51 protein-coding genes and 2 tRNA genes (2 of these 53 running past the window's edge) are annotated in these 57671 nt (G+C 67.5%); 23 read left to right on the forward strand and 30 right to left on the reverse strand.

Features of this window, described 5'->3' with window-relative positions:
• Window positions 1–140, forward strand: the 3' portion of a protein-coding gene (locus AB0I35_RS01065; protein ID WP_166655808.1) for a hypothetical protein. Its footprint begins 37 nt before the window's first position; only the last 140 of its 177 coding nucleotides appear in the window; its start codon lies beyond the left edge, outside the window; its stop codon occupies window positions 138–140.
• Window positions 141–145: 5 nt separating this feature from the next.
• Here AB0I35_RS01065 and AB0I35_RS01070 read toward each other — a convergent pair whose 3' ends face one another.
• The 13 genes from AB0I35_RS01070 to dnaA all read right to left on the reverse strand — a co-directional run bounded on the left by AB0I35_RS01070 (window position 146) and on the right by dnaA (window position 16019).
• Window positions 146–940, reverse strand: a complete 795-nt coding sequence (locus AB0I35_RS01070; RefSeq protein ID WP_067495430.1) for an ABC transporter permease — start codon at window positions 938–940, stop codon at window positions 146–148.
• 56 nt (window positions 941–996) lie between these two features.
• On the reverse strand, window positions 997–1992 hold the full coding sequence (locus tag AB0I35_RS01075) for an ATP-binding cassette domain-containing protein (RefSeq protein WP_357393239.1): 996 nt from the start codon (window positions 1990–1992) through the stop codon (window positions 997–999).
• A 570-nt stretch (window positions 1993–2562) separates the two neighbouring features.
• On the reverse strand, window positions 2563–3501 hold the full coding sequence (locus tag AB0I35_RS01080) for an acyl-CoA dehydrogenase family protein (protein ID WP_357393241.1): 939 nt from the start codon (window positions 3499–3501) through the stop codon (window positions 2563–2565).
• A gap of 5 nt (window positions 3502–3506) precedes the next feature.
• A tRNA-Ala gene (locus AB0I35_RS01085) sits at window positions 3507–3579 on the reverse strand.
• Between the two features lie 31 nt (window positions 3580–3610).
• Window positions 3611–3718, reverse strand: coding sequence for a DLW-39 family protein (locus AB0I35_RS01090; RefSeq protein WP_210740150.1), 108 nt, complete (start codon window positions 3716–3718; stop codon window positions 3611–3613).
• A 29-nt stretch (window positions 3719–3747) separates the two neighbouring features.
• Window positions 3748–3821 (reverse strand) — tRNA-Ile (locus AB0I35_RS01095).
• 137 nt (window positions 3822–3958) lie between these two features.
• A complete protein-coding gene (locus AB0I35_RS01100; protein ID WP_067495142.1) occupies window positions 3959–4981 on the reverse strand; it encodes a DUF3566 domain-containing protein in 1023 nt (340 codons plus the stop codon).
• Window positions 4982–5020: 39 nt separating this feature from the next.
• Complete coding sequence (gyrA, locus tag AB0I35_RS01105) at window positions 5021–7531, reverse strand: DNA gyrase subunit A (RefSeq protein ID WP_357393243.1); 2511 nt, start codon at window positions 7529–7531, stop codon at window positions 5021–5023.
• A gap of 55 nt (window positions 7532–7586) precedes the next feature.
• Window positions 7587–9620 carry a DNA topoisomerase (ATP-hydrolyzing) subunit B gene (gene gyrB, locus AB0I35_RS01110; RefSeq protein ID WP_357393245.1) on the reverse strand — a complete coding sequence of 678 codons (2034 nt, stop codon included), beginning with the start codon at window positions 9618–9620 and terminating at the stop codon, window positions 7587–7589.
• 398 nt (window positions 9621–10018) lie between these two features.
• A complete protein-coding gene (locus AB0I35_RS01115) occupies window positions 10019–10585 on the reverse strand; it encodes a DUF721 family protein (protein WP_067495133.1) in 567 nt (188 codons plus the stop codon).
• 102 nt (window positions 10586–10687) lie between these two features.
• Window positions 10688–11872 carry a DNA replication/repair protein RecF gene (recF, locus tag AB0I35_RS01120; RefSeq protein WP_357393247.1) on the reverse strand — a complete coding sequence of 395 codons (1185 nt, stop codon included), beginning with the start codon at window positions 11870–11872 and terminating at the stop codon, window positions 10688–10690.
• A 17-nt stretch (window positions 11873–11889) separates the two neighbouring features.
• The gene (gene dnaN, locus AB0I35_RS01125) at window positions 11890–13065 is read right to left on the reverse strand and encodes a DNA polymerase III subunit beta (RefSeq protein ID WP_067495127.1); all 1176 of its coding nucleotides are present in this window, start codon (window positions 13063–13065) and stop codon (window positions 11890–11892) included.
• 773 nt (window positions 13066–13838) lie between these two features.
• Window positions 13839–16019 (reverse strand): chromosomal replication initiator protein DnaA, encoded by a 2181-nt coding sequence (gene dnaA, locus AB0I35_RS01130; RefSeq protein WP_357393249.1) that lies wholly within the window; start codon window positions 16017–16019, stop codon window positions 13839–13841.
• 685 nt (window positions 16020–16704) lie between these two features.
• On the opposite strand from dnaA, the gene rpmH reads away from it, so the two are divergent.
• From rpmH to AB0I35_RS01175, 9 genes are all read left to right on the forward strand, one after another.
• Window positions 16705–16848 (forward strand): 50S ribosomal protein L34, encoded by a 144-nt coding sequence (gene rpmH / locus AB0I35_RS01135; protein ID WP_071932098.1) that lies wholly within the window; start codon window positions 16705–16707, stop codon window positions 16846–16848.
• A 22-nt stretch (window positions 16849–16870) separates the two neighbouring features.
• Window positions 16871–17287, forward strand: a complete 417-nt coding sequence (gene rnpA / locus AB0I35_RS01140) for a ribonuclease P protein component (protein WP_357393251.1) — start codon at window positions 16871–16873, stop codon at window positions 17285–17287.
• The gene (gene yidD / locus AB0I35_RS01145) at window positions 17287–17586 is read left to right on the forward strand and encodes a membrane protein insertion efficiency factor YidD (protein WP_067495118.1); all 300 of its coding nucleotides are present in this window, start codon (window positions 17287–17289) and stop codon (window positions 17584–17586) included. The genes rnpA and yidD overlap by 1 nt, the downstream gene beginning before the upstream one ends.
• 4 nt (window positions 17587–17590) lie before the next feature.
• On the forward strand, window positions 17591–18679 hold the full coding sequence (yidC, locus tag AB0I35_RS01150; protein ID WP_357393253.1) for a membrane protein insertase YidC: 1089 nt from the start codon (window positions 17591–17593) through the stop codon (window positions 18677–18679).
• Window positions 18680–18705: 26 nt separating this feature from the next.
• Window positions 18706–19239 (forward strand): protein jag, encoded by a 534-nt coding sequence (locus tag AB0I35_RS01155; RefSeq protein ID WP_067978066.1) that lies wholly within the window; start codon window positions 18706–18708, stop codon window positions 19237–19239.
• Between the two features lie 93 nt (window positions 19240–19332).
• Complete coding sequence (gene rsmG, locus AB0I35_RS01160; RefSeq protein WP_357393256.1) at window positions 19333–20079, forward strand: 16S rRNA (guanine(527)-N(7))-methyltransferase RsmG; 747 nt, start codon at window positions 19333–19335, stop codon at window positions 20077–20079.
• A gap of 463 nt (window positions 20080–20542) precedes the next feature.
• On the forward strand, window positions 20543–21538 hold the full coding sequence (locus AB0I35_RS01165) for a ParA family protein (protein WP_067644030.1): 996 nt from the start codon (window positions 20543–20545) through the stop codon (window positions 21536–21538).
• 37 nt (window positions 21539–21575) lie between these two features.
• Window positions 21576–22604 carry a ParB/RepB/Spo0J family partition protein gene (locus AB0I35_RS01170; RefSeq protein ID WP_067644027.1) on the forward strand — a complete coding sequence of 343 codons (1029 nt, stop codon included), beginning with the start codon at window positions 21576–21578 and terminating at the stop codon, window positions 22602–22604.
• A 106-nt stretch (window positions 22605–22710) separates the two neighbouring features.
• Entirely contained in the window at window positions 22711–23436 is a 726-nt protein-coding gene (locus AB0I35_RS01175) for a GNAT family N-acetyltransferase (protein ID WP_357393258.1), read from the forward strand.
• Window positions 23437–23493: 57 nt separating this feature from the next.
• Here the strand turns inward: AB0I35_RS01175 and AB0I35_RS01180 are convergent, their stop codons facing one another.
• The 8 genes from AB0I35_RS01180 to AB0I35_RS01215 form a co-directional block, all read right to left on the reverse strand.
• Window positions 23494–24681, reverse strand: coding sequence for an N-acetylmuramoyl-L-alanine amidase (locus AB0I35_RS01180; RefSeq protein ID WP_357393260.1), 1188 nt, complete (start codon window positions 24679–24681; stop codon window positions 23494–23496).
• Window positions 24682–24815: 134 nt separating this feature from the next.
• The gene (gene trxA / locus AB0I35_RS01185) at window positions 24816–25148 is read right to left on the reverse strand and encodes a thioredoxin (RefSeq protein ID WP_225281643.1); all 333 of its coding nucleotides are present in this window, start codon (window positions 25146–25148) and stop codon (window positions 24816–24818) included.
• Between the two features lie 31 nt (window positions 25149–25179).
• Entirely contained in the window at window positions 25180–26166 is a 987-nt protein-coding gene (trxB, locus tag AB0I35_RS01190) for a thioredoxin-disulfide reductase (protein ID WP_357151901.1), read from the reverse strand.
• Between the two features lie 98 nt (window positions 26167–26264).
• The gene (locus AB0I35_RS01195; protein ID WP_357393262.1) at window positions 26265–27011 is read right to left on the reverse strand and encodes a hypothetical protein; all 747 of its coding nucleotides are present in this window, start codon (window positions 27009–27011) and stop codon (window positions 26265–26267) included.
• Window positions 27012–27107: 96 nt separating this feature from the next.
• A complete protein-coding gene (gene sigM / locus AB0I35_RS01200; RefSeq protein ID WP_067495428.1) occupies window positions 27108–27665 on the reverse strand; it encodes an RNA polymerase sigma factor SigM in 558 nt (185 codons plus the stop codon).
• A 329-nt stretch (window positions 27666–27994) separates the two neighbouring features.
• Entirely contained in the window at window positions 27995–31759 is a 3765-nt protein-coding gene (locus AB0I35_RS01205) for a murein biosynthesis integral membrane protein MurJ (protein WP_357393264.1), read from the reverse strand.
• A gap of 1640 nt (window positions 31760–33399) precedes the next feature.
• Window positions 33400–35847, reverse strand: a complete 2448-nt coding sequence (locus AB0I35_RS01210; RefSeq protein ID WP_357393266.1) for a DUF6049 family protein — start codon at window positions 35845–35847, stop codon at window positions 33400–33402.
• Window positions 35844–36299, reverse strand: coding sequence for an NUDIX hydrolase (locus AB0I35_RS01215; RefSeq protein WP_067495077.1), 456 nt, complete (start codon window positions 36297–36299; stop codon window positions 35844–35846). The genes AB0I35_RS01210 and AB0I35_RS01215 overlap by 4 nt, the downstream gene beginning before the upstream one ends.
• A gap of 257 nt (window positions 36300–36556) precedes the next feature.
• Here AB0I35_RS01215 and AB0I35_RS01220 point away from each other — a divergent pair, with 257 nt between their 5' ends.
• On the forward strand, window positions 36557–37972 hold the full coding sequence (locus tag AB0I35_RS01220) for a CCA tRNA nucleotidyltransferase (protein WP_357394123.1): 1416 nt from the start codon (window positions 36557–36559) through the stop codon (window positions 37970–37972).
• Here the strand turns inward: AB0I35_RS01220 and AB0I35_RS01225 are convergent.
• Window positions 37969–38784, reverse strand: a complete 816-nt coding sequence (locus tag AB0I35_RS01225) for a hypothetical protein (protein ID WP_357393268.1) — start codon at window positions 38782–38784, stop codon at window positions 37969–37971. The two genes, AB0I35_RS01220 and AB0I35_RS01225, sit on opposite strands and share 4 nt — an antisense overlap.
• 219 nt (window positions 38785–39003) lie before the next feature.
• On the opposite strand from AB0I35_RS01225, the gene AB0I35_RS01230 reads away from it, so the two are divergent.
• The 7 genes from AB0I35_RS01230 (at window position 39004) to AB0I35_RS01260 (ending at window position 44560) form a co-directional block, all read left to right on the forward strand.
• Window positions 39004–39402, forward strand: coding sequence for a TOBE domain-containing protein (locus tag AB0I35_RS01230; RefSeq protein ID WP_357393270.1), 399 nt, complete (start codon window positions 39004–39006; stop codon window positions 39400–39402).
• Window positions 39399–40139 (forward strand): molybdate ABC transporter substrate-binding protein, encoded by a 741-nt coding sequence (modA, locus tag AB0I35_RS01235; protein WP_357393272.1) that lies wholly within the window; start codon window positions 39399–39401, stop codon window positions 40137–40139. Before AB0I35_RS01230 ends, modA begins: the two co-directional genes overlap by 4 nt.
• A complete protein-coding gene (locus AB0I35_RS01240; protein ID WP_357393274.1) occupies window positions 40136–40966 on the forward strand; it encodes an ABC transporter permease in 831 nt (276 codons plus the stop codon). Before modA ends, AB0I35_RS01240 begins: the two co-directional genes overlap by 4 nt.
• A complete protein-coding gene (locus AB0I35_RS01245) occupies window positions 40963–42132 on the forward strand; it encodes an ATP-binding cassette domain-containing protein (RefSeq protein ID WP_357393276.1) in 1170 nt (389 codons plus the stop codon). The genes AB0I35_RS01240 and AB0I35_RS01245 overlap by 4 nt, the downstream gene beginning before the upstream one ends.
• A gap of 63 nt (window positions 42133–42195) precedes the next feature.
• Entirely contained in the window at window positions 42196–42951 is a 756-nt protein-coding gene (locus AB0I35_RS01250) for a 5-oxoprolinase subunit PxpA (protein ID WP_357393278.1), read from the forward strand.
• A gap of 14 nt (window positions 42952–42965) precedes the next feature.
• Window positions 42966–43649, forward strand: coding sequence for an allophanate hydrolase subunit 1 (locus tag AB0I35_RS01255; protein ID WP_357393280.1), 684 nt, complete (start codon window positions 42966–42968; stop codon window positions 43647–43649).
• 53 nt (window positions 43650–43702) lie between these two features.
• Window positions 43703–44560, forward strand: a complete 858-nt coding sequence (locus tag AB0I35_RS01260; protein ID WP_357393281.1) for a biotin-dependent carboxyltransferase family protein — start codon at window positions 43703–43705, stop codon at window positions 44558–44560.
• Between the two features lie 177 nt (window positions 44561–44737).
• Here AB0I35_RS01260 and AB0I35_RS01265 read toward each other — a convergent pair whose 3' ends face one another.
• Entirely contained in the window at window positions 44738–45994 is a 1257-nt protein-coding gene (locus tag AB0I35_RS01265) for an MFS transporter (RefSeq protein WP_357394125.1), read from the reverse strand.
• A 167-nt stretch (window positions 45995–46161) separates the two neighbouring features.
• Between AB0I35_RS01265 and AB0I35_RS01270 the strand changes: the two genes are divergently transcribed.
• Window positions 46162–46935 carry a pirin family protein gene (locus AB0I35_RS01270; protein ID WP_357393283.1) on the forward strand — a complete coding sequence of 258 codons (774 nt, stop codon included), beginning with the start codon at window positions 46162–46164 and terminating at the stop codon, window positions 46933–46935.
• Here the strand turns inward: AB0I35_RS01270 and AB0I35_RS01275 are convergent.
• On the reverse strand, window positions 46932–47456 hold the full coding sequence (locus tag AB0I35_RS01275) for a hypothetical protein (RefSeq protein WP_220139377.1): 525 nt from the start codon (window positions 47454–47456) through the stop codon (window positions 46932–46934). The two genes, AB0I35_RS01270 and AB0I35_RS01275, sit on opposite strands and share 4 nt — an antisense overlap.
• A gap of 134 nt (window positions 47457–47590) precedes the next feature.
• Here AB0I35_RS01275 and AB0I35_RS01280 point away from each other — a divergent pair, with 134 nt between their 5' ends.
• Together AB0I35_RS01280 and AB0I35_RS01285 are read left to right on the forward strand one after the other, a co-directional pair.
• Complete coding sequence (locus tag AB0I35_RS01280; RefSeq protein ID WP_357151865.1) at window positions 47591–48442, forward strand: helix-turn-helix transcriptional regulator; 852 nt, start codon at window positions 47591–47593, stop codon at window positions 48440–48442.
• A gap of 10 nt (window positions 48443–48452) precedes the next feature.
• Window positions 48453–48818, forward strand: a complete 366-nt coding sequence (locus tag AB0I35_RS01285) for a DUF397 domain-containing protein (RefSeq protein ID WP_357393285.1) — start codon at window positions 48453–48455, stop codon at window positions 48816–48818.
• Between the two features lie 108 nt (window positions 48819–48926).
• Here the strand turns inward: AB0I35_RS01285 and AB0I35_RS01290 are convergent, their stop codons facing one another.
• Entirely contained in the window at window positions 48927–49511 is a 585-nt protein-coding gene (locus AB0I35_RS01290; RefSeq protein WP_357393287.1) for a dihydrofolate reductase family protein, read from the reverse strand.
• Between the two features lie 150 nt (window positions 49512–49661).
• Between AB0I35_RS01290 and AB0I35_RS01295 the strand changes: the two genes are divergently transcribed.
• Complete coding sequence (locus tag AB0I35_RS01295; protein WP_357393289.1) at window positions 49662–51677, forward strand: M13-type metalloendopeptidase; 2016 nt, start codon at window positions 49662–49664, stop codon at window positions 51675–51677.
• A 61-nt stretch (window positions 51678–51738) separates the two neighbouring features.
• Window positions 51739–52485, forward strand: a complete 747-nt coding sequence (locus AB0I35_RS01300) for an MBL fold metallo-hydrolase (RefSeq protein ID WP_357393291.1) — start codon at window positions 51739–51741, stop codon at window positions 52483–52485.
• Between the two features lie 205 nt (window positions 52486–52690).
• Here the strand turns inward: AB0I35_RS01300 and ugpC are convergent, their stop codons facing one another.
• From ugpC to AB0I35_RS01325, 5 genes are all read right to left on the reverse strand, one after another.
• The gene (gene ugpC / locus AB0I35_RS01305; protein WP_357393293.1) at window positions 52691–53767 is read right to left on the reverse strand and encodes a sn-glycerol-3-phosphate ABC transporter ATP-binding protein UgpC; all 1077 of its coding nucleotides are present in this window, start codon (window positions 53765–53767) and stop codon (window positions 52691–52693) included.
• Between the two features lie 51 nt (window positions 53768–53818).
• Window positions 53819–55147 carry an ABC transporter substrate-binding protein gene (locus tag AB0I35_RS01310; protein WP_357393295.1) on the reverse strand — a complete coding sequence of 443 codons (1329 nt, stop codon included), beginning with the start codon at window positions 55145–55147 and terminating at the stop codon, window positions 53819–53821.
• 20 nt (window positions 55148–55167) lie between these two features.
• Window positions 55168–56034 carry a carbohydrate ABC transporter permease gene (locus tag AB0I35_RS01315; RefSeq protein ID WP_357393297.1) on the reverse strand — a complete coding sequence of 289 codons (867 nt, stop codon included), beginning with the start codon at window positions 56032–56034 and terminating at the stop codon, window positions 55168–55170.
• A complete protein-coding gene (locus AB0I35_RS01320; protein ID WP_357394127.1) occupies window positions 56031–56930 on the reverse strand; it encodes a sugar ABC transporter permease in 900 nt (299 codons plus the stop codon). The genes AB0I35_RS01315 and AB0I35_RS01320 overlap by 4 nt, the downstream gene beginning before the upstream one ends.
• Before the next feature lie 284 nt (window positions 56931–57214).
• Window positions 57215–57671: the 3' portion of a L,D-transpeptidase gene (locus AB0I35_RS01325; protein ID WP_357393299.1), read on the reverse strand. The gene runs 413 nt beyond the window's last position; 457 of the gene's 870 nt are visible here — the last part of the coding sequence; the start codon falls outside the window, past its right edge — the gene reads right to left on this strand; the stop codon is at window positions 57215–57217.

Below are 57671 nucleotides of genomic sequence, written 5' to 3' on the forward strand. Positions count from 1 at the left end.
TCGCCGGTGCGGGCGCGCTGGCCTGGATCGCCCGCAGCAAGCGCCCCCAGCTGCCCGAACCCGCCGCCGAACCGCCGCGTCTCGGCTACTCCCGCAACGGCTCCGCGCCGGCCCCCGTCGCGGAGACCGGCGCGAGCTGAACCGCTCAGCGGCTCACGGACTTCTTGTACTGCACCTGAGCCAGCGGCACGAAGATCAGCAGGATCAGCACGATCCAGATCAGCGACGTGGCCACCGGGTGCTGCATCGACCACGCCTCCGAGGTGGGGGCCAACGGGCTGGTGTTGCCGAACAGCTGACGCACCGACTCGGTGACCGCCGACATCGGATTCCACTCGGCGAACACGCGCAGCGGGCCGGGTAGGTCGTTGATCGGCACGAAGGCGTTGGACAGGAACGTCAGCGGGAAGATCACCATGAAGCTGGCGTTGTTGAACACCTCAGGCGCCCGCACGAGCAACCCGACAACGGCCATCATCCACGACAGCGCGTAGGCGAAGAGCAGCATCAGCAGGTACGCGAGCACCGCGTCGAGAATCGACCCACGGATACGCCAGCCGACGATCAACCCGGTCAGCGACATCACGACGAGGCTGACCAGGTTGATCACCACATCGCTGATCGTGCGCCCGAACAGCACCGCCGAGGGCGCCATCGGCAGCGACCGGAACCGATCGATGATGCCCTTCTGCATGTCCTCGGCCAGGCCGGCGCCGGTGAACGAGGCACCGAACACCACGGTCTGGACGAAGATGCCCGCGATCAGGAATTCGCGGTAGCCGCCTTCGAGACCCGGCACCTTGATGGCCGAGCCGAACACGTAGGCGAACATCAGCACGAACATGATCGGTGACATGGTGGTGAAGATCAGCACGTCGGGCACGCGCTTGATCTTGATGACATTGCGCTTGGCGATCGTGAGGCTGTCACTGACCACCATCGACAACCGCTGCACCAGATCGGGCTCGGTCACCGGCGTCTTGTCCATCGTGACGCTCATCGGCTCTGTCCTTCCTTGACGCCTGCCTTCTCGGCATCCCCGGCGACGAGTTCTTCGGCCTCGTGCCCGGTGAGGGTGAGGAATACGTCATCCAGCGAGGGCCTGCGCAGGGCGACGTCGTTGATCTTCACCTTGTGCTCGGTGAGCCTGCCGATGGCGGTGACCAGGTCCTGCGAGCCGTCGGCCACGGGCACGGTGATCTTGCGCAGACCCGGTTCGATGTGGATTTCGCCGTCGGCCAGGCCGCTGAGCACCTGTTTGGCGTCGGTGAGCTGGTCGGCGGTGGCGACGGTGAGTTCGATGCGGTCGCCGCCGACGAGCGCCTTGAGTTCGTCGGCGGTGCCGCGGGCGATCACGGTGCCACGGTCGATCACCGCGATGGAGTCGGCAAGGCGGTCGGCCTCCTCCATGTACTGGGTGGTGAGCAGCAGGGTGGTGCCGCCGGAGACGAGTTCCTCGATCACGTCCCACAGATCCAGGCGCGCGCGTGGGTCGAGGCCGGTGGTCGGCTCGTCGAGGAACAGCACCGGCGGGTTGGCGACCAGCGCGCCCGCGAGGTCCAGGCGCCTGCGCATGCCGCCGGAGTAGCCCTTCACCGGGCGGTCGGCGGCGTCGGTGAGCCGGAAGCGTTCGAGCAGCTCGCGGGCCCGTTCCTTACTGCGCTGCGTGCCGAGGTGATAGAGCCTGCCGACCATTTCGAGGTTCTCGAAGCCGGTCAGATACTCGTCGACGGCGGCGTACTGGCCCGACGCGCCGATGCGCGAGCGCAGGGCCTGCGGATTGTTGATGACATCGACCCCGGCGACGGTGGCGCGGCCTTCGTCGGGAACGAGCAGAGTGGTGAGTACACGGACAGTCGTGGTCTTTCCCGCGCCGTTCGGGCCGAGAAGTGCGGTGACGGTGCCTTCGGGGACGGACAGATCCAGCCCGTCCAGTGCGGTGAGCTGTCCGTACCGTTTGACCAGACCCTCGGCGACGATTGCGTCGGGCATGATTCTCCTGATGTCGTAGTTCGCGAACCCTTGGTGGCCTCAGTATTGCCCCACCCACCGACAAGTCGCATCCTCATTTCGGGTGGTTCACGATGTCAGATGTACAAATCTGTTCGACATGCCGATTGCATGCGACACGCGGCGAATCGGACTGATTTTTCGGCGATGCGGCTGCGGTCCGGCCCGGATTCCGGGTGGCCGCGCATCGACACCGGCGAGAACATGTTCAGCTCACACGAGCCGTAAAACCTTGCGTACCAGCGACTTCGGGTGTTCGTAAGAGGTTTGTGATGTCTCACAACACGGTGGCGGCCGCGCCGCGCCTGCGGCCGACGGCCCCATGACGGGCCGCGACACGAAAAATTCTCGGAAACTGATCCGTTGCGCGTACACGATTTCCGCGCGGATCGCGTAGGATCGTTCACGTCGGCCCCTCCCCCCCGGGCCGACCCTACGCGGGCCTCGGCTAACTCCCCCCCTTCGCCGAGGCCCGCTCCCCATTTTCCGGCAAGGTGCAGTTCCATCGCCCGACGGCCGGGTTCAGGCCAGGCGACGCGGCCACGAGAACAGCTAGTGATTCTCGTGGCCCGCAGGCGCTCCAGCCCCCTGTTCGGCCACTGTGCGCCAGGCGGTAGCCAGCCGGGCCGCACGAACCTTCCCGGCGACCCCGAGTAGCGGTGCGTCCCGCTTCCAGCGCTGCCTGATCTCCTGATCCACCCGGTCCCAGTGCGGTTCGAGTTCGGTGAGCAGCGCGGTACAGCGATCGAAGACGCCGGCGAGCGCGATATGCACGCCCGCCGAGGCGGCGGGTTCGGTGCTGAGGCCACGCACGGCCGCAAACAGCGCCAGCAGGGCCGTGAGCGCGTCGGCGGGCCATTGTGCTTGTCGGCCTACCCGCACGAGCTGACCGAGCACAGCGGCGAGCACGTGCAGGTCTTCGACGGTGCGAAACGGCTTCAGGTAATCGGCGTAGCCGTCGCCGGGCAGCGTTTCTCCCGGCGCGTCCGCGAAAGTGACGGTGGCGTGCGGAATCTCCGGTGCGAACGGCAACGGCGGCAGCGGGGCCACCGTCGCCTGCGGTCCGGCCGCGACGAGCACGGCACGCAGCCGCGGCTTGCCGTCGGAATGTGTGCCCGCACGGGCGATCACGAGAAACCGGCTGGCGAAGGTGCCGAGGGTGGCGAACGATTTGGTGCCGGTCACCATCCCGTCGCCGGCGACGGTCGTCGTCATGGCCGAGGGTCGTGCTCCGGTGGCCTCGGTCGCGCACATCGAACTCAGCTCGTCGGGGGCGAGGACGGGAACCAGCGCGTGCAGCGCTTCCTGGTATCCACCGAGGAACGCGGAACCCAATGCGACACCGTCGAATCCGGCGACAGCGGCGCGGTCGACAGAATTGGTGAGATCCGCGCAGCGAGCGCGGTGACGTGCCCAGTCCGCCGCGAAATCCGCCGAATCGGCGGCACCGGGGGCAGCGGTGAGCAGGAAATCGAAAACCGAGGAATTCACAGAAGTGGAGCCTAGGGGAATCGAACCCCTAACCCCTGCCTTGCAAAGGCAGTGCTCTGCCAATTGAGCTAAGGCCCCTTACCGGTGGTGTACCGGCTGGCAACCCGAATCAGCGGGTGGTGACCTCACGCCAGAGATCGGCTTCGTCGCGCTTGCGGAATTTGGTGATACCGATGAGAACCGCGATCACAACACCGACCGTGAGGACAATCTTCATGATTCCCACCCTACTGTGATGTTCGGGAGTGGGCCTAGGAGGACTTGAACCTCCGACCTCTTCGTTATCAGCGAAGCGCTCTAACCGCCTGAGCTATAGGCCCGAACTCGATTCCGATCCCCTGCCGGAGCAGTGAACCGCAACGAGACACGAGGTTACCTTACCCTCCCGCCGATAACCAAAACGGCCGGTCAGAGCCAGTTTCCTGGTCCGACCGGCCGTGCCGGAAAACGCGTTCCCCTAGTCCGGATCGGCCAGGGTCACCTGGATGCCACCGACCAGATCGCAGCACTGGTTGTAGATGAACACACCGACCGTCGCCAGCGCGGTGAACAGCACCACGTTGATGAGCCCGATGACGCCCGCGTACCCGAAGATCGTGCCCGCGTCGATCAGGCCGCCCGAGCTGCCCTCCTGGTTGAACATCTCGCCCAGCGAGTTGTCCAGGTTGTCCCACACACCCATACCGGCGAGCACGATGTAGAGCAGGCCGACGGCGACCATCCACACGAAGAACAGCGCGACGCTGATGACCAGCGTGATCTTCAGCGTCGACCACGGATCGATGCGGCGGATCTGCACCGTCGCGCGCAGCGGTTCACCCGACGCGGCGGCCGCGATGGCCACCGGAACGGCGGGCGACACCGGGCCCGAGGCGGCCGCGGCCCGCGCCGACGGTCCGCTCTGCGGCTGCTGAGGAGCCATCGGCAGCCCGGTGTTGGCCATCGGCAGGTCCGACCCCGGATGACGCACATCCGATAGATCGGGCATGTCCTTGACCAGCTCGGGGCGCGCGATGCTTCGGGTCGGCCCGTCGATACCGACGGACTTCACCATCGCGGCTTCCTTGCGCGCCGCCTTGGCCGCCAGGTCGGCGGTGGTGCGCGCGTTGGACGGACCGCTGCCCTTGAGGCCACCGCCACCCTGACCACCCGAGGACGGGCGGCCCTGGCTCGGCGCCTCACCCGGGCGGTACAGGTTGGACTGCGGTTCCCGCTGCGGCAACTGCGCCCAGCCGTCCTGGTAGGGCGATTTACCCTTGCCGTTGCCCGAGCCGTTGGCAGGCCCGTTCGGCTCGGTACCCATCCGCACGGTGGCCTGGTCGAACGATTCGTCCCCGGCGCCACCGGATTCCGGTGCCTTGGCGCCTTCGGCCGCACCCTGACGTGGGATCGGCCGCGGCTGGATCGGAGACGAGGCGACCCGCTCGGTGACGCCGTTGGTCTGGTTCCGATCGTCGTTCGACTGATTCGGTGTGGTCAATGGAATCCTCAGATCCGTTCGTTGCCGCCGCTGGTTGGGTTATTGCTCCGAGGCCGCGTCGCCGATGAGCTGATCGGGATCGGGCTCGTCGGCGTTGCGCGCGATCGCTAGCAAGGTATCGCCATCCGCGAGGTTCATCAATCGCACGCCCTTGGTCTGGCGTCCGGCTTTGCGGACCTGCTTGGCCGCGGTGCGGATGACGCCACCACTGGAAGTGATCGCGTACAACTCGTCCTCGTCGTCGACGATGAGCGCACCCACCAGGCTGCCACGCTTCGGATCGTATTGGATTGTCAATACGCCTTTTCCGCCGCGACCCTGCGCGGTGTACTCCTCGATCGCCGTACGCTTGGCATACCCACCGGCGGTCGCGACCAACAAATAGGTGTCCGGGCGGACCACATTGAGCGAGAGCAATTCGTCGTCGGTGTTGAACCGCATGCCCTGCACACCGGAGGTGGCGCGACCCATCGGACGCAGCGCCTCGTCGGTCGCCGCGAAGCGGATCGACTGGCCGTGCGCCGAGACGAGCAGCAGGTCGTCGTCGGCCGAGCACAGCACCGCACCGACCAGTTCGTCGTCGTCGCGCAGGTTCACCGCGACGATGCCACCGGACCGGTTGGAGTCGAAATCGGTGAGCTTGGACTTCTTCACCAGGCCCGCGCGGGTCGCCAGCACCAGGTACGGGGCGTCCTCGTAGGTCTTGAGCTGGATGATCTGGGCGATCTTCTCGTCCGGCTGGAACGCCAGCAGGTTGGCCACGTGCTGGCCACGCGCGGTGCGGTTGGCCTCGGGCAGCTCGTAGGCCTTGGCCCGGTACACCCGGCCCTTGTTCGTGAAGAACAGCAGCCAGTCGTGGGTGGAGGAGATGAAGAAGTGCTTGACGATGTCGTCCTGCTTGAGGCCGGCACCCATCACGCCCTTGCCGCCGCGCTTCTGCGAGCGGTACAGGTCGGTCTTGGTCCGCTTGGCGTAGCCGGTCTCGGTGATCGTGACGACCACGTCCTCGCGGGCGATCAGGTCCTCGTCGGCCACGTCACCGTCGGCGGCGATGATCCTGGTGCGGCGGTCGTCGCCGTACTTCTCGACGATCTCGGCCAGCTCGTCACGCACGATCGCGCGCTGGCGTTCCGGCTTCTCGAGAATGTCCTTGTAGTCGGCGATCTCGAGCTCGATCTTGGCCAGATCGTCGATGATCTTCTGCCGCTCCAGCGCCGAGAGGCGACGCAGCTGCATGTCCAGGATCGCGGTCGACTGGATCTCGTCGATGTCGAGCAGCTGCATCAGGCCGGTGCGCGCGGTGTCGGTGTTGGCCGACCCACGGATCAGCGCGATGACCTCGTCGAGCAGGTCGAGCGCCTTGACCAGGCCGCGCAGGATGTGGGCCCGCTCCTCGGCCTTACGCAGCAGGTAGCGGGTGCGCCGGACGATGACCTCGAGCTGGTGGTTCACGTAGTGCCGGATCATCTGATCCAGGCGCAGCGTGCGCGGCACACCGTCGACGATCGAGAGCATGTTCGCGCCGAAGCTGGTCTGCAGCTGGGTGTGCTTGTAGAGGTTGTTCAGCACGACCTTGGCCACGGCGTCGCGCTTGACCGTCACCACGATGCGCATGCCGACCCGATCGGAGGACTCGTCGTGGATATCGGAGATACCCGCGATCTTGCCGTCCTTGACCTGCTCGGCGATCGAGTTGACGAAGTTGTCGGTGTTCACCTGGTACGGCAGCTCGGTGATGACGATCGTGGTGCGGCCACGCGCGTCTTCCTCGATCTCGACGACACCGCGCATGCGGATGGAACCGCGACCGGTGGTGTAGGCGTCGTGGATGCCCTGGCTGCCGACGATCAGACCGTGCGTCGGGAAGTCGGGTCCCTTGACGCGCTCCATGCACGCGGCGAGGGTGGATTCCTCGTCGGCGTCGTAGTTCTCCAGCGACCAGTAGATGGCCTCGGCCAGCTCGTTCAGGTTGTGCGGCGGGATGTTGGTCGCCATGCCGACGGCGATACCGTTGCTGCCGTTCATCAGCAGTGCGGGCACGCGCGCGGGCAGCACGGTCGGCTCCTGCGAGCGGCCGTCGTAGTTGGGCACGAAATCGACGGTCTCGCTGTCGATATCGCGCAGCATCTCCATCGCCAGCGGCGTGAGACGGCACTCGGTGTAACGCATGGCGGCCGCGCCGTCGTTGCCGCGGGAACCGAAGTTGCCCTGGCCGTCGACGAGCGGGTACCGCAGCGACCACGGCTGGGCCATGCGCACGAGGGTGTCGTAGATCGACGAGTCGCCGTGCGGATGGTAGTTACCCATGGTCTCGGCGACCGGACGCGCCGACTTCACGTAACCGCGATCGGGGCGGTAGCCGTTGTCGTACATGGCGTAGAGCACGCGCCGGTGCACCGGCTTGAGGCCGTCGCGCACATCGGGCAGCGCGCGGCCCACGATCACGCTCATCGCGTAATCGATGTAGCTGCTCTGCATTTCGTTCTGGATGTCGACCGGTTCGATCCGGTCGCCCGCACCGCCGGACGGTGGCAGCGTGGTCTCAGTCATCGAATCTCCTTAGAGGGCTGATGTGTTCGCGGGCGCGCCGAGGCGCAGCACCGACCTACACATCGAGGAAGCGAACGTCCTTGGCGTTACGGGTGATGAAGCTGCGACGTGCCTCCACGTCCTCGCCCATCAGCACGGAGAACAGCTCGTCGGCCGCGGCGGCATCGTCGAGCGTCACCTGACGAAGCACCCGCACCGACGGATCCATGGTGGTTTCCCACAGCTCCTTGGCGTTCATCTCACCCAGACCCTTGTAGCGCTGGATGCCGTCGTCCTTGTTGATCTTCTTGCCCGCGGCCAGACCGGCCTCGACCAGCGCGTCGCGCTCGCGGTCGGAGTAGGCGAACTCCGGCTCCGAACGCATCCACTTGAGCTTGTACAGCGGCGGCTGGGCCAGGAACACGTGACCCTGCTCCACCAGCGGACGCATGAAGCGGAACAGCAGCGTGAGCAGCAGCGTGGCGATGTGCTGGCCGTCGACGTCGGCGTCGGCCATCAGGATGATCTTGTTGTAGCGCAGCTTGGCGATATCGAACTCGTCGTGGATACCGGTGCCGAACGCGGTGATGATCGACTGGACCTCGTTGTTCTTGAGGACGCGGTCGATGCGGGCCTTCTCGACATTGATGATCTTGCCGCGCAGCGGAAGAATCGCCTGGTACATCGAGTCGCGGCCGGACTTGGCCGAGCCACCGGCGGAGTCACCCTCGACGATGTAGATCTCGCACTTGCCCGGATCCTTGGAGCGGCAGTCGGCCAGCTTGCCGGGCAACCCGCCCAGATCGGTCGCCGACTTGCGACGCACCAGCTCACGGGCCTTACGAGCGGCCATCCGGGCCTGCGCCGACGACACGGCCTTCTGCACGATGGTCTTCGCGTCGGCCGGGTTGGCCTCGAACCAGTGCGTGAGGTGCTCGTTGCAGGCGCGCTGCACGAACGACTTCACCTCGGTGTTGCCGAGCTTGGTCTTGGTCTGGCCCTCGAACTGCGGCTCGCCGACCTTCACGCTCACGATGGCGGCCAGGCCCTCGCGGATGTCGTCGCCGGTGAGGTTGCCGTCCTTCTCCTTGAGGAGCTTCTTCTCCTTGGCGTACTTGTTGACCACCGTGGTGAGCGCCGCGCGGAAACCCTCTTCGTGGGTACCACCCTCATGGGTGTTGATCGTGTTGGCGAAGGTGTGCACGGACTCGGAGTAGCCCGAGTTCCACTGCATCGCGACCTCGAGCTCGTGCCCGGTGCCCTTGCCGGTGAAGCCGACGACCGAGTTGTGGATGGCCGACTTGGTGCGGTTGATGTGGCGGACGAAATCCACCAGACCGCCCGGGTAGTGGTAGGTGCGGGTCTTCACCTTGTGCTCGACCGCCTGAGCGGCGACCTCGTCGGCGTGCTTGGGCGCCTCGGCCGTCTCACTGACCACCTCGTCGGTGACCTCGGAATCGCTCACCCGCTCGTCGGTGAGGGTGATGGTCAGGCCCTTGTTGAGGAACGCCATCTCCTGCAGACGGCGCGCGACCGTCTCGAAGTTGTAGGTGGTGGTCTCGAAGATCTCCGGATCGGCCCAGAACCGGATCGTCGTACCGGTGCGCGTGGTCGGCTCGCCCTGGACCAGCTTGCCGGGCTTGGAATCCTTGTAGACCTGGGTCCAGTGGTAGCCGTCGTTGTCGATCTCGGCTTCCAGCTTGCTCGACAGGGCGTTCACCACCGAGATACCGACACCGTGCAGACCACCGGACACCGCGTAGGCGTCGGAGTCGAACTTGCCGCCGGCGTGCAGCTGGGTCATGACGACCTCGACGGTCGGAATGCCCTGCGCGTGCATGGCGGTGGGGATACCTCGGCCGTCGTCGACGACCTCGACACCACCGTCGGCCAGCAGCGTCACGTCGACCCTGGTCGCGTGGCCCGCCATCGCCTCGTCGACCGAGTTGTCCACAACCTCCCAGATCAGGTGGTGCAGACCGCGTTCACCGGTGGAACCGATGTACATGCCAGGGCGCTTGCGCACCGCCTCGAGGCCTTCGAGGACCGTGATGGACGAGGCACCGTAGCCCGAATTGTTGCCCGATGCGTTGGAGTCGTTGGCAGCCACTTGTCGGTAGCTCTCCTTACTTGCTGATCCCTGGCGCGGACAGCTCGCAAGCGGCTGCACAACACGCGCGTCGAGGGTTCGCCGCTGGTTACGTCACCATCCTACTGGTAAGGCCAACTTACAGTGCACCTACGACACCCCTGGCGTCGCCGTGAATGCAAGAACTCGGGCTGGCCCGCCTCCCCGCGTATCTTGGCCAGATTCGGAAGCGTGGAGACGCGATAACGCGGCAAGCTTCGGGAAGTGGGCAAGTTGGCCCGTGCCCGGTGAGTTACCCATGTTCTCGCGAGTGCGGTCATCGCCTTTTCGAAAGTTATCCACAGGCTTTGTCCACAGGTCGCGAATCTGGGGATCGAAGCGGCGGTGCCGCAACGGAACTCGCACCGGTGACCGCCCGGCTACCCGTAGGTGTCGCGCGGGCCCCGGCCCTTGATGTGGCGTTCGCCCTTGCGCCAGCTCGGCGCCGCCGGACCGGTGATCCGCAGGGAGGTGACCACGCCCTGCCCGACCGCCGCGTTGATCTTGGCGAGGATCTGGCTCTGCAACATCCGCAGCTGGGTGGCCCAGGCCGTGGACTCGGCGGCGATCTTGAGCACGCCGTTCTCGAGGGTCACGGGGGTGGCGTGTGCGGCGATGTCCTCACCGACCACGCTCGGCCAGCGGCCGAAGACCATTCCCTCGGCAACCTTGCCTGACCAGCCACGATTCTTCGCGATCGAGCCCGCGAGCGCGGACAACAGCTGGGGATCGCGGGCGTCGGGGCCCGCACCGGACCAGCCGCTGCGGCGGCGTCCACCCGCGCGCAGCTTGCGCACCGGCGACGCCCGGCCCTGGCCCACCGACTTACCGCTGGCCTTGGCCGCCGCCCGTGCTTCCTCGAGGGCGCGGCGGGCCAGATCGATCCCGCGCAGTTCCGCTTCCGGCTCGTCCTGCACGCGGTCCCACCTTCCGGTCTCGAGGCTCATCGGTCGGTTCGGGAGTCTACGCCGGGTGCCCGACAGAGCAGTCGCGCACCGATGCGGCATATGTCCAGCATGTCCACGGTTTTCCACAGGGCCTGTTGATAACTATGGCCGGCTGTGCATATCTTCGGCCACGATCCGTGAGGTGCGCCGGTCCGCGTCGCCCTCGGTCTGCACCCGCAGCGGCGCGGCGGCCAGTTCGGCGGGTACGTCCTCGGCGACCGCGGCGGTGATGAGGACCTGTTCGGCACCGGCCGCCACTTCCGCGAGGGCGGTCCGGCGGCGCCGGTCCAGTTCGGCGAACACGTCGTCGAGCAGCAGCACCGGTTCGGCGCCGGTGTTGCGCAACAACTCGAACGAGGCCAGCCGCAGCGCCAGCGCGAACGACCACGACTCGCCGTGACTGGCGAACCCCTTCGCCGGCGCGCTGCCGAGCAGCAGGTCCAGATCGTCACGATGTGGGCCGACCAGGCACACACCGCGGTCGAGTTCGCGGCCGCGCGCGGCGGCCAGTTCGCGCAGCACGATCTCGCGCACCTGGTCCACGTCGTCGGGTTCGGGTGCCCGCGCGGGATCGAGCAGGTCCGGCGGAAGATACCCGGAACGGTAAGCGATTGCGGCCGGGCGTGATTCGGGTGCGATAGACCGATACGCCTGTGCGAGATAGGGATACAGATCGTGCACCAGGCGCAGCCGCTGGGTGAGCAACACCGAGGCGTGCTCGGCCAGATGACCGTCCCACACGTCGAGGGTGCTCAGGTCCGAACGCGAACGTACCTGGCGCCCAGCGGTTTTCAGCAGCGCCGACCGCTGGCGCAACACCTTGTCGTAGTCGGCGCGCACACCCGCCAGCCTGGGCAGGCGGGCTGTGCACAACTCGTCGAGGAACCGGCGCCGCTCCCCCGGGTCGCCACGGACCAGCGCCAGATCCTCCGGCGCGAACAACACGGTCTGCAGGATGCCGAGGATCTCGCGCGACCGGCGCACCGGCGAACGGTTGATCTGTGCGCGGTTGGCGGCACCCTGCTTGAGCTCCACATCCACGCGCAGCTCGCGGCCGGCGTTCACCACGGTCGCCCCGATCGCGGCCTGGGTGGCGCCCATCCGGATCAGCGGCGCGTCGGCGGAGACCCGGTGCGAGCCGAGCGTCGCCAGATAGCCGACCGCCTCGAGCAGATTGGTCTTCCCGTTGCCGTTAGCCCCCAGCAGGACGGTGCGCCCTGGGGACAACTCCAGTTCGGCGTGTTCCCACGAGCGGAAATCACGAACCGACAGCGCACGGATGAACATGTGCGGTGCGGCCCCGCTCAGCCGGGCAGCCGGACCGGCATCAACAGGTAGATGTACTGGCTCTCCAGCGCCGCGAACGCACCGGACTCGAGCACCTTGGGCTCCTCGTCGGAGGCGGGCAGCAGCACGGCGGGGCGGCTCGGCGTGGTGAAGCCGAAGGTGACCCGATCGGCGTGCAGCGCCGACAGACCCTCGGTGAGGTATCCGGGGTTGAACGCGATGGTCAGCGGCTCACCACGGAAATCGGCCTCGAGCCATTCCTCGGCGCGGCCCGCGTCGTCCCCACCGGCCGATAGCAACACACCGTCTGTGGAGAACTCGAGGCGCACCTGGGCGCCGCGCTCGGCCACCAGCGCCACACGCTTGATCGCCTCCGACAGCGCCGACACCGGCAGCGTGGCGATGGAGGTGTGCTCCTTGGGGAGCAACTGGCGGAACTTGGGGAATTCCGCGTCGAGCAGGCGGGTGGTGGTCCGCCTGCCCGCGTTGACGATGCCGAGCAGGCCGTCGGCGCCGTTGCCGTTGCCGAGCGAGAGCTGCACGGGCGCCGAGGCGGTACCGAGCGTCTTGGCGGCCTCGGACAGCGTGCGCGCGGGGATGAGCACCGCGGTCTCGATGTCGGGGCGCGTTGGCTGCCACTGCAGGTGGCGCACGGCGAGGCGGAAGCGGTCGGTGGCGGCGAGCACCACGTCGTTGCCCTCGATCTCCACCCGGATACCGGTGAGCATGGGCAGCGTGTCGTCACGGCCCGCGGCGACGGCGACCTGACCGACGGCCTCGGCGAACACGTCGACGGTGAGTTCACCGGTCTGCTGGGGCACCTCGGGCAGCTGGGGATAATCCTCGACCGGCATGGTCGGCAGGGAGAACTTGGCGCTGCCACAGGCGATGAGGACACGGGTGCCGTCGACCGACACGTCGACCGGCTTGTTCGACAGTGCCTTCGTGATGTCGGCCAGCAGACGACCCGAGACCAGGACCTGCCCCGGACCGGCGACCTCGGCCGCCACACGCATCTGCGCGGAGACCTCGTAGTCGAATCCGGAGACAGTCAGGCCGTTCTCGTCGGCCACCAGCAGGACGCCACCGAGAACCGGCACAGGAGGCCGGGACGGGAGGCTACGGGCCACCCAGGCCACCGACTCGGCGAAATCCTCTCGGGCGACCCGAAACTTCATGCTCGCAAGCTCCATCGCCCGATTTGTCCTCTCCGAGTTTCGAATCCGTATGCGGGTGTGTTCAGCGGAGTTGAGGTGCTGCGTCGGCCGCGCACTGAGTCTCGCACAACCTGCCGACAACCAAACGGTACCCGGACAACGCGCGATCTCCGCATCGACCCTCTAGGAGTTCCGCGCTTCCTGAACCCGCCCCTGCTGTCCTTGCCTGCCTGTGAGTGAACCACCGACCGAGCCGAGCCTCCCCGACCGAGTTTCCACACACCCTGTTTTAAAGAGATCTCTCTATGAATGAGAACTGAAGTAGTAGTAGGCACTGTGGAATCTGTGGACTTCCCCCGTTTCCGCAGCTCAGAGGGCTTGGTGGCATGGGGATGGCCGTGGAGTGACTCGAGGATGAATCGGCGGTGTCTGTGGACACCCGAAGTTGTCCCAGATCCATCCTCGAGTAGTCCTCGAGTTGTTCCACCGATTTCACCCACTTGTTCACACCCTGACCAAGGGTGGTGACGAACCGGTGGATTCCTCGAGGAGTCCACAAGAAGTCCTCGAGGAATCCACAGGCCGGACTCGGCGCCGCCGCAGGTCAGTGGCACTCACAGGCTGTTGGCGGAGGAACCTGTGGACGATGTGCACAACTGCCTGTGGGTAGATGCTCCCCAGATCCCTCCCCAGGCCTGTGTGTGAACCGGTGCACAACCGGTGGATTCCTCGAGGACTCCACAGGGATTCCACAGGGCAAAAAAGAACACCGCCCCAGCTCAGGGCGGTGTTCGGGGTTGGGGATGAAATCAGCGGGAGCGCTGTTTGATTCGGGCTGTGAGTTCTTGGACCTGGTCGTACACGCGACGCCGTTCGGTCATCTCCTTGCGCACCTTCTTCTCCGCGTACATGACCGTCGTGTGGTCGCGGCCGAACGCCTGCCCGATCTTGGGCAGCGACAGATCGGTCAGCTCACGGCACAGGTACATGGCGATCTGCCGCGCCTGCGCCAGCGGACGTGCCTTACCCGGCCCGGTGAGCTCCTCCAACGTCGTGTTGAAGTACTCGGCGGTGACCGCCATGATCGTGGCCGCGTTGATCTCGAGCGCGGCGGTGTCGGGCATCAGGTCCCGCAGCACCACCTCGGCCAGCGACAGGTCCAGCGGCTGCCCGTTGAGCGAGGCGAAGGCCGTCACCCGGATCAGCGCGCCCTCGAGCTCGCGGATATTGCGTTCCACCCGGCTCGCGATGAGTTCGAGCACGTCGTGGGGCACGTCGAGCCGATCCATCCTGGCCTTCTTGCGCAGGATCGCGATGCGGGTCTCGAGCTCCGGCGGCTGCACATCGGTGATCAGGCCCCACTCGAACCTGGTCCGCAGCCGCTCCTCGAGGGTGGCCAGCTGCTTGGGCGGACGATCCGAGGACACCACGATCTGCTTGTTCGCGTTGTGCAGAGTGTTGAAGGTGTGGAAGAACTCCTCCTGGATACCTTCCTTACCCTCGATGAACTGGATGTCGTCGACCAGCAGGATGTCGGTCTCGCGGTAGCGGCGCTTGAAGGCCACCTTGCGGTCGTCGCGGAGGCTGTTGATGAAGTCGTTGGTGAATTCCTCGGTCGACACGTACTTCACCCGCATGCCGGGGAACAGTCGCTGCGCGTAGTGACCGGCCGCGTGCAACAGGTGCGTCTTGCCCAAACCCGAAGCGCCCCAGACGAACAGCGGGTTGTAGGCCCGGGCAGGCGCCTCCGCGATGGCCACCGCGGCGGCATGGGCGAACCGGTTCGACGCGCCGATCACGAACGTCTCGAAGGTGTACTTGGCGTTCAGGCTGGCCGAGGACGACGACTGCGGCGGCGCCTCGGGCGACTTGCTGAAATACGTCGGCCAGTTGTTGCGCGCGTCGACCACCGGCTCGTCGTCGACGGGCTGGGCACCCGGCGTTCCCGGGCGCGGCGGCTCGGGCGCGGTATCGGCCGGTGTCTCCTCGACGCGCGCGGCGGCCGGCTCCTCCTGCGGTTGCGGCCGTCGCGGCGCACGGGCGGGCGGATCGGTGCCGAACAGGGTTTCCTGCCCGGAATGATCGCGCCGCGACGAACCCTGCTCGCGCCTGCCATGGGTCGGTTCGGGGGCGCGCTGTTCGGGGCGGGCACCACGGAAGTCCGGGCGGCCGGCGAACTCGCCGGTGAAATCGGAAACGGGGTAGACAGCCGTCGGCTCGAAATCGGCGCCGGGAAATTCCTCACCGGTGTACTCGGCGGCCTTGTACTCCTGGGGCTTGGCGTACTCGGGAGCCTGCTGGTACTCCGATTGCTGCTGGTAGTCGACCTGCGGCTGGTACTCCGGCTCGGCCGGGTACTCACGCGGCCCGGAGTATTCGGCGCGCTCGCCGTACTCACCGGCCTGCGCCGGGAACTCGCGGCCGCCGAAGCTGCTGCCGTACTCGCCGTCGCGCTGGTAATCGGGGGCCTGCTGATATTCGGCAGCCTGCTGGTAGTCGTTGCCGTACTCGCCGGAGTTGCCGTTGTAGTCCTCGGCGCCGTAGCGCGGCCTGCCGTAGTCACCGCGCTGGGGATAATCCGGCACGCTGAAATCGGGACCAGGGTAGCCGGCGGGCGGGCGAACCTGCTCACGCGGACGCTCCGGACGGCTCGTCATCCTGGCGTGCCGGGGCGAACTGCCCGTGCGCTCCCCCGCAGCCGGGCTCGGCGCGGCGATGCGCACACCGAGTCCTTCCACCTGCGGCCCGAGTCTGCGGCCGAGCGAACGCAGGATCGGCTCGCGCAGATCACGCTCGATCGCCTCCTGTGCCAGCGACGACGGAACGGACAGCAACGCGAAGCCCTGGGCGACGGTGAGCGGTTTCACCAGCTTCAACCACGCCTGCTGGGCTCGGCTCACCGCGGGAATGGCGCCGTCGGCCGAGCCGGTGGTGAGTTCGGCGACCACCTCCGGCCACACTGTGGCCAGCACGTTCTGCTCGTCGTCCATGCAGCGTCCTCCCCGGACCGGTTTGTTGGGCCAACGGCCGCCGAGCACGCCAACGCAGCACCTGTGACCAGGTGCGATCGGCGTGATCGAAGCGAACAACCGAAGCCGGTTCGAACGCCGTGCGGTCCCGGGATCGGACTTGGCGAGGGCACCGTCGGCCCTACGAATATGCCACTCCGGCCGTCTTTCCATACAATTATCCACAGATGTGGACAAACCTGGGGATAGAGGAATTCTGCCAGCGTGTGGCAGTGAAAGGTGCTGGACCTGCGGTTCTTCAGCAATCCCCCGGCTACAGAGGCTAGCCGCAAGGCGCCCGCGGCGCCAGAGGTGTGGAGGAACTCACGAAAAGTTGCTGTCCGCGTCAGTGACGCCCGGGCGTGTCGCCGCAGGTCGGCTCGCCGACGGCCGGACACGGCCGACAGGTAATCTGGACCTCGGTACTCGTCCCGACCATTTCCGGGCCGGACGTTCGCCGACCGTTTCGCCCCATGTGGGCCGAATTTGACCCTGTATGGGGCGATCAGTACCCTCATACAGTCACCCCTTGGCGCGGTGGCGGCTGTGCGCTGCACGCTGATCGCCAAGGCACTCTGTGCGTAGACCGCGGTCCGCAGCGCAGAATCCGAATCACCGAAAACTTCGGGCACCTCACCGGTGCCCACCAACTCGAGGAGTGTTGACCGTGGCCAAGGGCAAGCGGACGTTCCAGCCGAACAACCGTCGTCGGGCGCGCGTGCACGGCTTCCGCCTCCGGATGCGGACCCGTGCGGGCCGCGCCATCGTTTCGGCGCGTCGCCGTAAGGGCCGCTCCGAACTGACTGCCTGATCGCGCGTAGTCGGACGCTCGGGTGTTGCCTGAGCCGTATCGGTTGCACCACCGTGCTGATTTCTCCCGCACGGTGCGCCGCGGTCAGCGAATCGGGAGGCGAGATCTCGTCGTACACGCGTTCACGCACACGTACGACGATGTCGCCGACGGCGATTCCCTGGTCCGCGTAGGCGGTCCTCGGTTCGGGCTGATTGTCAGCAAGGCGGTGGGTAACGCGGTGGTTCGCCACCGGGTGGCCCGCCGCCTGCGTCATATGTGCGCCCAGGTGATCGATGAACTGCCCGCCGATACCGATGTCGTGATCCGGGCCCTCCCCGGTGCGGCCACCGCCGACTCCGCCGAGTTGCTGCGCCAGCTGCGCGCCGGACTCCGCAAGCTCGGCTTGCACCGGGTCCCGGCGGCCGCGCTCGGTCGCACCCCGGCCGGTGAACGGTGATGCGCACGCTCGCTCGGTTACCCGCGAACGCGCTGATCTTCCTGATCGAGCTCTACCGCACTTATGTCTCCCCCACCCGGATGCCGATCTGCCGCTTCACCCCCACCTGCAGCGAGTACGCGGTGACCGCCCTGCGGACCCGCGGGCTGGTCGTCGGATCGGTATTGACGGTCGTTCGCCTGGCCAAATGCGCGCCCTGGCACCCTGGGGGGTGGGATCCCGTGCCGGAGCGCGGGTCGAATGCTTTCACCAAGTCATCGCCCGCGCTGATCGGCGATACGAACGACGGGAGTACCTAGAGCCGTGCTCGACATCATCTACTGGCCGGTATCCGCCATCCTATGGTTCTGGCACAAAGCCTTCGGCTTCGTGTTCGGCCCCGACAGCGGGCTCACCTGGAGCCTCGCCGTGGTGTTCCTGGTCTTCACCCTGCGGCTGGTGCTGTACAAGCCGTTCGTGAAGCAGGTCCGCACCACGCGGCAGATGCAGGAGCTGCAGCCCCAGATCAAGGAGCTGCAGAAGAAGTACAAGAACGACCGCGAGACCATGGCGCGGGAGATGCAGAAGCTGCAGAAGGAACACGGCTTCAACCCGCTCATGGGCTGCCTGCCGGTGCTGGTCCAGGTGCCGGTCTTCCTCGGTCTGTTCCATGTGCTCCGCTCGTTCAACCGGACCGGTCACGGCTGGGGTCAGCTGGGTCTCACCCCGGAGCAGAACGCGAGTATCGGCAACTACATCTTCAGCGCCACCGACGTCCAGTCGTTCCTGAGCGCCCGCATCTTCGGCGCCCCGATCGCCGCGTTCATCACCGCGCCGGTGAGTGAGCTGCAGGCGTTCGCGGACTGGGGTGGCACCCCCACCCGGATGAGCATCGCCCTCGTCGCGATCCCGCTGATGGTGATCGCCGGTGTGGCGACCCACTTCAACGCCCGCGCTTCGGTCGCCCGCCAGACCCCCGAGGCCGCGGCCAACCCGCAGGCCGCCATCATGAACAAGCTGTCGCTGTGGGTCTTCCCGCTCGGCGTGATGGTCGGTGGCCCCTTCCTGATGATCGGCATCCTGCTCTACTGGGTGGCCAACAACATCTGGACCTACGGACAGCAGCACCTGGTGTTCGGCCGGATGGAGAAGGAAGAAGAGGCCAAGAAGCAGAAGAAGCTCGAGCTGCGGGCGCAGAACGCGCCCAAGCCCGGTGCCAAGCCGGTCGACGTCCGCAAGAAGCAGGACGCACCTGCCGACGGCGCGCCCTCGGCGAACGGCACTGCGGCGAGCAACGGCGCTGCGGCCAATCAGGGCGCCAAGCAGTCGGCCAAGCAGGGCGGCAAGCGTAAGCCCGGCGGGCAGCAGCGGCCGGGTAACCGTGGCCGCGCGAACCAGAAGCGTAAGCGCTGAGACGCGACCGGATAGAGGGAAATCCAATGACTGTTGAGACCCAGACCGACGGAGGGGACGCCACCGTGTCGACGACTGTGGACGTCGTGAACGACGCCGAGGAGGCGTTGATCGAAGAGGGCGAGATCGCGGGCGACTATCTCGAGCAGCTGCTGGACGTGCTCGACTTCGACGGCGACATCGACCTCGACGTGGAGGGCGACCGCGCGGTCGTGAGCATCGACGGCGGCCGCGACCTGACCAAGCTCGTCGGCCGCAATGGTGAAGTTCTCGACGCGCTCCAAGAACTCACCCGCCTGGCCGTGCAGCAGGCGACCGGCGTGCGCAGCCGCCTGATGCTCGACGTGGCCGGCTGGCGCGCCCAGCGCCGTGCCGATCTGAGCGAGCTGGGTGTGGCCGCCGCCAAGCGAGTGCTCGAGTCGGGCAAGCCCGAGGCGCTGTCGGCGATGACGCCGTTCGAACGCAAGATCGTGCACGACGCCGTCGCCGACATCGACGGCGTGGCGAGCGAGAGCGAAGGTGTCGAGCCGAATCGTCATGTGGTGGTTGTGCCGGAGTAGGCTCACACCGCCGCGACCACGTAGGAAGTAATAAGGCCTCCGGTCCCGGACCGGGGGCCTTATTCATGCCCCGATCACCACCACTGGAGAAGGATGTTTCACGTGGAACGAGAACTGGGTGCGCTGTCCGCCGAACTGGAACCGCCCGCTGCCGCCGCCCGGCTGTTCGGTGACCGCCTGGACCTCGCCCGCCGCTACTGCGCGGCGCTCGCCACCGCAGGCGTGGAGCGCGGGCTCATCGGTCCGCGCGAAGTGCCCCGACTGTGGGAGCGGCACATCCTCAACTGCGCGGTGGTCGGTGAACTGATCGACGAAGGCGCGTCCGTGGTCGATATCGGCAGCGGTGCCGGATTGCCGGGCATCCCGTTGGCCATCGCACGGCCGGACCTCCGCATCACGCTCGTGGAGCCGCTGCTTCGTCGGACGGTGTTCCTGAGCGAGTTCATCGAGGAGGCCGGACTCGATGTCACCGTCGTGCGCGGGCGCGCCGAACAGTCGGGCGTCATCAAGGAAGCGGGTGGCGCGGATGTCGTCACCTCTCGCGCCGTCGCGCCGCTCGCCAAGCTGGCGCACTGGTCGCTCCCCCTCCTCCGCGACCACGGGCGCATGCTCGCGCTCAAAGGAACCAGCGCCGCCGAGGAACTCGAACGCGACGGCGCCGAGCTGATCCGGGACGGCGCGACCGATCTTCGCGTCGTCGGCTGCGGTGCGGGCATCGTCGAAATCCCGACGCTCGTCATCAGCGCCGAACTCCTCCCCCGCGCCGAACGCCCGAACCGTCGCGGCGGGCGTAAAGCCGCTGGCGCGGAAAAGAAGACGAGAAAGCGCAACAACTCCTGATTCACCGGCCTCGCGTATTGGCGCACCGCTCAACGAGTTTCGTACCGTGACGAAATGAGCCGGGGGTAGTTGTATACCCTTCCTTTCAGTGAAATCCGTTGTCGCGGATGGGGTGGCAAGAGATGAGCGCCAGGGTTGCTCGTAGTGGTGTTTCACGTGGAACATGATCTCGTCAGTACATGGGTAACTCCCCAGCCACTTCGAAGCTGTGCGCGCGTGAGGTGAGTCCGAGAACCAACTCGCGAATTGCCGGACGACACGCCGAGTTTGCGGGGAGGCGGACCAGCGTGCCGCGATTCAGCTTTCCTAACCGTCCCGGTGCTGGCAAGCTATTGAGGGTCGGCGCGAGTGAGTCCATCTCCTCGAATTTCGAGTTCTCCACCGACGCAGTTTGTTTGTGATGACACGGCGCCGACGTTCGTCGGGGATACGTGATCTGAAGTTCTCGGGTTAGGAGCAATCTATGTCGAGCGGTCCGGCGAATGTTTCACGGGAAACAACGTCGCGGGTCCCGGGGATGCTGGACTCCAGCAGCTTCGACGCGGAGACGTTCGGGAATACTCCTTTCGGGCACATCTCCCCCGCCGAGACCCCGATCGCGGCGGAAGCGCAACGCGCCAGCCAGATTCTGCATCCAGGAAAGGTCACTGTGCCGAAACCCCGCGAGCAACGGATCATCACCATCGCCAACCAGAAGGGTGGCGTAGGCAAAACGACAACGACGGTGAATCTTGCCGCCGCATTGGCGCATCAGGGGATGACCGTCCTCGTCGTCGATCTAGACCCGCAGGGCAATGCGAGTACAGCGCTGGGCGTCGCCCACCACTCCGGAGTGCCGTCCAGTTACGAGCTGCTGATCGGTGAGGTGTCGGTGACCGACGCCATCCAGCAGAGCCCGCACAGCGAACGTCTGTTGTGCGTGCCCGCCACGATCGACCTCGCCGGCGCGGAGATCGAGTTGGTCTCGATGGTCGCGCGCGAGGGGCGGTTGAAGACCGCGATTCGCGATGCCGCCGTCGCCGGATACGACATCGACTACGTGTTGATCGACTGCCCGCCCTCGCTCGGTCTGCTCACCGTCAACGCGCTCGTCGCGGCCAAAGAGGTGTTGATCCCGATCCAGTGCGAGTACTACGCGCTGGAGGGCGTCGGCCAGTTGCTGCGCAATATCGGGCTGGTGCAGTCGCACCTCAACCCGGAACTGCACGTGTCGACGGTGCTGCTCACCATGTACGACGGCCGCACGAAGCTGGCCGACCAGGTCGCCGAGGAAGTGCGCAATCACTTCGGCGACGTGGTGCTCAAGTCGATGATCCCGCGCAGCGTGAAGGTCTCGGAGGCGCCGGGCTACGGGATGACCGTGCTCGATTATGATCCAGGCTCCCGTGGCGCGATGAGCTACATGGACGCCGGGCGTGAGCTCGCCGGGCGCGCCCAGGTTGTCCAGGGCGCGTCGTAGTGCTGGTGTGTTGGAACGAGGAAGGGATCGGTAGCCGATGAGTCAGGCGAAAAAGGGCGGTCTCGGTCGCGGGTTGGCGGCGTTGATCCCGACGGGGCCCGCCGTGGCGCCCGGGCTCAGCAGTTCCGCGGCGAGCGTGATCGGTATCAACCCGATCGGCCCGCAACCGGCCGAGGCGTTCCTGCACCGCGTTCCCGATGCCGAGCCCGCGGAGCCGGAGGAGGATCTGGTCTCCCCCGGCGACGCGGTGTACCGCGAGATCCCCGCGGATCAGATCGAACCGAATCCGAAGCAGCCGCGCTCGGTGTTCGAGGAAGAGGCACTGGCCGAGCTGGTGCACTCGATCCGCGAATTCGGGTTGATGCAGCCGATCGTGGTGCGGCGGCTCGAGCCGGGTGTCGACAAGTTCCAGTTGGTCATGGGCGAGCGCCGGTGGCGCGCGTGCCAAGAAGCGGGCCTGGCAACTATCCCGGCCATCATTCGCGATACCGCCGACAGCTCGATGCTGCGCGACGCACTGCTGGAGAACATCCATCGCGTGCAGCTGAACCCGCTCGAAGAAGCGGCGGCATATCAGCAACTGCTCGAAGAGTTCGACGTCACCCACGAGGAACTCGCCTCGCGTATCGGCCGCTCGCGTCCGGTGGTGACGAACATGATCCGGCTGCTGAAGCTTCCGATTCCGGTGCAGCGCCGAGTGGCCGCCGGTGTCTTGTCGGCCGGCCATGCCCGCGCGCTGCTCGGTTTGGACGCGGGCGCCGAGGCGCAGGAGGCGCTGGCGGAACGGATTGTCGCCGAAGGTTTGTCGGTGCGCTCCACCGAGGAAGCGGTGACGCTGGCCAACCGCAATCCGTCGGAGGTCGCTCCCCCGGCGCCGAAGCGCAAGCCGATCCACATGCCGGGTCTACAGGAAGTCGCCGAACGCCTATCGGGTTCCTACGACACCCGGGTGACGGTGAGCCTCGGCAAGCGCAAGGGCAAGATCGTTGTCGAGTTCGGTTCCGTCGAAGATCTCGAGCGCATTGTGGCGCTGATGGAGCAAGCCAGCCCTGAAACGTCACTGTGACGGGGAATTCCCAGCCTTTCTACATCTCGGAAAGAGGCGGCATTACTGTGGATAGTGATGTGGCGTGAGCGTGGACGAATCGGACAGCTGGAGGCTGAACAGAGCAGTGTCGACCAGCGTCACAGCATTGACCCTCGACGGACTCGATCGACTTCCGGCGCATACCCGGCGGTGTGTTTTCTGGGAGCTGGATCCGGCCGTGGCCGCCGACTCCCAGTCATTCAGCGATCCGGTCTTCGAGAAGGAGGCATGGCTCTCGACGGTCATGCTCGAATGGGGATCGTGCGGGCAGGTGGCACAGGTCGACAACAACATCGCCGGCTGCGCGCTGTATTCGCCGCCGAGTTCGGTGCCGCGCTCGACCCTGTTCCCCACCTCCCCGGTGAGCCCGGATGCCATCCTGCTGACCACGCTGCAGGCCGAATTCCCCTATGACGAATCCGATGTAGCCCACCGGCTGGTGCAGGCCGTGGTGGCCGATCTGGTGCGTCGCGGTGTGCGGGCGCTCGAGGCGTTCGGTATCCGCAACGGGCCGCCGTCCAGTTCGGTGGCCGATCGCGGACTCGGCTCGTCGATGCGGCTGATGGAACGGATCGCCGCTCCCCTGCGCGACCCGGCCTCGGCCACCCAGTGCACCCCGGAAACCTGCATGATCGACGCGGATTTCCTCGAGGACGTCGGCTTCGAAGTGGTGGCCCAGCATCACCGCTTCCCACGCCTGCGTCTCCAACTCGACTCCGATCACGGCTGGAAGGAAGACGTCGAGCGCGCTCTCGATCAGCTTCTGGCCGCCGCGGAAATGGCGCCCCCGGCCCGCATCGGCGTGCGCTGACGACAGCGACGAAAGCGGCCCCGCAGATAATCCGCGGGGCCGCTTCCGTCTCGATGATCAGACCAAGCCGGAGTTCTCCGGCAGCCGATCCTGGGCCGCCAGTTCCTCGGCGAGCAGCTCGGCGAAGGTGTAGGTGCCGGTGGGCTGGTCGTCCTGGCCGAGCAGGTACAGCCGCTTCACCGAGATGAGGATCGCCTCGGCGATCACGTCCCGCATGCGCGGATTGGTGAGAACGGAGGCGTCGTATTCGTTGGTGAGGTAGCCCAGGTCCACCTGGACCGTCGGCATCTTGGTGAGGCGCAGCAGATCCCAGGTGCGCTGATGGGTGCGGCAGTCCTGCAGGGACGTGCGGGCAACCACTTCGCGCTGGATGAACCCGGCGAGCACCTGGCCGATCATCGACACCGAACCGTGCGAGTTGCCGAAGTAGAACCCGGCCACGCCCTGTGCCGATGGATTGTCACTCATCGCACAGCGCAAGGAGATCATCAGATCGGCGTCGAAAGCGTTGGAGGTCTCGGCGCGTTCGGCATCGGTCGGGTTGGCGCCCCACGGCCGCGACAGGAACGTCTCCATGCCGGTGGCGGCCATCCGGCCTTCGAGCCGCGAGGCCAGGTCCCACAGGATCTCCGACTCGTACACGTCACCGAACTCCGTCGGCACGGCGAAACCCTTGTCGGGGCCGCCGAATCCGGGGTCGATGACGATGCGCTTGCCGGTGAGCTGCGGTCCCGCCCGGTGCACCACCTCTTCCTCGGCGATGCGATGCGGATTGCCGCCGGTGACGCGCGCGCCGAGCAGATCGAGCGAGCGCAGTGTGTCGGGACCACAGATGCCGTCGGCCGAGAGACCGATCTCGCGCTGGAAGGCGCTGAGTCCCTCGTGGGTGTGCGGACCGAAGTAGCCGTCGACCCGGTGCACGTAGAAGCCGAGGTCCTGCAGCTTGCGCTGCAGGGTGGCCACGTCGTCGCCGTACAGCGGGGCGGACAGCTGGTAGATCAGTGTGCGGGCACCCAGGCGGTAGGAGGCTTCCTTCAGCGCGCGATATGTGGCCGGGCCGACGATCCCGTCGACGAGCAGACCACGCTGCTGCTGGAACGCGCGAACCGCCGAGTCGAGCGAGCGGTCGAAGACCACATCGGTGTCCTGCCAATCGTGCTGACGATGCAGGAAACCGAGGCTTGCGAGGGTGCTCCGAACCTCTGCGACGGCCGGTCCTGAATCGCCGTGACGAAGTCGGTGCATGCGTAAGAGCCCTTTCCTTCGGCCGGAGCGTCCGTCGATTGTCTCAGACCCGGGCGGTATTACGGGAATCCCGGGTCCAGGCATCCTACGGCGCGTCGGCCGGTGGGAGGTGTCTTTGTCGGATCGATCGCGGCTCAGATGAGCCCGTCGAGCTCGCGCAGCAGCGCCGCCTTGCCCTTGGCGCCGACGATCTGCTTCACCGGCTTGCCGCCCTGGAACAGGATCATGGTCGGCAGCGACAGGATCTGGTAGTCGCGGGCTGCGCCGGGGTTGGCCTCGGTGTCGAGCTTGGCGATGGTGAGCTTGTCGGCATGGGTGCCCGCGATCTCCTCCAGCACGGGGGCGACCATCTTGCACGGGCCGCACCAGTCGGCCCAGAAGTCGACGAGCACGGGCTTCTCGCTGAGCAGCACGTCGTCGGCGAAGGACTGGTCGGTCACGGTGATGGTGTTGGCACTGTCGGCCATGGGTGTTCTCCTCGCTGGGTGGAACGCGAAATCAGTTGGCGGACACCGCGGCCGGGCCGTCGGCGTTTTCGAGTGTGTTGGCGGTGATGTCGCCCTGCTCGGCGAGCCAGCGCTCGGCATCGATGGCGGCGCGGCAACCGGTACCCGCGGCGGTGATCGCCTGGCGGTAGGTGTGGTCGACGAGGTCGCCTGCGGCGAACACGCCCGCCACATCGGTGGCGGTGCCCGGATCGGTCACCTGCACATAGCCTTCGCCGTCGAGCGCGACCTGGCCCTTGACCAGTTCGCTGCGCGGGTCGTGGCCGATGGCGACGAACAGGCCGGTGGCGGCAAGCTCGGATTCCTCGCCGGTCCTGGTGTCACGGAGGGTGAGGCTGGTGACGCTCTTGTCGCCGTTGACCTTCACGACCTCGGCATTGAGCCGGAAGTTGATCTTCTCGTTGGCCTTGGCGCGCTCGAGCATGATGCGTGAGGCACGGAACTCCTCGCGGCGGTGCACGATGGTGACGCTCGCGGCGAACTTGGTGAGGAAGGTCGCTTCCTCCATCGCCGAGTCGCCGCCGCCGACGACCACGATGTCCTGGCCCTTGAAGAAGAAGCCGTCGCAGGTGGCGCACGCGCTCACGCCGCGGCCGAGCAGTTCCTGCTCACCGGGGACGTGCAGGTAGCGGGCGGCCGAACCCATGGCGAGGATGACGGCGTAGGCCTCGAAGGTCTCGTCACCGACAGTGACCTTCTTCACCGGGCCGGACAGGTCGATCGCGTCGACGTCCTCGGTGCGCAGGTCGGCGCCGAAACGCTTGGCCTGCTCGCGCATCTGCTCCATCAGGTCGGGGCCCATGATGCCCTCGCGGAAGCCGGGGAAGTTCTCCACCTCGGTGGTGGTCATCAGGGCACCACCGAACTGGGTGCCCTCGAAAACCAAGGGCGCCAACTCGGCGCGGGCGGCATAGACGGCCGCCGTGTAGCCGGCGGGTCCTGAGCCGACGATGATCAGGTCGCGAACTGGCGTGCTCATGGGGCCCTTCCGAAAAGCAATGCTGGGACGTGTCAGTCAACAACAGCCTAAACGGTGTTGTTCCCGTGTTTGTTTTGAGTGTGGCCTGGAAGGGCAGGTCAGCCGATGTCGCGGACGGCTAATCGGTTCGGGGCGCCCGTGGTGCATCCGGTGCCGACGACCAACGCGGTGATGGTCGGGGTTTGAGGGCCTTTGACGAGGACCAGGACGGCGTCGTCGCCGCGGAAGGTGATGCTCGACGCACCTAGGACGGCACGGTCGATGCCGTTGGCCTGCACGCACCGGGTGAGGGCGGCCTCGTCGGCGAGTGGGCCGTGCACGTCGCGTTTGCCGAGGGCGGTGAGGGCGGCGGCCGCGGTGAGGTCGTCGCCCGGGGAGACCGGTTCGGTGGGTGGGGCGGCCGTCGGTGTGCCGTCGGTGTTGTCGAGGGTGCCGACGACGGCACCCGCACCCGCGAGGAGCGCGATCGCGGCCGCTGCCGCCACCAAGAAACCCATCCGGCGCCGGGACTTGTACTGCGCCAACGAGATCGGCGTGGACTGCGCCGCAGCGGGGGTGGCGATGGTCGGGACAGACGTGATTCGTTCGGTCGGTCCTTCGTTCGCGTCGAGTTCGGCGACGAATCGGAACATGCGGTCGGCCACGTCGTCGGGCATGCGGTGCATGACCAGGTCTTCGTCGGCCAGCGTGCGGAGGCGGGTGTTCACCTCGTCGAGATCGTTCAGGTAGCGCAGCGCGTCCGGGTCGGTGCGGACCTTGGGCCACAGTTGCTCGCGGAGTTCCGGTGCGAGATTGTCGGCGTGCAGATCGGCCAGCAGTTCCGACGGGAACGGAGGCTGCGGCACGGATCGAGCCACCTCGCACCTCCCCTGTTCTGTCGATTTTCGGATCGCAGCATGTACATCGCTGACTTGTTCGTCACTGTTAATGACGCATCCGGGCTAGCTCCGGTTCCCTGGATCCCGGAAAAATTCCAAACGTTCTTGCAAACGTACGCGCGCTCGGGCGCATCTGCTCTTGATCGTGCCTTCCGCCACGCCGAGTGCCAAGGCGGTTTCGGCCACACTGCGCCCCTCCATCTCGGTCATCACCAGGGCGAGGCGCTGTTCGTCAGGGAGGGTGAACAGCGCCTCGCTCACCACGAGGTTCAGCTCGTAGTCGGCGTAGGCATCGCGCGGCTCGACCGCCTCGGGCATGGTGTCGGGGGTGACGGAGATGGCGCGGCGGGTCTTGTTGCGCCGGATCCGGTCGAGGCAGGCGTTCACGACGATGGCGTGCAACCAGCTGCGCACCTCGGACTCGGCGCGGAACGTCTCGGCGGTGCGATGAGCGGAGAACAAGGCGTCCTGCAGGCAGTCGGCGGCGTCCTCACGGCTGTAGGACGTGCGGAGCGCGGTCTGCCAGAGGTGATCCTTGTGCCTGCGCAGCAGTTCGGAGAAGGCGTGCGGTTCGCCGCGAACGTGCGCGGCGAGGAGTTCTTTGTCGCTGCTGTTCTCCAGGAACGAGCGATCGCGGAACGCCGCCTGGCGCGTTGTCCCCCCGCGTACTTGCTCGTTGACTTCCGGCGACAACACCTGACCCCTTGGACAGCGCTCATTACGGCGACTTCACGTCGGCGAACGAGGCCGATCCATCACCTGACTACAACGCGGCGTCCAGGACCGACGTCGACAGATCCTGGGTAGCTCCCTGCCGAGAGCGCGGGGTGATCATATCGCTGATAACAATTGCGCACCAACCGGACCGCGGTTCGATGAACACTGGTGTTCTGGCGCGAAATAGGCATCCACCTGCGCAGATAGCAGGTGGGAAGGACTGCGCGCGGGTTTTACGGCGCGGCGTCGAAGCGGACGTCGGCGACGGCGGTCTGGAACTGCCCGCCCGAATTCGCGAGTCCGGTGATCCATACGAGCACGAAACGAGCAGCCTGATCGGTCTGCACAGCGACGTCCGTAACGCCGTCGCCGAGACGGGCGGTGCCGATCAGCTGGGTCTGGTCGAGCGTCGGCGTCTCGGTGGGCGAGGTCCGGATCTCGACGGTGCTGCCCGCGCTGGGCGAGGTGATCGAGACATTGGTGAGCTTGGCGGGCGCGGGCAGCGTGGCCAGCAGCCCCACGCCCTTCTTGAGGGCGGGGAACTGCTGGAAGTACTGGTCGGTGCGCCACACCGTTTCCGGGTTCTGGTCGAGCACCGCACTCGACGTCGCGGCGCCGTCGGGGGTGCCCTCCGGGGAGAACACCCTGGCACCGGTGACGGCCACCGGCACACTCGACGGCTGCGCGGGCTGGTCCGCCGTCGGCGCGGCGGCCGCGCTCGGCGGCGCCACACTCGACGTGAGCCCGATGTTGACCTGCTGATCCAGCGGCTTGTCCGACGCGCCGGGCGCGAAGATACTCACCATCCACCAGATCAAGATGCCGACCACCAGCGCGGCGAGCACGCCGAGCCCGACCATGATCCACATCATCCGCTTGGAGCGTTCGCGTTCGGCAGCGAGCAGTTCCGGGTCGGCGAGCGAATCGGGGCCGGCCGCGACCGCCCGCTGACCCAGCCGGAGCACGGGGATGAAGTCGGTCTTCTGATCGACGACCGAGGCCTGCTCGAGCACGTGCTGCACGGTAGCGGCGGTGCGCACACCCTTGTTCGACTCCAGCGACCGCACGGCGACGGCCGAGATCTCGAACGGCACCTCGGGCCGGATCTGGCGCGGTTCCACCGGGGTTCCGTCGGGCCCGAAGTCGGCCAGCCGCAGTCCGCCGATCGTCGCGGCCGTGCCGGTGACACCGCCCACGCGAATCGGCCAGCGCGCGGTGATGAGCGCGTAGAGCATGGCGCCGAGGCCACGCACATCGGACTGGGCGTCGGAATCGCCGAGCGTGCCGGGGAAGGCGAGCACGGCGTCGCCCGAGGCGCTGATCCGGATCCGGTCGGGATGGTCGATCGAGAGCGAGCCACCGCCGCGATGGGCCAGTTCGGCCGCCGAGGCGAGCACCCGGATGGCCCGGGCCGCACCGATCGGCGACGGCACCGTCTCGGCCATCTCCCGCAGCGACCGGCCGGGAGTCCATTCCGCGACAACGATGCCGCCGGAACTACCGCGCACCACGTCCAGGACCCTTGCCAGGCCGGGCGAGTTGATGCGGCCAAGGCGCAACGTGCGCGACAGGATCGCCTGCGGACCGTCGTGACCCGCGTTCTCACCCGACTTCTGATCGGCATCGACGAAGGTCAGCGCGACCTCGCGGTCGAGTTTGATGTCGAGCGCCTGCCAGAACTTGAGCCCGCGCGCGCCGCCGTGGCTGGCGAGCAGGCGATACCGGCCGCCCGCGACCGACGCGCCGGGGATCAGCTTCGGTCCGCGCTGCGGGCGTTGCACGTCCTGCGGCGGTACGGGGATCGGCAGCATGCCGGTGTCGTGGGTCGGATCGTGCGGCGGCGCGGCACCGCGACGGTCCTCGCTCGGTTCGTCCTTCTCCGTCGACCCGTCTGCCTGCGGGTTCTTGCTGTCGTCGGGCGCGTCGGCGTGTTCGGATCCCGCGGTGTCTGCCCCGTCGGGCCGGACATCGGTGGACCTTCCTCCTGCGGCGCGCGCCGCAGAATCAGCGGCTGGGACGCCGCCCACCGCGTCATCGCTCACCCTCGGTCCTCCTTCGGCCTGATCTCCCGTATCGGTCTGCCGAACAGCGTACGGGAACTGTGCTTGACCGGTGATGTCAACAGCACCGGGCCGGATCACCGGCAACACCATGGTCTGGGTGTCCATCGACTGCCCGTACGCCGGGAAGGCGTAGGTGTCGGGCCTGCGCAACACGGTGGTCGCGTAGATGTCCTCGGCCGAGGCGTCCTCGTCCAGCGTGAGTTCCGGCGCGGGCGGGGTGATGCCGAGCTTGCGCGAGATGGCGACGGTGATCGCGACGACCTCCGGGATGCCGACCAGGCGCATGAGGCCGAAGGCCACCGTGAACAGCACGATCGCGTCGACGGCGACGCGGAACAGGGAGGCCGGGCCGCCGGAGACGTTCGCCAGGCCGGTCACGGTGTCGATGATGAGCATCACCGCGCCGCCCGCGATCGAGGCGAGGAGCACCCGGGTGACCGTTCGTCCGACGTTGGCCATTCGCAAGTCACCGAGACTTCGGTGCAGCAGCCAGCCGCCGATCACCGCACCAGCGGTGAAACCGAGTCCGGTGGCGACACCGAGGATGATCACCACGTCGTCGCTGTCGCGCGCGAGTACCGGCGCCAAGGCCGAGAACAGGATCTTGATCGTGGTGATACCGAGGATGATCCAGGTCGGGGTCCACGCCTGTTCGCGGGCATAGAACACCCGCAGATGGATCAGGACGAGCGAATACGGGATGAGCGAGAACGCCGACCAGCCCACCGCGCTGCCGAGGCGTTCGGCATCACCGGAGAACTGTGCGTACCCGTAGAGCGCCTCACCGATCGCCGGGCCGCAGAGCGTCAAGAACGCGACGATCGGGATCATCGCGATCATGGTGAGCCGGGTGGCCGCGGACAGATCGTCGACCACGGCGGGCGTGTCGTCGGCGGCGGCGTTGCGGCTCAGCCTCGGCATGATCGCGGTGAGCAGCGTGACGCCGATGACGCCGTAGGGCAGCTGCAGCAGCGCCCAGGCGTTGGCGAAGATCGCCGGGCCAGCCTCGTCGGCGGCGGAGGCGATGTTGTTCGCCACCACCAGGCCGATCTGGCTGATGAGCACGTACAGGATGATCGCGGCGGCCATCCTGCCGAACTGCTTGAGGCGAGCGTCGATGCCCCACAGCGGGCGCAGATCGATCCCGTGCCTGCGGATGGCGGGCAGCAGGCTCAGCGCCTGGGTGGCCACACCGGCCGTGATGCCGAGGCCGAGGACCAGCAGCTTCGGGTCGCTCATCCGCACCGGGTCGAGGGTGATCTCGCCGGGCGTGAGCGCGTACACCGCCAGCACCACGAGCGCGACGATGTTGTTCATCACCGGTGCCCACGCGCCCGGTTTGAACGCCTGCCTGGTGTTGAGGATGGCCGTGAACAGCGCCGACATGCCGTAGAACAGGATCGCCGGTGCGAGCAGGTAGGTGAGCGCGGTGGTCAGCGAGGTGTCGACCTTGCCGTCGGAGTCGACGAGCACGTGGCTGGCCAGGATGGGCGTCGCGGCGAGCGTCAGGACAGTCGCCACGAAAAGCACGGCGAAGGCGGCGGTCACCAATCTTCGGATGAACTCGGCGCCGTTGTCGGCGTCCTCCTGTTCGGCGCGCACCAGCGTCGGCACGACGATCGCCGTGAGCACCGCGCCAAGGACCAACTCGGCGACCATGTTCGGAATCAGGTTCGCCGAGATGAACGCACTGGCGATGGCCGGACCGAGCACGGTGAGCAGCAACAACTGCTTCGCGAATCCGGTGATCCGGCTGACGAGCGTCGCCACGGCGATCGACCCGGAATCCTTGAGCAGCTTCTCGTTGGCCGACTGCGGATTCGTGTCACGCGGCGCGGGTTTCTCGGTACGGATCCGCTCCGGCCGCGCGATCACCTGCGTCTGCTCGGCCGCCCGAATCGCGTCACCATCGGGCCGACTCGGTGCCGCGGGCATCCCGGGGAAGCTGTCACGCCCGGGCCCCGGTCGAGCTGCCTCGTACCCACGCGGCGGCGGTCCGGCCTGCGGACGCCGCCCGGGATCCACCTCGGGACGTGCCTGCCGAGGAATCGCACCGGATGCCCCTGCGGCCCGTTGCTGCGGAAACTCGCCCGACCTGGGCCCCGGCCGCTGTGGACCACCCGGCCGCTGTGCAGACACTTCGTGCGCATCATCGCCGCCCCGACGACCGCGCGGCTGACCGCCTACGCCAGGCTGACCGCTGACGCCAGGTCGTCCACCGGCGCCGGACTGTCCGCCCACGCCGGGCTGTCTGCCGATGCCGGGCTGACCGTCGCGACTCCCTTGCTCGCCCGCACCGGGGAGCTCGACGCCACCGCGACCACCCATGGCCGAGGACCCGGCCTGGCCTGCCGAACCTCGCTGCTGACCCGGCCGGTCGCCCGGCTCGACGCCGGTGGGACCGGGTCGCTGACCTGGCACGGGCGGGAACTCGCCCCGCTGACCGCCGGACGCCGAGCCGAAGCCGCCCGGGCGCCCCTCGGGGCCGGGGCCTTGGGGTCGGAACTCGCCGGGGCGACCCGGTTCGGGGTGTCGCGGCGCACCGGCGCCGGGCACTCGCGGATCAATCGACGGTGGTTGCGACGACTCGCCGTATGGCGCGGCCGATCGCGGATCCGGCGGCGCGGGTCGCTGCGGTCCGGGGCCACCCGGCCGCTGCTGGCGAGGGAACTCCCCGGAACGCCCGTCTGCCGGATAGGCCTGAGGAGGCGGTGGGCCACCCGGTCGCTGCTGCCGAGGAAACTCCCCGGAACGTCCGTCGGCCGGGTACGGCTGGGGTCGCCGCGGACCAGGGTCGCCCGGTCGCTGCTGGATCGGAAATTCGCCGGAAGGTGCGGGTCGACGGTTGCCTTCGCCGGTACGTCCGGGAGGGCGCAGCGCGTCGTCCGGCACGGCACCGTTCGGGTCCCCCGGTCGCGGTGGCAGTCCGCGCGGCGGATCTGCGGGCCACGGACGGTGATTCGGCTCGACGGGAGGCAGCGGCCGTTGCGGAGCACCGGGTGCCGAGGTGTAGTTCGACTCGCCGGGACGAGGTGCGCGCGGGGATTCGCCGGGGTGACGACGCGGCTCGTCATCGCGCGGATACTGCGCGTGCGGAGGTTCGCCGGGCGATGGACTGATGTTCGGTTCGCCGGGCGGCCGGAAGGCTTGCGGGTACGGCGGCTCGCCGGTACGGCCGGGTCCGTGGGGCGGCCGGCGAGGGGGCTGGACCCGCGGGATTTCGCCCGAGCTGCCGGGAACGGGTCGTCCTGCCGGCTGGGCGGGTCGCGCACCCTGCTGCGGGCCGGGATCCGCGGGGCGCGGCCGGGCCGGGTCGACGGGGCCGAGGCGCGGCGGGACCGGGCGATCACCGGGACGGGGCGGCACCTGCGGCTCGTCGGTGTCGCGGTCGCTCATTCCACGCTCCCATGGCGCGGCGGGGGCCCAGCGGTGGGTCGGCTCGTCGCGTTCGTCGTGGTCGTGCCGATGAGCGGAATCATCGTCGCCCATCATGCCTCCTGTACCCGGCGCAACCCGCGAATCCCGCCTCGTTCTTGCCTGTCATGGTCCCCCGCGCGCCGGTCAGGCGTGGGTGTTCACTGCCGACGCAGTCGTTGCCGGGCGCGTCGCAGCCGTCCGGCCCGTTCCACCGTTTCGGGAGCGAACCCCTCGTCGGCGGGGTCGGGTCGGCCGCGGAAGCGCCGCCACAGCCGGCGCCCGGCCAACAGCAACAGCAGTATCGCGGCACATGCCGTAATTATGGCCAAGGCCTGACCGTAGGCGTTCGAGCGCACCGAGACCGACGTCGGCTCCCCTAGCGTGATTCCGTCCGGGGTGGTAAGGGCGATGGGAATGACCAGCTTACGACTGTCGCTCACCTCGGTCGGTATCTGAAATGACCTGGTTCCATTCGGCGGAAGGAGCTGTTCGCCGATATCGGTGATGTTCGTCTCGGAGGGCGCGGAGATCCGGAAATTCACCCGGATCGCCACCGGCAGATCATTACGGGCGACCAGCAGCAACGGGCTCTGCTCGGACGCGAGTGTGTACACACCGCCCGGGGGCAACACCGATACCGACGCGAAGACGGTGTCGATTTCCCGGGTCACCTGATCGACACGCCGGTCGGCATGCAGGTCGGCGAGAGTGTCGTCCTCGCCACGTCGGTCCGACAGGCTCAACGCCCGCAGCAGATCCTCGCGCGCGGGCGTGAGGAAGGCCAGCGGCGTCAGTTCGGCCTCGGGCAGCTCGACGAGCGCCCGCATCATCTCGGTGATCCGCGCACCCTGGTCGCGCACGGGCACGACGAGATGTTCGGGCGCCGCGTCCTGGGCGGCCGACGGCAGGTATTCGAGGGCGAACGGGCGCGGATCCGGCTCCTGCGCGACGAGCTCGGCGAACGGCCGGGGGTGGGCCAGCTGGTTGCGGGCGAGCAGCTCCACCTGTTTGAGCAGCGCCACACCCTCCTCGCGGCTGGCACCCCACTGCTGCGGCGGCATCAGCAGCTGCGAACGCGGCCGGTCCGGGGCGGGATTCAGCGCGGTCCACGCCATCGCGCCGAGCGCATCCTGCAACCGGGCGGCCCGCGAGTCGTTGGTGACGTCGAAGCGCACCTTCGACGGCGTGAACGAGGGCGTCGGCGGGTTGGAACCCACGGCGGCCAGCGCGGTCGCCGACCAGATGTCGAAGGTCGTCACCCGCAGCGCCGGATCGGTGTTCGGCCCCGCCTCGACGCTCACCTCCGGTACCCGCACCACATCCGGCGCGGCCTGCTCCCCGCCGACGACCGTGCCGGGCACGAACGTCGACGGCGTCGAGGTGAGCGCGGTCTCCGGATCCGGCACCGAACCCTCACCCGACACCGCCGACCCGGCCAGCACCGCCGTGCCGTACCCGTACTCACGCAGCAGCTGCCCCGCCGCGTGATCGATGCTGCCGGAATCGGGCAGGCTCACCCCGCGCAGCGACCTGGTGCCGAGGATCGCGTCCACCACATCGGCCGGTGCGTGCAAGGCCCGCGCCGAAAGACCCGGCTCGTTCACCGCCGCCAACGCCGTCACATCGACCTGCGCGTACGGCAACGCCACCGTGCACATCGACCCGGCGAGCGCGCGCAACCGGTCGAGCCAGGCCTGCGCGTTCGCGGCGCCGGTCCCCTCCCGCGTCGCGCCCTCCGGATCCGAGGGACTCGCCAGCACCCGGTAGCCGCGCGTCATCGTCTGCGCGGTCGACACCAGGTCGGGATCGATGGCGATACACACCGACCCGGCGACCGCGTTGTCCTTGCCCGGTGCGGGTGCGACCGCTTCCAGCGCGGCGACCAGCTGCTCGAGCCGCCCGCCCTTGCCGAGCGAGGCGGCGAGCTCGTCGTCGAGCAGTTCCACCTGCCCGTTCACCGACCCCGGTTTGCCCGCGACCATGCGCGGCCGGTCGGCCAGCGGCCAGATCACCGTCGTCGCCACCGGCGTGGCCTCCGGTGGCGCGGCGACCGGGGCCGGGTCGCCGTCGGCCGGTGGCAGTCCGAGCACCGGAAGCAGGAAGCGGGCGTCGTCGAGCCGGGCCTGCGAGCCGTAGGCCGGCTCACCGTTCACATTCAGCAGCAGCGGATACACACCGGGATCGGTGATGCCGAGCGACGCGCCGTCACCGCCGCGCAGCGCGATCCGCACCGAGAACTGTTTGCGCTGGCCAGGACTCAGCTGCGCCGCCACATCCTCGAACGGCCCGGTCACGTCGTAGTTCACCTGATCGAGTCGCAGCGAACTGCGCAACCCGCTCGGCGACAACACCGGGGCGGCGCGCTGGATGCGCACGCTCACATCGTCGACCACCCGGTCACCGATATTGGTGACCGTCCCCGACACGGTGAGCACCGGATCGCTGCTCGTGGTCACCGTGCCCGGCGCCACCGCGTCCAGGGTGAGTTTGAGGAACTTCGGCGCCGACACGTCGTCCGGTTGCGCCTGCGCCACCGCGGGCAGCAGCGCCACCGAACCCAAGATGGTCAGGACCGCCGTGATCAGCCGGAACAGTCCACCCGTCATCGCTTGCCGGTCTCCATCCGGTCGATCATCCGATTAGCCACCTCGGCCAGGCGCCGCTCGTCGGCGTAGGCCAACCGGGAATCCAACTCGCTCAACGGAACCCACGCAACCTGGGTGACTTCCACGTCGGCATCGGACAACTCACCGCCCAGACACCGCAGCAGATAGTGGTGCACGGTCTTGTGTACCCGTCTGCCCTCGGTGACGAACCAGTAATCGATATTGCCCAGCTCGGCGACCACCTCGCCGATGATGCCGGTCTCCTCGGCGACCTCACGCATGGCGGTCTGCTCGGAGGTCTCGCCCTCCTCGATATGGCCTTTGGGCAGCGACCACAGCAACCGCCCGCGCCGATCGGTCCGCCCGATCAGCGCGGCACACCGCAGCTCCCTCGGCCCGTCCAGCCCGTCGACGACGAGGCCGCCCGCGGACGTTTCGCGCACCGTGCGCATACGCGGCTTACCGCCGTTACCCGCCCCGCCGCGCCGCCGCGGCTGGCGGCGTCGACTGTTCGCGCGATCGGCCGGAGGAGACACCCAGCCAGCTTAGCTGTGTCCTTGGAGCGCTGGTGCGCCGCTGCGCGGCGTCCCCTCCTCGAGGTCGGGGAGTGCGTGGCCAGATGGCTGGGAGCTCGGAAACCGGTTCGACGGGCTCGGTAAGCTCCTTAGTCGTGGTTTCCTCTGATGTTGTCGCGGATCGTCGTGCTCGGCTGCTTGCTGGTGCGGCGGTGACGTTGGGGCAGCTGTCCGAGGTGCTGGTGCCGTTGGGGGCCATGTTCGCCGCGCGGGGGCATTCGCTGTATCTGGTGGGGGGCAGCGTGCGTGACGCGGTGCTCGGGCGGTTGGGCAACGATCTGGATTTCACCACCGATGCGCGGCCGGAGGTCGTGCAGGAGCTGATGCGGGGGTGGGCCGATCAGTTGTGGGACACCGGTGGGCTCGCGTTCGGGACGGTGAGTGCGGCCAAGGGGGATCACCAGCTCGAGATCACCACGTTCCGGGCCGATACGTACGACCGGGTGTCGCGCAATCCCGAGGTGACCTTCGGTGACACGCTCGAGGGCGACCTGGTCCGGCGCGATTTCACGGTGAACGCGATGGCGGTGAAGATCGGCGAGGACGGTTCGCTCGAATTCGTCGACCCGCTGAACGGACTGGACGCCCTGCTCGAAGGCGTGCTCGATACGCCTGCGGCACCGCAGGATTCGTTCGACGACGACCCGTTGCGCATGCTGCGCGCGGCCCGCTTCGTCGCGCAGCTCGGTTTCGAAGTGGCACCTCGGGTGCGCACAGCGATCGTGGAGATGGCCGAGCAGATCGACCGCATCACCGCCGAACGGGTACGCACCGAACTCGACAAGCTGATCGGTGCGGAGCATCCGATCGACGGCATCAACCTCATGTGCGATACCGGGCTCGCGCAACGGGTGCTGCCGGAGGTGCCCGCGATGAAGCTCGAGATCGATGAGCACCACCAGCACAAGGACGTCTACCAGCATTCGCTGACGGTGCTGTCGCAGGCGATCGACCAGGAGGAGGGCGACCCCGACCTGGTGTTGCGATGGGCGGCGCTGCTGCACGACATCGGCAAGCCCGACACCAAACGCAACGAGCCGGGCGGCGGCGTGAGCTTCCACCATCACGAGGTGGTCGGCGCGAAGATGGTGCGTAAACGCATGCGGGCGCTGAAGTATCCGAAGGCGTTCACCGAAAACGTTGCGCGCCTGGTGTTTCTGCACCTGCGCTTCCACGGCTACGGCAAGGGTCAGTGGACCGATTCGGCCGTGCGCCGCTACGTCACCGATGCCGACGACCTGCTCGATCGCCTGCACAAGCTCGTCAAGGCCGACTGCACCACCCGCAACAAGCGGCGGGCGGCGGCGTTGCGCGCCACCTACGACGAGCTCGAGCAGCGCATCGCGGCCCTGCGTGAGCAGGAGGATCTGGCGCGGGTGCGCCCGGACCTGGACGGCAACGCCATCATGGAGCTACTCGGTCTCGAGCCGGGCCCGCAGGTGGGCAAGGCGTGGAAATACCTCAAGGACCTGCGTCTGGACCGTGGCCCGATGACCCGCGACGAAGCCGAGGCCGCCCTGCGCGAGTGGTGGGCGACCCAGCAGTCCTAGAACACGATCAGCGTGGTCCCGGCGATGATGGCGTCGCGAATCTGGGTGAGGTCGAACGAACCGGTGGTCTCGGGCAGTTCGATGCGGAATTTCACCACGTCGCCGCGGCGGTGCGCGTAGGAGATGCTCGCCCGGTTGGGCAGGTCGTCGAGCAGCAGCGCCGGCGCCTGCACCACCCGGCGCGGTAGCCGGATGCGGTACCAGCTGGCGCGGCGGATATCGATGGTGAGCAGGTTGTCGTAGACCTGCGCGTCGACGACGGCGCTCATCTTGCGGGTGCGGTGGGTGGCGACGATCCGGCTCTGCTCGTCGAGCCGGAGCTTCCAGTCCAGGTTCTGCTCGTCCACCCAGTCGATGAGGGCGCCGATGGCGATGCTGCCCTCGATGTCGAGTTGCTGCACGCGAATCTTGGTCGGCACACCGGGGATGAGGCGAACGCCGTGCGCGATCACGGTGACGGTGTCGAAGGGATGGGAGTCCCAGACCAGGTCCGACAGCACCGTTTTGCTCTGGAAGTGGGCACCGCGCCTGCGCACCTTGAACGTGTCGAGCGTGGCGGTGAGGTCGTGGCCGAGCAGGGTGGCCGACACTTCCCGCCCGCCGAAGCGGCTGAAGATGCCCTCACTGAGCACGGTCATCAGGACGTCGGGCATCAGCGCGGTGACCGTGCCCGAGCCCAGGTCGGCCACCGGGTCGGCCCAGGACGTGGTGAAGCCGAGCCACTGGTCGATCCACGAGGGGTCGAGCAGACGTTTGCCCAGGTCGACAGCGCCCGCCAGTGACCAGGACTTCGGATCGAAATACGTGGCCATGATGGGGCCGAGCTTACCCGCCTCCCCGCGAATCGAGGCCGGGCTCGGGCGCGTGGAACTTGTGGACGCGGCCGGCGGTGCCTCGGTGACGGGTTGGCCCGTCCCTGGCGAGTTACCCATGTTCTCGCGAGATACCCCCGACTCCACGATGAGCTCGATATCCGATAATGCGGAGTAGTTGGATAGATTTTACCGAGTTTGCGGATCTATCCTGGGTGGGTGGCGAAACTGCGAATCAAGGAAGCCGCCGATCTGCTCGGCGTCAGCGACGACACCGTGCGCCGGTGGATCGACTCCGGTGCGCTGTCGGCGAGCAAGGACAGCGCGGGTCGGTTGGTCATCGAGGGTCGTGAGCTGGCGGCTCTCGCCGTCGAGCAGGCGCGCCCGCCGCACACCGAGGTCCGCAGTGCCAGTTCGGCCCGGAATCGTTTCCCCGGCTTGGTCACTCGCGTGCTCACCGACACGGTGATGGCGCAGGTGGAGATGCAATGCGGCCCGTTCACGGTGGTCTCGTTGATGAGCAGCGAAGCGGTGCGCGAGCTCGGGCTCGAGCCCGGGAGTGTGGCGTTGGCGAGTGTGAAGGCCACGACGGTCGTCGTCGAACGGGCCGCCGGATGAGGCGCGCACTCGCCCTGGTGGCCGCGCTGACCGTGCTCACCGCCTGTGGTTCCGGAACAGATTCGGCGACAGGCGATTCGACGGTCACCGTGTTCGCCGCCGCCTCGTTGAAGAAGGTGTTCACCGACCTCGAGGACGACTTCGAAACCGCGAATCCCGGTGTGGACGTGCGATTCTCGTTCGCCGGATCGTCGGATCTGGCCGCCCAGTTGCTGGCCGGTGCGCCCGCCGACGTCTTCGCCTCGGCCGACCAGCCGACGATGGACAAGGTGATCGCCGACGGACGCATCACCACTTCACGCCCCTTCGCCACCAATGTCCTCACCATCGTGACCGCTCCCGGTAACCCGAAGGGGATCAACAGTTTCCGCGATCTGACCAGAGACGGGTTGTCCGTAGTGGTGTGTGCGCCGCAGGTGCCGTGTGGCCGGGCGACGCAGAAGGTCGCAGGAGCGGCCCAGGTGACATTGCGGCCGGTGAGTGAGGAATCGTCGGTGGCCGATGTGCTCACCAAAGTGACCTCCGGACAGGCGGATGCGGGCCTGGTGTACGTCACGGATGCGGCGGGTGCCGGCGCGAAGGTGAGTCCGGTCGCGATCCCCGAGGCGTCGGCGGCGGTGAACACCTATCCCATCGGGGCGGTCGGGGATTCCGCCGGTGCGGGCAAGTTCATCGACCTGGTGACCGGCCCGGTGGGTCGGCAGGTGCTGACCGAAGCCGGGTTCGGTGTGCCGTGAGAACCGGTGCCGCAGGGTTCCCCCGCTGGTTGTTGCTGCCCGCGCTGATCGGATTCGCCCTGGTCGTCGTGCCGCTCGGCGCTTTGGCCTCGCGCGTGGAATGGGGTCGGTTCGGTGCGCTGGTGACCACCGAGGCCTCGCGCGACGCACTGTGGTTGAGCTTGCGCACGGCGGCGGGAAGCACGCTGTTGTGTGTGCTGCTCGGTGTGCCGATGGCTGTCGTCCTGGCCAGGTCCCGATGGCGTGGGCTGCCGGTGTTGCGCGCACTGGTGTTGTTGCCCTTGGTATTACCGCCGGTGGTCGGTGGTATCGCCCTGCTGTACACCTTCGGGCGGCGTGGGTTGTTGGGAAGCCACCTCGAAGCCCTCGGCGTGCAGATCGCGTTCAGCACGACGGCGGTGGTGCTCGCGCAAACCTTTGTGGCGCTGCCGTTTCTGGTCCTCACGCTCGAGGGTGCGTTGCGGACGGCGGGTCACCGCTACGAGCAGATCGCGGCCACCCTCGGTGCCGGGCCCAGCACGGTGTGGTGGCGGATCACCCTGCCGTTGATGCGCCCCGCGCTCATCTCCGGTGCGGTGCTCGCCTTCGCCCGCGCGCTCGGTGAATTCGGCGCCACCCTCACCTTCGCGGGCAGCCTCCAGGGTCGCACCCGCACCCTGCCCCTGGAGATCTACCTCCAGCGGGAAGCCGATCCCGATGCGGCCGTCGCGCTTTCGGTGGTGCTCATCATCGTCGCGATCCTGATCGTGCTGCTGGCCTACCGGCGCACCAGTCCCATTCCCGGTACCCAGCTCGGCCGCACCCGAAGTGGAGGAAGGGTCGAATGAGCCCGCAGGACGAATCGTCGGGGAAGCCGTCGCATCCGGCGGGCCTTTCGGTGGCCGCACGCATTGCGGATCGCGGTCTGGACCTGGCGATCGAGGTCGCACCGGGCGAAGTCCTCGCCGTCCTCGGCCCGAATGGCGCGGGTAAGTCCAGCCTGTTGCAGGTGATCGCGGGCCTGCTCGTCCCCGACGCGGGCCACGTGCGCGTGGGCGCCGATATCCTCACCGAAACCGCGAAAGGTGTTGCATTACCGCCACATCGACGCGGCATCTCACTGCTCGCCCAGGAGCCGTTGCTCTTCCCGCACCTCACCGTCGCCGAGAACGTCGCTTTCGGCCCATGCAGCCGTGGTAACCGCGACGCGAAAACCGTCGCCGCCGAATGGCTCGAAGCCGTCGATGCCACGCACCTGGCCGATCGCCATCCGGGCGCCCTCTCCGGCGGCCAGGCCCAGCGCGTCGCGCTGGCGCGGGCCCTCGCCGTCGACCCGCACCTGCTCCTGCTCGACGAACCCATGTCGGCACTCGACGTCGATGTCGCCCCCGCGATGCGCTCGCTGCTGCGCCGCGTCCTGCGCGACCCCGCCCACCCGCGCTGCGCGGTTCTGGTCACCCACGACATCATCGACGCCATCACCCTCGCCGACCGCCTCGTCATCGTCGAAGAGGGACACATCGTCGAATCCGGCCGGGTCACCGACGTGATGTCGCATCCGCGCAGCCCCTTCGCTGCCCGCATCGCGGGCTTGAACCTCCTCCACGGCACCGCCACCGCGCCGCGCGGGTCCGACCCGGCCTTCGCGGCAGTGCTGGTCGGACCCGGCCGAAACGGCGAACCAACCCCGGCAGGTGACAGCGACGAAGCGGCGGTCGATGGTTGTGTCGTCGGCGATTTCACCGCGGGTACGCGCGCGGCGGCTGTGTTCTCCCCCACCGCCGTGTCGGTTTTCACCCGCCCTCCCGGCGGCAGCCCACGCAATGTCTTCACCGTCGACATCACCGAGATCACCGATCGGGGCGGCATCGTCCGGGTGCGTGGCGACGCACCGAACGCGCCCGGCCTGTGCGCCGATCTCACCCCGGCCGCCGTGGCCCAGCTCGGCCTCACCGTCGGCGCGCGGACGTATTTCGCGGTGAAGGCCACGGAGGTCCGGGTGTACGCCTGCTGAAACGTGGCCTCGGTGCACGGCGCACAATGAGGGCGTTCATGCACGCGCGAACCGGAGGGCAGCATGCCGCTGGACCTGAACAGTGATCTGGGCGAGGGCTTCGGCCCGTGGCGGATGGGTGAGGACGCCGCCATGCTCGACATCGTCACCAGCGCCAACATCGCGTGCGGTTTCCATGCGGGCGACCCGACGATCATGCGCCGCACCTGCGAACTGGCCGTGGCCAAGGGCGTGCGGATCGGCGCGCACGTCGGCTACCGCGATCTGGTCGGCTTCGGCCGCCGCGATATCGCCATCGCGCCCGCCGAACTGCGCGACGAGGTGCTTTACCAGATCGGCGCCCTCGCGGCGTTCGCGCGTGCGGCGGGCGACCGGGTGCGGTACGTGAAGCCGCACGGCGCCCTCTATCACGCGGCCGCTCGCGATCGTCTGCTCGCCGACGCGGTCGCGACCGCCGTCGCCGAGGCCGAAACCGGTCTCGCCCTGCTCGGCCCGGCCGGAACCGAACTCGAACACGCCGCGAACCGGGCGAAAGTGCATTTCGTCGGCGAGGGTTTCGCCGACCGCGCCTACACCGCCACCGGCACGTTGGCGCCGCGCGGGGTTGCCGGTGCGGTGCTGACGCCCGACGACGCCGTCGCCCAGGCGGTATCCCTTGCGTTGTCGGGGACCGCGCGTACCGTTGACGGTCCGGGTGCGGTCGCTGTGTCCGTGGCCAGTGTGTGTGTCCATGGTGACTCACCGGCGGCCGTGGAGATGGCGCGCCGCATCAGGGGGGCGTTGGACGAGGCAGGCGTACCTGTCGAACCATTCGGTTGAGGGTGGGAGGCGCGATGGTGACCGACTGGAGCACGCGGATCAGGCCCGCGGGTGACCGCGCCTTGCTCATCACCCTCGACGATCCGCGGCCGGTGCAGCGCCTGGCGTCGGCGCTGCGGGTGCATGCCATCGCCGGTGTCCAGGACGTGCTGCCCGCGGCGGAGACCGTGCTGGTCACCCTGCATTCGGTGAACTACGGCACGCAGGTGCGCCGGGAATTGCTCGCGTTGCTCGACCGCCTGGATTCCGAATCCGCACAGCCGGATTCGCTCGATGTTTCCCGTGGAACACGGTCCGACCCGGAGCGCCCCGACGAGGTGGTCGAGGTGCCCGTGCGCTACGACGGGGTCGACCTGCCCGAGGTCGCCCGGCTGCTCGACCTGTCTGTCGCGGAGGTGATCGCGGCCCATACCGGTACCGTCTGGCAGTGCGCCTTCGTGGGTTTCGCGCCCGGTTTCGGATATCTCGTCTCGCCCGACGGCAGGCTCACCGTGCCGCGCCGGGCCCAGGCCCGCACCGCCATCCCATCGGGTGCGGTGGCACTGGCCGGTGGGTACTCGGCGGTATATCCGCGTGGCACACCGGGCGGATGGCAACTGATCGGAAGTACCGATCTACGCATGTGGGCGGTCGATCGCGACCCACCCGCGCTGATCAGGGCGGGAACGGCGGTGCGGTTCGTCGACATCGCGCAATAGGCAAGGGCTGCTCAATGGTGCGCCGCCTCGACAGATAATCGGGGAGAGATCGCATGGTGATCTTCATCGAGCGGGTGGGACCGCTCGCGACGATCCAGGACCTGGGCAGGCCCGGCTGGTTCGATTCCGGCGTAGGTCCGGCCGGCGCCGCCGACCGCGCCTCGTTGCGGCTGGCGAACCGGCTGGTCGGCAATCCGGAGGACCACGCGGGCATCGAGGTCCTGCTCGGCGGACTCGTAGTGCGCACCGATGCGCACGTCACCGTCGCGGTCACCGGCGCACCAGCGACGGCCACGGTGGACAGCACACCCGTAGGCCACGCGAGCGTTCTCGAACTCGAGGCGGGCCAGACCCTTCGCCTCGGTATGGCCGGCACCGGTTTACGCACCTACATCGGTGTCCGTGGCGGTATAGACGTGCCGAAGGTACTCGGTTCCCGCAGCCGCGACACCCTCTCCGGGATCGGTCCCGACCCGCTGAGACCGGGCATGCAGTTACCTGTCGGTCCCCCGCCGCGCACCTTCCCGACCGTCGAGTTCGCGCCGGTCCCCGTGCCGCCGGAGGTGCTCGTCGTCCGCGCCCGTCCGGGCCCGCGCGAAGACTGGTTCACCGACCCCGACGCCCTGTTCCGGGGCTCGTGGCAGGTGAGCAGTGAGACCGACCGCGTGGGCGCCCGCCTCGATCGGGTCGCCGGGCCGCCGCTCACTCGCTCGATCACCCGCGAACTGCCTGCCGAAGGGGTCGCCCTCGGCTCGGTGCAGGTCCCGCCGAGCGGTCAACCGGTCGTCTTCCTCGCCGACCATCCGATCACCGGCGGCTACCCGGTCGTCGCGGTCGTGCTCGACGCCGACGTCGACCGCGTCGCCCAACTCCGCCCGGGCGAACGCCTGCGCTTCGAGCCCGACGCCTGACCGACCACAACCCGCGCCGCTCACCGCCGCCGGAAACGCGGCCCGCTCGGTGCTGCGCGGTGGCGAACGCCTGACCGTCGCACCCGGCTCCCTGCTCGACACCGCCGATCCGCGCGGCCCCGGCGAATGGTGCGGTCGAGTGCGTGCGCCACCGGAACCGAACAGGTGCCCCACGGCTTATCGCGCCCGCCGCGAATTCAGTGCGATGGCGATGATGCCGAGCGCGTACACCCCGGCGCCGACCAGCACCACCGGCAGCGAACGCCCGTCGGCCGGGATCACCAGGGCGGTCGCCGCGATGGCCAGCACGAACGTCATGTTGAAGACTGTGTCCTGGAGGGCGAAGACCTGCCCGCGCCGGTCGTCGTCGATGTCGATCTGCATGCTGGCGTCGCCGGTGAGCTTGATCGTCTGGCCGGCGAGTCCAAGCCCGAACGCACCGATCAGCAGCAGCCGGTGGGCGTGGTCGGTGGCGGACTCCGATGATGCCAGCGCGATCGGAGTCACGAGGGTGAGCTGCACGATGACGGCCGTCGCCAGCCCGACGAGCACGGTCCGCGGCCTCCCCAGCCGGGGAATCAGCACGGGTGCGAGGATGGCGGCGAGCAGCATGCCCGCCGCGGCCGCCCCGATCGCGACCCCGAATCCGACCAATCCGCCGCTCATCTCGCTCTGCCCCTCGGGCTGACGCAGTACGAGCACCATGATGAGCGTGTTCATCCCGAACACGATGCGATGCGCGCCGATGCCGATCATCGCGGTCGTCACCTGCGTCGATCGCCACACCGCACGCGCACCGGTGGCCAACCCGGTCGCGATTGCCCGCACAGTGCTTTCCGCTCCCGCCGAACCCTTTTCGGGCCCGAGGATGTGCGGTGCGAAACCGACGGCGAGCAGCGCGCCGACCACCGACCCGACCCCGCTGAGCGCCACCGCCACGGCCGAGGCCGAATCCCCCGCCCCGAGCACCGCGATCACCGCTACCGAGGCCGCCGCGCCGACCCCCGCGCACGCCGAGGCCACCGTCGCCAGCACCGAGTTCATCGGGACCAGCCAGCGCTGTTCGAGCACCCTCGGCAGCGCGGCCGACACCCCGGCAAGCACGAACCGGCTGATTCCGACGGTCGCCAGCGCGAGCACGAGGAGCACGCTCTCCCCCGCCCCACCGAACAGCGCCAGCGCGGCGGCCGCGATCAACGTCGCCCGCGCGATGCTCGCCACCAGCAGCACATTGCGCCGATCCCACCGGTCGAGCAGGGCGCCCGCGTAGGGGCCGAGCACCGAATACGGCAGCAGCAGCACCGCGAAACCGGCGGCGATGGCCAGGGGATCGGTTTCGCGTTCGGGGTTGAACAGGATGGCGCCCGACAGCGCCGCCTGGAACATGCCGTCTCCGAACTGGGCGGCCAGGCGCAACAGCGCCAACCGTGGCATCCGTGGATTGCGCCGCACCACACCGCGGCTTTCGCGCAGCAGGTGTCGCAGCGAGATCGGCCGCTCATCCGCCGGATTCGAGCCGTCAGCGCGATGGGTCGACACGTCGTGAGGATAGTGGTGCCAGAATTGAGGTGGCGGTACGGGTGCAGCGCAGGAGGAGGGTCATGTCCACATCGACGACACCGCGCATCGAGGTGCATCGGGGCGGTGACCGGATGAAGACCAGGATTGCCTGGCTCGACTCCAAGCATTCGTTCTCGTTCGGCGAGCACTACGACCCCGACAACACCCATCACGGCCTGCTGCTGGTGAACAACGAGGACGTGGTGCTGCCCGGTGAGGGTTTCGACACCCATCCGCACCGCGACATGGAGATCGTCACCTGGGTGCTCGGCGGCAGCCTGGTGCACCAGGATTCGCTGGGCCACAACGGCGTGATCTATCCCGGTCTGGCCCAGCGGATGAGCGCGGGCACGGGCATCCTGCACTCGGAGAAGAACGACTCCTGGCGCCTCGACGGCAAGCTGCCCGAGCACGACGAGCCGGTGCATTTCGTGCAGATGTGGGTGGTGCCCGACGAACCCGGTGTCGATCCGGGCTATCAGCAGCTCGAGATCGATGACGAACTCGCCCGCGGCGATCTGGTGACGGTGGCCTCGGGCCTACCGCGCTACCGCGACCGCACCGCCATCTCCATCAATTCCTCGCACGCGGCGATGCACGTGGCCCGGTTGACCGCCGACGGCGCGCCCGTGACGCTGCCCGATGCCCCCTACCTGCATGTTTTCGTCGCACGCGGTGAGGTGGACATGGAAGGTGTCGGCACCTTGGCCCAGGGCGACGCCGTGCGGCTCACCCGCTCGGGTGGTCAGCTGATTCGCCCGCACGGCGACGCCGAGGTGTTGGTCTGGGAGATGCACGCCCGGCTGGGCGGTTAGGCCGAGCCGGGTTCGCGCACCAGGGCGGTGGTTCTGGCGTTGGCGCGGGTGGCGGCGACGATCTGCGCGAAGTCGGGACGGTAGTCGCCGTCGGGTGGTTGCAGCCAGATGCGGTAGCCGCTGCGTTCGTCGGCCGGAGAGGGCAGCACCACGTCGCTGCCGGGCAGGGCGACCGATGCGCACACCCGGAACATCTCGGCGAACAGTTCGGTGTCGAGATAGGAATTGTCGGTTGGCCCGGTGAGGAAGGTCCAGCGGCCGGACCGGGGGTGTCCGATGATCGGTCCGCAGCGTTGACCACGGCTGAGCAGCTGTCCGCGCACTCGTTCGCCCAGTGTCGAGGGCATCACCACGGCTCCGACGGCCCCGATTTCGAGCACGATGCGCCCGAAGGTGGCTTCGACCACGGCATAGAGACCGTTGTGCTTGCGATAGTGACGACAGCGCGCGAGCGCGTCCTGGGTTTCCGAGTATTCCTCGGCGGCGGCATAGCCGCCCTTGCTGTCAGTGCGCTGGCTCATCACTACCTCGTCTCCGTCGACGGTGTGGAGCTTGCATTCGCTAGATATTTGCCGCTATCTACAGCCTAATGCGACACAACGACGCTGACAATAGTCAGTAGCAGGTGTGTTCACCCGGAGTACGATCAGCGCCCATGGCACCCGTTTCGCCTACCGCCGCGCGCTGGGAACTTGTCCTGCGCCTGCGTGACCTGCGCGAACAGCGTGGTTTCGACTCCGCGGGTTTTGCCAAGCGGGTCGGTTTCACTCCTGCCAACTGGTCCCATGTGGAAAAAGGCCGACGGGTGCTCACGCGCACGACTATCGAACCGGTGCTCGATGTTCTCGATGTGCCCGCCGACGAACGCCGGGAATTGCTCGCGTTGCTCGAGGCCAGTAAACAGCGCGGCTGGTGGTCCACTTCGGCCGCGCTGATCGGCCCCGAATTGCAGCGTTTGTACGGTATGGAGGCGGGGGCGCAGAGCATCCGCAGCTACGACAGCCTGATCGTGCCCGGCCTGCTGCAGACAGAGGCGTACGCACGGGCGCTCATCAGTGCCGACGTGATGATCCGCCCGGTGCAGGTAGACCAATTAGTCGCAATTCGGCTGCGTCGCCAGCGGCGACTGCGGGAACCGGAACCGTTGGAACTCACGGCCGTGCTCGGTGAGGCGACGCTGCGTCAGCAGACCGGGGGCCCCGAAGTGTTGCGCGGGCAGTTGCGTCACCTGGTGGAGCTCATGCGCGAACTCGACACCGTCGACGTCCGGGTGATCCCGTTCAGCGCTCCCGAGGGTGCGGTTCTCGGCGGTTCCAGCTTCCATCTGCTCGACTTCGCAAGCGATCAGCTACCCACCTTCGCATGGGCCGAGAGCGCTGTTTTCGGTGGTCATGTGGACGACGCCGAACAGGTCCGCGATCTCGGCTACGCCTTTCTTCGGGCCAGGGAACAGGCCATGCCGAGATCTGAATCCCTTGCCCTGATCAGCGACTATGCGAGAGTGTAAGATTCTTGTTATGTCGATCACAGCTCGCCGCCGCCCAGCCGATCGCGGCTGGTTCACCTCGTCGCGCTCCAACAACGGTAACCAATGTGTCGAGGTTCGATTCGAAGGTGACGCCGTCCAGATACGAGACAGCAAATTCCGGCGCAACCCGATGAACCGTGGCCTCGACGAGCCGATCATCACCGTCCCCGCCGCCGTGTGGACCACGTTCCTCGACTGCCTGCTCGCCCAGCGCCCGCACCCCTCCCTCACCACCCAGCACGCAGCCGACGGCGCCACGACTCTGCGCCACGGATCAACCGCCCTGCACTTCACCCCCGCCGAATGGGACGCCTTCGTCGCCGGTGTCCGCGACGACGAATTCGCCTGCGCCTAGGGCGGATCCGGCCGCCATCGATCAGTAACCCTCCGCCGCGTCGTCAGTTCTGATGTCCCTGGTTCGCCGGCGCGGCCCCGCACATCGTCGACGGGAAGATCGCCGAGCTCACCGCCTCGTCTCGTAGCGGGTCAGCACCACGCCGCCGGGAAACGTCCGCGTCTCGAGGAACTTCAGGTTCACCCAGCTGTCCAGTGCGGTGAAGAACGGTGTACCGCCGCCAACCAGCACCGGATGGGTGACCAGCAGGTATTCATCGATCAGCCCGGCTCGCATGGCGGCCGCGGCGAGCGTCGCACCGCCGATATCCATCGGGCCGCCCTGCTCACCCTTGAGCCGGGCGATCTCACCGACCGGATCGCCGCTGACCAGGCGGGTGTTCCAGTCGACCGCGCCGATGGTCGAGGAGAACACCACCTTCGGCATATCCCGCCAGCGTCGGGCGAACTCGGCCTCCGCCGGCGTGGCGCCCGGCTGCGCGTCGGCGGTCGGCCAATGTGAACTCATCGCCTCCCACAATTTGCGCCCGTACAGCGACAGCTCCGTCGCCGCCACCCGGTCGGACCACCACCGGAACAGTTCGTCACTCGACGAGGAATCCGGCCCCTCGCCCCCACTCCAGCCGAGGTCGTCCCCGGGCGCGGCGATGTAGCCGTCCAGAGTCACGTTCATCCCGAAGATCAATTTCCGCATGTCGTCAGCCTCCTGTGAGTCGATCTCCCATGTACAGACGGTCGCGGAGCGAAAAGCTGATCGGGGCGCGAACTGTGAGCGGCCGGTCGATCAGTGCGGCGCCGTCCGGCACGCCCCGGTTCGCGGTGATGTTTCGGCATACTGGAGCGCGTGACTTCGGATCTGAGCAGCCCCTCCGGTATCGACCTGTCCTTCCGTGATCAGGATGTGCGGGTGCAGGACGATCTGTTCGCCCATGTCAACGGGCGGTGGTTGGCCGACTACGAGATTCCGGCCGACCGGGCGGTGGACGGTGCGTTCCGGACGTTGTACGACCAGGCCGAGATCGATGTGCAGACCATTATCACCGAGTGCGCCGAGGGCGCGGCCGACAGCGCGGACGCCCGCAAGATCGGTGACCTGTACTCGAGCTTCATGAACACCGAGCTGGTCGCCGCCGCCGGGCTCACCCCGGTGGCCGACGAACTGCGCGCCGTCGCCACGGTCGCCGACGCGAGCGCGTTCGCCGCGCTGCTCGGCCGCTTGCAGCGCACCGGCGTGCGCGGCGCCCTCGCCTACTACGTCGACACCGACGACAAGGACTCCACCCGCTACCTGCTGCACGCCACGCAGTCGGGCATCGGCCTGCCCGACGAGTCGTACTACCGGTCCGACGAGTTCGCCGAGATCCGCGACGCCTACCGCGCCCACATCACCAAGATGTTCACCCTCGCCGCGTCCGACCCGGCCCTGGCCGGCCTCGTGCCGACCGACCCGGCCGACGCCGCGAACCGGGTGTTCGAGCTGGAACGCACCCTGGCGGCAGGCCACTGGGACGTGGTGCGCCGCCGCGATGCCGAAAAGAGTTACAACCTCACCACTTTCGACGAGCTCACCACCGCCCACCCCGAATTCGATTGGGCCGCTTGGGCCGACGCCGTCGCCGAGGGTGTCGACCGTGCGGGTGCCGAGCTGTTCGCCGAACTCGTGATCCGCCAGCCCGGTTATGTCGGTGCCTTCGCGCGCGCGTGGTCGGCTGTGCCGCAGGCGGATTGGCAGGCGTGGGCCGCGTGGCAGGTGCTGCACGCGCGCGCCCCGTACCTTACCGACGAGATCGTCGCCGCGAATTTCGACTTCTACGGCCGCACTCTCACCGGCGCGCAGGAGATCCGGGAACGCTGGAAGCGTGGCGTGGGCCTGGTCCAGGAACTGCTCGGCGAGGCCGTCGGCAAACTGTATGTGGCCAGGCACTTCCCGCCCGAGGCCAAGGCGCGCATGGTGGAACTGGTCGCCAATCTGCAGGAGGCCTACCGCCGCAATATCGCCGAACTCGAGTGGATGGGCCCCGACACCCGCGCCGCGGCACTGACCAAGCTGGAGAAGTTCACCCCCAAGATCGGCTACCCCGACACCTGGCGCGACTACTCGGCGGTCGAGATCGACCCCGCCGACCTCGTCGGCAACTACCGCCGTGGCTACGCCGCCGACCACGACCGTGACCTGGGCAAACTCGGTGGTCCCGTGGATCGCGGCGAATGGTTCATGACCCCGCAGACGGTGAACGCCTACTACAACCCCGGCATGAACGAGATCGTCTTCCCGGCCGCCATCCTGCAGCCACCGTTCTTCGACATGAACGCCGACGACGCCGCCAACTACGGCGGGATCGGCGCGGTGATCGGCCACGAGATCGGTCACGGCTTCGACGACCAGGGCGCCAAGTACGACGGCGACGGCAACATGCAGGACTGGTGGACCGACGACGATCGCGCCGAATTCGGCAAACGCACCAAGGCGCTGATCGACCAGTACAACGTGCTCTCCCCCGCCGACCTGTCCGACGAGCACACCGTGAACGGCGAGTTCACCATCGGCGAGAACATCGGCGACCTGGGCGGACTGTCCATCGCCCTCGCCGCGTACAAAATTTCGCTCGACGGCAAGGAACCGCCGGTCATCGACGGCCTCACCGGTCTGCAGCGGGTGTTCTACGGCTGGGCGCAGGTGTGGCGCACCAAGGCGCGGCAGGAGGAGGCGATCCGCCGCCTCGCCGTCGACCCGCATTCGCCGCCGGAGTTCCGCTGCAACGCGGTGGTGCGCAATATCGACAGCTTCTACGAGGCGTTCGACGTCACCCCCGAGGACAAGCTGTACCTGGCACCGCAGGAGCGGGTCACCATCTGGTGATCGGGCGCGACCCTACCGCTGAGCCGGTAGGGTCGAAACCCACTGTCAGCGAGAGGTTTCCATGCGCCACCAGCAAGTAGCCGACGACGTCTTCACCATCCGCGGCACGGACGTGAACATGGTCCTCCTGCGCGAAGGCCGCGACCTCACCCTCGTCGACGCGGGCTGGTACGGCGACGCCGGGCTGATCGAGGCCACCGTCGAAGCCCTCGGCCATCGCCCCGGGGACATTCGAGCGGTCCTGCTGACCCACGCCCATCTGGACCATGTCGGTGCCCTCAACCACCTCCAGGCGAAGTTCGGCATTCCCGCCTACACCAGCCCGCTCGAGGTGGCGCACGTCAAGGGCGAGGTCCACGAGTCGGCCACGCCGCTCGACGTCGTCAAACGTCTCACCGACGCGAGCACCTGCGGCTGGGCGCTGCGCATCACCCGCGCGGGCGGCCTCCGCAAGAACCGGGTCCCCCATATCCAGCCCTTCCCCACCGACGCCACCTTGGACCTCCCCGGGCGCCCGACCCCGATCCCCACCCCCGGCCACACCTCGGGCCACTCCGCATTCCACCTCGCGGGGGTGGGCGCGGTAATCACCGGCGACACCTTGGTTACCGCCCATCCCACCTCGAAGATCACCGGGCCCCAAGTCCTCCCAGACTTCTTCAACAAGTCGACCCCGCAAACCTTCGAGGCTTTGGCAGCGCTGGAGTCCCTGTCCGCAGACCTTGTACTCCCGGGCCATGGAACCCCCTACACCGACGGCATCGCGAAGGCCGTTGCCGATGCGCGCGCCGCCGCCCGCTCGAGTTGAGCTCTCGGCGCTTGCTCAATTTCGGGCCGTCAAACGCGAGTAACGAAGCCGTTGTGCCTGATGACCTGGCCGCCACATCAGCTCAAGCACGCCCGTGGACATGGCGGCGCGACGACGCGCCCCGAGGCGGCGTCACAGGTCGGCGCGGTTCGCGCACTCACCGGCCTGGTCTATGTACCGCCGCCATCACCGCGGCGGGTTCGTCCTAGCGGAGGCGGAGTTCGGTGTCGGCGTCGAAGTAGAAGATCTCTTCGGGTTTGGGGCGCAGGTGGAGGGTTTCGCCGAGGGTGGTGTGGAAGCGGCGGTCTACGCGGACGACGATTTTGCCTGCGCGGGTCGACCAGTCGGTGCCCGCGCCGTGGGTGTAGACGAAGGATTCGGCGCCGAGTTCCTCGAGGAGTTCGGCGACGACGGTGATGCCGTTGGGGTCGGTGGTGACTTCCCAGGATTCGGGGCGGATGCCGAGGATCACGCGTTGACCGGAAACGCTGCGGGGCAGCGGGATTCGCAGGCCGTCGAGGACGGCATGACCGTCGGAGACGGGGGCTTCCAGCAGGTTCATGCCGGGTGAACCGATGAAACCGGCGACGAAGGTGTTCACGGGGTCGTCGTAGAGTTCGCGCGGTGCGGCTATCTGCTGCAGGGTACCTTCGCGCAGTACGGCGACGCGGTGGCCCATGGTCATGGCCTCCACCTGGTCGTGGGTGACGTACACCGTTGTGGTGCCGAGCCGTTGCTGCAGGGCGGCGATCTGCGAGCGGGTGCTCACCCGCAGTTTCGCGTCCAGGTTGGACAGGGGTTCGTCCATGCAGAACACCTGCGGGCGGCGCACGATCGCCCGGCCCATCGCCACCCGTTGCCGTTGCCCGCCCGACAGTTTCGCCGGTTTGCGGTCGAGCAGCGGTTCGAGTTCCAGCATGGCGGCTGCCTCGCGGACCCGAACCACGGTGTCGGACTTGGACATGCCCGCGTTGCGCAGGGCGAAGCCCATGTTCTGCGCGACGGTCATGTTCGGGTACAGCGCGTAACTCTGGAACACCATCGCCACATCGCGCGCCCGGGGCGGCAGCCCGGTGACATCACGATCGCCGATGCGAATCGTGCCGTCCGCCACCGATTCCAGTCCGGCGAGCATGCGCAGGCTGGTCGACTTGCCGCACCCGGACGGTCCGACGAGCACGAGGAATTCGCCGTCGGCGATGTCGAGATCGAGTGCGTCGACCGCGGCGGTCTCGCTGCCGGGATAGCGGTGCGTGACACCGTCGAACTGCACTGTCGCCATGGACTTCTCCTCGAAAACGGACGAGCGGGCCCGCGGCGGGGCCCACGGGGACTACTTGGGCAGCTTGGGGGTGATCTGCCGGTCGATGATCACCTGGATGTCTGCGGCGACCTTCGCGAGAACCGTTGCGGGATCGGCGTTCTGCAGACCGATCTGCTCGTATCCGGTGCCGATGATCTGGTCGGCGCCTGGCACGAACACCCGCGCGTAGTCCTGCGACTTGGTCACCGCGAGTTGGTCGATGGCGGTCTTGGAGTGCGGGTTCTTCGCGAGGAAGTCGACCTCGGTGGGATCGCTCACCGCCGACTTGCGTACCGGCATGTATCCCGTGTTCTGCGAGAAGTACGCCGTATTGGCCGCATTGGTCGCGAACTCGATGAACTTGAGCGCGTTCACCTTCCGCTCCGCGGAGATGCGCGACGGCACCGCAAGACCCGCGCCACCGGTGGTGACGCCGGGCCCGCTGGGATGCGGCAGGAACGCCGTGCCGAGCTCGAACTTCCCGGTCGCGTTCTTCTGGATGCCCTTCAGGTCACCGGTGGAAGCGATGGTCGAGGCGGCGACCCCGGTCCCGAAGTCGACGGCGATCTGCGGACGGATCGCCGCGTACTTCTTCACATTGATCGATTCGCGCAGGTAGGTGGCGGCCGCGATCGAACCGGGATCGGTGAACTTCAGCGACCACTTGTCGGAGTAGGCGCCGCCGAAGGTCCAGTTCGGGCCCTGGAAGGTCCAGCCGAGGTAGTTCTTGGCGTCACCCCAGGCATGTGCGAACTTGTCGCCGCCGACCACCGACTGGATCTTGGGTCCCCACTCGTCGAACTCCTGCCACGAGTTCGGCCCACGATCCGGCAGCCCCGCCTTGGCCCACACGTCCTTGTTGTAATAGAACAGCGGTGTCGAGCGCGCATACGGCAGCGCGTAGTGCTTACCGTCGAACAGGTAGTCCGCGGCCAGCGAGTCGACGTAGTCGTCGAGCTTCACCCCCGCCGCACCGAACAGCCCGTCGAGCGGTTCGATGGCACCGGTCAGCGCGTAGTTGAACCACCAGACATCCGAGAGCACGACAACATCGGGCAGGTCACCACCGGTGAGCGCGGCGTTGAACTTCTGCGCCACCTCCTCGTAGTTCTTGCCCGCGTCGACGAGGTTCACCGTCAGCTCGGGGTGCTGCGCCTGGAACCGGTTGATGAGCTCGAGCTCGAGTTCCTTGGAGGTGCCGGGGTGGTTGGACCAGAAGGTGATCGTGTTCGCGTCGCCGCCACCACCGGACCCGCCGCCGGTGCCCGCGCAAGCGGTGAGCGCGAGACCGGCGGCGACACCGCCGGACAGGCCGAGGAAGCCGCGACGGCTCAGTGCCGAAAATCGTGAAGTGGACACGTGGATCTCCTGTTCGAGAATCAACCCTTGACCGCACCGGAGGTGAGGCCTTTGATCATGTGACGTTGCAGCGCGAGGAACACCACGAGAATCGGCAGCATGGTGAGCACGGTGCCCGCCATCACCGGACCCCAGTTGGTGACGCTCGGGTTCTCGGTGTTCTGCAGCAGCGTGAGCCCCACCGGCAGGGTGGCGACATCGGCGGAGTCGGCCATCAGGAACGGCCAGAGGTATTCGTTCCACTCGTTCACCAGCGTGACCACCGCGAACGCCACCATCGTCGGCCCCGACATCGGCAGCACCACGCGGGTGAGCAGCCGCCACCAGTTGGCGCCGTCCATCCGGGCGGCCTCGATCACCTCACCGGGCAGCGACAGGAAGTGGTTGCGCATCAAAAAGGTTCCGAAGGCCACGCCGCAGAGCGGGATGATGATGCCCTGGAAGGTGTTGCGCCAGCCGAGCTGCGCGATGAGCGCGTAGTTGGAGATGACGGTGATCTGGTTGGGCACCATCAGCGCGGCGATGATCGCCAGGAACACGATGTTCTTGCCGGGGAAGCGCAGGAACACCAGGCCGTAGGCGCTGAACACCCCGAGCGTGAACTTCACCGCCGACACCACCCCGGTGACGATCAGCGAGTTGCGCAGGAACGTCCAGAACGGGACGGTGGACGTGGCGTGCCCGTAGTTCTCCGGGTGCCAGCTGTGCGGCCAATACACCGCGGGCTGGGTGTAGATGTCGGCGCGGTCCTTGAAGGAGGTGATGAGGATCCAGAACAGCGGAACCCCCACCATGACGAGCACGCACAGCATCGCCGCGTACCCGAGCAGGGTGATCGCGCGTTCCCGCCTGCGATACGAAACCGTTTCGGGGCCAACGTGTTTCATCGTTCACCTCGATCCATCACGCGCACCTGGATCAGGGTCACCACGAGCAGCACGGCGAACATGATCGTCGCGACAGTCGCGCCGTAGCCCGCGCGGAAATTGCGGAACGACTCCTCGTACACCTGGAACACCATGGTCGTTGTGCCGTTACCGAGCGGCCCGCCACGTGTCATCACATTGATGATGTCGAATACCTGAAGCGAGTTCAGCAATACCGTGATCGAAAGAAAGAAGGTAGTCGGACGAAGTTGCGGCAGAAGCACTTTGGTGAATGTCGTCCACCGGCTCGCGCCGTCCATTTCGGCGGCTTCCAGCAGTTCGCTCCGCACGCCCTGCAGTGCCGCCAGATAGATGACGAAGGTGTATCCGAGATTCTTCCAGATATAGGTGATCGTCACCATGAACAACGCCCACTGCGGATCCTGGTAGAAATCCGGCACGTTCGTTACGCCGAGGCGATGCAGCACATCTTGCACGAGTCCGAAACTCGGGTCGAAGATGAATTGGAACGCCACACCGATCGCCGCACCGGAGATCACGAACGGCGCGAAGATGGCGGAACGAACCACATTGCGCCCGAACAACTTCCGGTCGAGCAACAGCGCCAGCGCCAGGCCGAGCGCCATGCTCACCACCACCGCCGCGACGGTGAAGATCACCGTGTTGCCGACGACCTTCCAGGAGTCGTCACGCTGCCACCACTCCACGTAGTTGGCGAAACCGACGGGCGTGGCGACGGGGTCGGCGATGTTCCAGTCGGTGAACGAGAGCCGGATGTTGTCGGCCAGCGGCCGGTAGACGAACATCCCGAGCAGAACCAAGTTCGGGACTACGAGTAACACGAACAACGCGTAGTCCTGCCACGGCCGATTTCTCAGGCCACGACCTCGCTGCACGGGAAGGACCCGCTCCGGACTGCTACGCACCGCGGCAGCTTTACGGCGCACGGCGAACCCTCGGTTAACCCTGCCCGCCGAATTCCTGAACATCGGGCGCACAAAAACGAGTACAGCAAAAGCCGAACAACACGACCTGGATTGATCGTATTGTTCGGCTGAGGTCAGAAGTACATGGGTAACTCACCGGGGACGGGCTGACCAGACCACGACCGGATAGCTTGCCGCGTCAGGAATTCCGCACGCGCCAGAGTCTGGCCAGAATTCCCGGAGAGGCGGAGGAGTCAGTTCCAGTCGCCCAGGCCGTCGCCCGCGCTCAGGGTGGGGCCCTGGGTGCCGGTGACGATCACGGCATCACCGCGACGCGAGTTCTCCAGGAACCACTTGGCATCCTCGGTGCTCACGTTCAGGCAGCCGTGGCTGGCGTTGGAGTAGCCCTGCTGACCCACCGACCACGGCGCGGCGTGGATGAAGATGCCACTGTTGGACAGGCGGGTGGCGTACTCGACCTCGAGCTTGTAACCCTCGGGGTCGGTGACCGGCACACCGTAGGTCGACGAGTCCATCGTCATCTTCTCGAGCCGCTCGCCGACGATGTAGGTGCCGTTGGGGGTCTCGTAGCCGGGCTTGCCGAGCGAGGTCGGCATCTCGCGCACCACTTCACCGTTGCGGGTGACGGTGATGACCTTGGTCGCGTCGTCCACGGTGGCGACGAAGGCATCACCGATGTGGAACGAGCTG

Source organism: Nocardia sp. NPDC050378, from assembly GCF_040655675.1.
Classification (GTDB): domain Bacteria; phylum Actinomycetota; class Actinomycetes; order Mycobacteriales; family Mycobacteriaceae; genus Nocardia; species Nocardia coubleae.

Excerpts from the sequence above, each read along its gene's own strand:
- AB0I35_RS01070 (WP_067495430.1), bottom strand. The coding sequence starts at position 940 with ATGGTGGTCAGTGACAGCCTCACGATCGCCAAGCGCAATGTCATCAAG.
- AB0I35_RS01075 (WP_357393239.1), bottom strand. The coding sequence starts at position 1,992 with ATGCCCGACGCAATCGTCGCCGAGGGTCTGGTCAAACGGTACGGACAG.
- AB0I35_RS01090 (WP_210740150.1), bottom strand. The coding sequence starts at position 3,718 with ATGAAGATTGTCCTCACGGTCGGTGTTGTGATCGCGGTTCTCATCGGT.
- gyrA (WP_357393243.1), bottom strand. The coding sequence starts at position 7,531 with ATGACTGAGACCACGCTGCCACCGTCCGGCGGTGCGGGCGACCGGATC.
- AB0I35_RS01115 (WP_067495133.1), bottom strand. The coding sequence starts at position 10,585 with ATGAGCCTCGAGACCGGAAGGTGGGACCGCGTGCAGGACGAGCCGGAA.
- recF (WP_357393247.1), bottom strand. The coding sequence starts at position 11,872 with ATGTTCATCCGTGCGCTGTCGGTTCGTGATTTCCGCTCGTGGGAACAC.
- dnaN (WP_067495127.1), bottom strand. The coding sequence starts at position 13,065 with ATGGAGCTTGCGAGCATGAAGTTTCGGGTCGCCCGAGAGGATTTCGCC.
- dnaA (WP_357393249.1), bottom strand. The coding sequence starts at position 16,019 with ATGGACGACGAGCAGAACGTGCTGGCCACAGTGTGGCCGGAGGTGGTC.
- yidD (WP_067495118.1), top strand. The coding sequence starts at position 17,287 with ATGCGCACGCTCGCTCGGTTACCCGCGAACGCGCTGATCTTCCTGATC.
- AB0I35_RS01155 (WP_067978066.1), top strand. The coding sequence starts at position 18,706 with ATGACTGTTGAGACCCAGACCGACGGAGGGGACGCCACCGTGTCGACG.
- rsmG (WP_357393256.1), top strand. The coding sequence starts at position 19,333 with ATGTTTCACGTGGAACGAGAACTGGGTGCGCTGTCCGCCGAACTGGAA.
- AB0I35_RS01165 (WP_067644030.1), top strand. The coding sequence starts at position 20,543 with ATGTCGAGCGGTCCGGCGAATGTTTCACGGGAAACAACGTCGCGGGTC.
- AB0I35_RS01170 (WP_067644027.1), top strand. The coding sequence starts at position 21,576 with ATGAGTCAGGCGAAAAAGGGCGGTCTCGGTCGCGGGTTGGCGGCGTTG.
- AB0I35_RS01180 (WP_357393260.1), bottom strand. The coding sequence starts at position 24,681 with ATGCACCGACTTCGTCACGGCGATTCAGGACCGGCCGTCGCAGAGGTT.
- trxA (WP_225281643.1), bottom strand. The coding sequence starts at position 25,148 with ATGGCCGACAGTGCCAACACCATCACCGTGACCGACCAGTCCTTCGCC.
- trxB (WP_357151901.1), bottom strand. The coding sequence starts at position 26,166 with ATGAGCACGCCAGTTCGCGACCTGATCATCGTCGGCTCAGGACCCGCC.
- AB0I35_RS01205 (WP_357393264.1), bottom strand. The coding sequence starts at position 31,759 with ATGCCCGCGGCACCGAGTCGGCCCGATGGTGACGCGATTCGGGCGGCC.
- AB0I35_RS01210 (WP_357393266.1), bottom strand. The coding sequence starts at position 35,847 with ATGACGGGTGGACTGTTCCGGCTGATCACGGCGGTCCTGACCATCTTG.
- AB0I35_RS01215 (WP_067495077.1), bottom strand. The coding sequence starts at position 36,299 with ATGCGCACGGTGCGCGAAACGTCCGCGGGCGGCCTCGTCGTCGACGGG.
- AB0I35_RS01225 (WP_357393268.1), bottom strand. The coding sequence starts at position 38,784 with ATGGCCACGTATTTCGATCCGAAGTCCTGGTCACTGGCGGGCGCTGTC.
- modA (WP_357393272.1), top strand. The coding sequence starts at position 39,399 with ATGAGGCGCGCACTCGCCCTGGTGGCCGCGCTGACCGTGCTCACCGCC.
- AB0I35_RS01245 (WP_357393276.1), top strand. The coding sequence starts at position 40,963 with ATGAGCCCGCAGGACGAATCGTCGGGGAAGCCGTCGCATCCGGCGGGC.
- AB0I35_RS01250 (WP_357393278.1), top strand. The coding sequence starts at position 42,196 with ATGCCGCTGGACCTGAACAGTGATCTGGGCGAGGGCTTCGGCCCGTGG.
- AB0I35_RS01255 (WP_357393280.1), top strand. The coding sequence starts at position 42,966 with ATGGTGACCGACTGGAGCACGCGGATCAGGCCCGCGGGTGACCGCGCC.
- AB0I35_RS01260 (WP_357393281.1), top strand. The coding sequence starts at position 43,703 with ATGGTGATCTTCATCGAGCGGGTGGGACCGCTCGCGACGATCCAGGAC.
- AB0I35_RS01265 (WP_357394125.1), bottom strand. The coding sequence starts at position 45,994 with ATGCCACGGTTGGCGCTGTTGCGCCTGGCCGCCCAGTTCGGAGACGGC.
- AB0I35_RS01270 (WP_357393283.1), top strand. The coding sequence starts at position 46,162 with ATGTCCACATCGACGACACCGCGCATCGAGGTGCATCGGGGCGGTGAC.
- AB0I35_RS01275 (WP_220139377.1), bottom strand. The coding sequence starts at position 47,456 with ATGAGCCAGCGCACTGACAGCAAGGGCGGCTATGCCGCCGCCGAGGAA.
- AB0I35_RS01280 (WP_357151865.1), top strand. The coding sequence starts at position 47,591 with ATGGCACCCGTTTCGCCTACCGCCGCGCGCTGGGAACTTGTCCTGCGC.
- AB0I35_RS01285 (WP_357393285.1), top strand. The coding sequence starts at position 48,453 with ATGTCGATCACAGCTCGCCGCCGCCCAGCCGATCGCGGCTGGTTCACC.
- AB0I35_RS01290 (WP_357393287.1), bottom strand. The coding sequence starts at position 49,511 with ATGCGGAAATTGATCTTCGGGATGAACGTGACTCTGGACGGCTACATC.
- AB0I35_RS01300 (WP_357393291.1), top strand. The coding sequence starts at position 51,739 with ATGCGCCACCAGCAAGTAGCCGACGACGTCTTCACCATCCGCGGCACG.
- ugpC (WP_357393293.1), bottom strand. The coding sequence starts at position 53,767 with ATGGCGACAGTGCAGTTCGACGGTGTCACGCACCGCTATCCCGGCAGC.
- AB0I35_RS01315 (WP_357393297.1), bottom strand. The coding sequence starts at position 56,034 with ATGAAACACGTTGGCCCCGAAACGGTTTCGTATCGCAGGCGGGAACGC.